Source organism: Snodgrassella sp. W8124, assembly GCF_016100875.1.
Taxonomy (GTDB): domain Bacteria; phylum Pseudomonadota; class Gammaproteobacteria; order Burkholderiales; family Neisseriaceae; genus Snodgrassella; species Snodgrassella alvi.
This window is the reverse complement of sequence record NZ_JACFRP010000003.1, coordinates 1-57671: the sequence shown is the minus strand read 5'-3', so window position 1 is coordinate 57671 and position 57671 is coordinate 1. Positions and strand designations below refer to the sequence as shown.

Annotated in this window: 49 protein-coding genes and 1 riboswitch (1 of these 50 running past the window's edge); of the genes, 26 read left to right on the top strand and 23 right to left on the bottom strand. The window is 39.8% G+C overall.

Annotated elements, in window-relative coordinates:
* From H3U73_RS09495 to H3U73_RS09450, 10 genes are all read left to right on the top strand, one after another.
* On the top strand, positions 1-762 hold the 3' portion of the coding sequence (locus tag H3U73_RS09495; RefSeq protein ID WP_096765322.1) for a type II secretion system F family protein. Its footprint begins 471 nt before the window's first position; the window shows 762 of its 1233 coding nt (coding positions 472-1233); its start codon lies off the left edge, out of view; it ends in the stop codon at positions 760-762.
* A 6-nt stretch (positions 763-768) separates the two neighbouring features.
* Positions 769-1620, top strand: a complete 852-nt coding sequence (locus tag H3U73_RS09490; protein ID WP_096765323.1) for an A24 family peptidase — start codon at positions 769-771, stop codon at positions 1618-1620.
* Positions 1617-2231: a dephospho-CoA kinase gene (coaE, locus tag H3U73_RS09485; protein WP_084551530.1), complete on the top strand. Its 615-nt coding sequence runs from the start codon at positions 1617-1619 to the stop codon at positions 2229-2231. Before H3U73_RS09490 ends, coaE begins: the two co-directional genes overlap by 4 nt.
* A gap of 5 nt (positions 2232-2236) precedes the next feature.
* Entirely contained in the window at positions 2237-2989 is a 753-nt protein-coding gene (gene zapD / locus H3U73_RS09480; protein WP_084563563.1) for a cell division protein ZapD, read from the top strand.
* Positions 2989-3186 carry a DNA gyrase inhibitor YacG gene (yacG, locus tag H3U73_RS09475; RefSeq protein WP_025329859.1) on the top strand — a complete coding sequence of 66 codons (198 nt, stop codon included), beginning with the start codon at positions 2989-2991 and terminating at the stop codon, positions 3184-3186. The genes zapD and yacG overlap by 1 nt, the downstream gene beginning before the upstream one ends.
* Before the next feature lie 46 nt (positions 3187-3232).
* Positions 3233-4153: an ABC transporter ATP-binding protein gene (locus H3U73_RS09470; protein WP_198190459.1), complete on the top strand. Its 921-nt coding sequence runs from the start codon at positions 3233-3235 to the stop codon at positions 4151-4153.
* On the top strand, positions 4150-4911 hold the full coding sequence (locus H3U73_RS09465; protein WP_038648602.1) for an ABC transporter permease: 762 nt from the start codon (positions 4150-4152) through the stop codon (positions 4909-4911). The genes H3U73_RS09470 and H3U73_RS09465 overlap by 4 nt, the downstream gene beginning before the upstream one ends.
* Before the next feature lie 54 nt (positions 4912-4965).
* The gene (locus H3U73_RS09460; protein ID WP_025329856.1) at positions 4966-5214 is read left to right on the top strand and encodes a BolA family protein; all 249 of its coding nucleotides are present in this window, start codon (positions 4966-4968) and stop codon (positions 5212-5214) included.
* Positions 5215-5253: 39 nt separating this feature from the next.
* The gene (gene murA / locus H3U73_RS09455) at positions 5254-6513 is read left to right on the top strand and encodes a UDP-N-acetylglucosamine 1-carboxyvinyltransferase (RefSeq protein WP_174831018.1); all 1260 of its coding nucleotides are present in this window, start codon (positions 5254-5256) and stop codon (positions 6511-6513) included.
* A 383-nt stretch (positions 6514-6896) separates the two neighbouring features.
* Positions 6897-12176, top strand: coding sequence for a calcium-binding protein (locus tag H3U73_RS09450; RefSeq protein WP_198190458.1), 5280 nt, complete (start codon positions 6897-6899; stop codon positions 12174-12176).
* Positions 12177-12463: 287 nt separating this feature from the next.
* Here H3U73_RS09450 and H3U73_RS09445 read toward each other — a convergent pair whose 3' ends face one another.
* The 3 genes from H3U73_RS09445 to cysT are packed head-to-tail and all read right to left on the bottom strand — an operon-like array spanning position 12464 to position 15285.
* The gene (locus tag H3U73_RS09445; RefSeq protein WP_198190457.1) at positions 12464-13546 is read right to left on the bottom strand and encodes a sulfate/molybdate ABC transporter ATP-binding protein; all 1083 of its coding nucleotides are present in this window, start codon (positions 13544-13546) and stop codon (positions 12464-12466) included.
* A gap of 30 nt (positions 13547-13576) precedes the next feature.
* A complete protein-coding gene (gene cysW, locus H3U73_RS09440) occupies positions 13577-14449 on the bottom strand; it encodes a sulfate ABC transporter permease subunit CysW (protein WP_084551525.1) in 873 nt (290 codons plus the stop codon).
* Positions 14449-15285: a sulfate ABC transporter permease subunit CysT gene (gene cysT, locus H3U73_RS09435; RefSeq protein WP_037393176.1), complete on the bottom strand. Its 837-nt coding sequence runs from the start codon at positions 15283-15285 to the stop codon at positions 14449-14451. Before cysT ends, cysW begins: the two co-directional genes overlap by 1 nt.
* A 364-nt stretch (positions 15286-15649) precedes the next feature.
* On the opposite strand from cysT, the gene ppc reads away from it, so the two are divergent.
* Both ppc and grpE read left to right on the top strand, forming a co-directional pair.
* On the top strand, positions 15650-18352 hold the full coding sequence (gene ppc, locus H3U73_RS09430; protein ID WP_084551524.1) for a phosphoenolpyruvate carboxylase: 2703 nt from the start codon (positions 15650-15652) through the stop codon (positions 18350-18352).
* Positions 18353-18616: 264 nt separating this feature from the next.
* Positions 18617-19165, top strand: a complete 549-nt coding sequence (grpE, locus tag H3U73_RS09425) for a nucleotide exchange factor GrpE (RefSeq protein WP_025329849.1) — start codon at positions 18617-18619, stop codon at positions 19163-19165.
* Positions 19166-19710: 545 nt separating this feature from the next.
* Here the strand turns inward: grpE and H3U73_RS09420 are convergent.
* From H3U73_RS09420 to H3U73_RS09375, 10 genes are all read right to left on the bottom strand, one after another.
* Entirely contained in the window at positions 19711-21027 is a 1317-nt protein-coding gene (locus H3U73_RS09420) for a hypothetical protein (protein WP_198190456.1), read from the bottom strand.
* Complete coding sequence (locus H3U73_RS09415; protein ID WP_084551522.1) at positions 21020-21862, bottom strand: DNA adenine methylase; 843 nt, start codon at positions 21860-21862, stop codon at positions 21020-21022. The genes H3U73_RS09420 and H3U73_RS09415 overlap by 8 nt, the downstream gene beginning before the upstream one ends.
* A 235-nt stretch (positions 21863-22097) precedes the next feature.
* Positions 22098-22853: an amino acid ABC transporter ATP-binding protein gene (locus H3U73_RS09410; protein WP_037393151.1), complete on the bottom strand. Its 756-nt coding sequence runs from the start codon at positions 22851-22853 to the stop codon at positions 22098-22100.
* Positions 22854-22857: 4 nt separating this feature from the next.
* Positions 22858-23502 (bottom strand): amino acid ABC transporter permease, encoded by a 645-nt coding sequence (locus H3U73_RS09405; protein ID WP_037393149.1) that lies wholly within the window; start codon positions 23500-23502, stop codon positions 22858-22860.
* Positions 23503-23580: 78 nt separating this feature from the next.
* Positions 23581-24381 carry an amino acid ABC transporter substrate-binding protein gene (locus H3U73_RS09400; protein ID WP_025329846.1) on the bottom strand — a complete coding sequence of 267 codons (801 nt, stop codon included), beginning with the start codon at positions 24379-24381 and terminating at the stop codon, positions 23581-23583.
* 205 nt (positions 24382-24586) lie between these two features.
* Positions 24587-25357 carry an ABC transporter ATP-binding protein gene (locus H3U73_RS09395; protein WP_084551521.1) on the bottom strand — a complete coding sequence of 257 codons (771 nt, stop codon included), beginning with the start codon at positions 25355-25357 and terminating at the stop codon, positions 24587-24589.
* A gap of 9 nt (positions 25358-25366) precedes the next feature.
* A complete protein-coding gene (locus H3U73_RS09390) occupies positions 25367-26368 on the bottom strand; it encodes an iron ABC transporter permease (RefSeq protein ID WP_084551520.1) in 1002 nt (333 codons plus the stop codon).
* 2 nt (positions 26369-26370) lie between these two features.
* On the bottom strand, positions 26371-27159 hold the full coding sequence (locus H3U73_RS09385) for a hemin ABC transporter substrate-binding protein (RefSeq protein ID WP_084551519.1): 789 nt from the start codon (positions 27157-27159) through the stop codon (positions 26371-26373).
* Positions 27160-27259: 100 nt separating this feature from the next.
* Positions 27260-28300 (bottom strand): ChuX/HutX family heme-like substrate-binding protein, encoded by a 1041-nt coding sequence (locus H3U73_RS09380; protein ID WP_198190455.1) that lies wholly within the window; start codon positions 28298-28300, stop codon positions 27260-27262.
* A gap of 77 nt (positions 28301-28377) precedes the next feature.
* Complete coding sequence (locus H3U73_RS09375) at positions 28378-30606, bottom strand: TonB-dependent hemoglobin/transferrin/lactoferrin family receptor (RefSeq protein ID WP_084551517.1); 2229 nt, start codon at positions 30604-30606, stop codon at positions 28378-28380.
* 623 nt (positions 30607-31229) lie between these two features.
* Between H3U73_RS09375 and H3U73_RS09370 the strand changes: the two genes are divergently transcribed.
* The 4 genes from H3U73_RS09370 to tenA all read left to right on the top strand — a co-directional run bounded on the left by H3U73_RS09370 (position 31230) and on the right by tenA (position 36275).
* Positions 31230-31535, top strand: coding sequence for a hypothetical protein (locus H3U73_RS09370; RefSeq protein WP_084551516.1), 306 nt, complete (start codon positions 31230-31232; stop codon positions 31533-31535).
* Between the two features lie 498 nt (positions 31536-32033).
* Positions 32034-33755: a M48 family metalloprotease gene (locus tag H3U73_RS09365; RefSeq protein ID WP_084551515.1), complete on the top strand. Its 1722-nt coding sequence runs from the start codon at positions 32034-32036 to the stop codon at positions 33753-33755.
* Positions 33756-34830: 1075 nt separating this feature from the next.
* Positions 34831-35172 (top strand): hypothetical protein, encoded by a 342-nt coding sequence (locus tag H3U73_RS09360; protein WP_084551513.1) that lies wholly within the window; start codon positions 34831-34833, stop codon positions 35170-35172.
* Between the two features lie 293 nt (positions 35173-35465).
* Positions 35466-35555: riboswitch (TPP riboswitch) on the top strand.
* Between the two features lie 57 nt (positions 35556-35612).
* On the top strand, positions 35613-36275 hold the full coding sequence (tenA, locus tag H3U73_RS09355) for a thiaminase II (RefSeq protein WP_084551512.1): 663 nt from the start codon (positions 35613-35615) through the stop codon (positions 36273-36275).
* 255 nt (positions 36276-36530) lie between these two features.
* Here the strand turns inward: tenA and H3U73_RS09350 are convergent, their stop codons facing one another.
* From H3U73_RS09350 to H3U73_RS09325, 6 genes are all read right to left on the bottom strand, one after another.
* On the bottom strand, positions 36531-36758 hold the full coding sequence (locus H3U73_RS09350; RefSeq protein ID WP_084551511.1) for a SlyX family protein: 228 nt from the start codon (positions 36756-36758) through the stop codon (positions 36531-36533).
* Positions 36759-36878: 120 nt separating this feature from the next.
* A complete protein-coding gene (rpmG, locus tag H3U73_RS09345) occupies positions 36879-37034 on the bottom strand; it encodes a 50S ribosomal protein L33 (RefSeq protein ID WP_025329834.1) in 156 nt (51 codons plus the stop codon).
* Positions 37035-37060: 26 nt separating this feature from the next.
* Positions 37061-37294, bottom strand: coding sequence for a 50S ribosomal protein L28 (gene rpmB / locus H3U73_RS09340; protein ID WP_002216391.1), 234 nt, complete (start codon positions 37292-37294; stop codon positions 37061-37063).
* Positions 37295-37549: 255 nt separating this feature from the next.
* On the bottom strand, positions 37550-39049 hold the full coding sequence (locus H3U73_RS09335; RefSeq protein ID WP_198190454.1) for an efflux transporter outer membrane subunit: 1500 nt from the start codon (positions 39047-39049) through the stop codon (positions 37550-37552).
* Positions 39046-42258 (bottom strand): efflux RND transporter permease subunit, encoded by a 3213-nt coding sequence (locus tag H3U73_RS09330; protein WP_078475051.1) that lies wholly within the window; start codon positions 42256-42258, stop codon positions 39046-39048. The genes H3U73_RS09335 and H3U73_RS09330 overlap by 4 nt, the downstream gene beginning before the upstream one ends.
* Positions 42259-42270: 12 nt before the next feature.
* Complete coding sequence (locus tag H3U73_RS09325; RefSeq protein ID WP_100125991.1) at positions 42271-43506, bottom strand: efflux RND transporter periplasmic adaptor subunit; 1236 nt, start codon at positions 43504-43506, stop codon at positions 42271-42273.
* A 310-nt stretch (positions 43507-43816) separates the two neighbouring features.
* Between H3U73_RS09325 and H3U73_RS09320 the strand changes: the two genes are divergently transcribed.
* Positions 43817-44446, top strand: coding sequence for a TetR family transcriptional regulator (locus tag H3U73_RS09320; protein ID WP_041879958.1), 630 nt, complete (start codon positions 43817-43819; stop codon positions 44444-44446).
* A gap of 101 nt (positions 44447-44547) precedes the next feature.
* Here H3U73_RS09320 and H3U73_RS09315 read toward each other — a convergent pair whose 3' ends face one another.
* Positions 44548-45000, bottom strand: coding sequence for a universal stress protein (locus H3U73_RS09315; protein ID WP_025329829.1), 453 nt, complete (start codon positions 44998-45000; stop codon positions 44548-44550).
* A 177-nt stretch (positions 45001-45177) separates the two neighbouring features.
* Between H3U73_RS09315 and H3U73_RS09310 the strand changes: the two genes are divergently transcribed.
* Genes H3U73_RS09310 through H3U73_RS09300 form a run of 3 tightly spaced genes read left to right on the top strand, consistent with a single transcriptional unit; the run spans position 45178 to position 47174 of the window.
* Positions 45178-45609 carry a thioesterase family protein gene (locus H3U73_RS09310; protein WP_100125989.1) on the top strand — a complete coding sequence of 144 codons (432 nt, stop codon included), beginning with the start codon at positions 45178-45180 and terminating at the stop codon, positions 45607-45609.
* Positions 45610-46512: a tyrosine-type recombinase/integrase gene (locus H3U73_RS09305; protein ID WP_198190453.1), complete on the top strand. Its 903-nt coding sequence runs from the start codon at positions 45610-45612 to the stop codon at positions 46510-46512.
* A 23-nt stretch (positions 46513-46535) separates the two neighbouring features.
* Entirely contained in the window at positions 46536-47174 is a 639-nt protein-coding gene (locus H3U73_RS09300; protein ID WP_037476080.1) for a LysE family transporter, read from the top strand.
* Between the two features lie 80 nt (positions 47175-47254).
* On the opposite strand, the gene H3U73_RS09295 is transcribed toward H3U73_RS09300, so the two are convergent.
* Positions 47255-47632: an aminotransferase class I/II-fold pyridoxal phosphate-dependent enzyme gene (locus H3U73_RS09295; protein WP_180296339.1), complete on the bottom strand. Its 378-nt coding sequence runs from the start codon at positions 47630-47632 to the stop codon at positions 47255-47257.
* A 250-nt stretch (positions 47633-47882) separates the two neighbouring features.
* Positions 47883-49244, bottom strand: a complete 1362-nt coding sequence (locus tag H3U73_RS09290) for an MFS transporter (RefSeq protein ID WP_198190452.1) — start codon at positions 49242-49244, stop codon at positions 47883-47885.
* Positions 49245-49550: 306 nt separating this feature from the next.
* On the opposite strand from H3U73_RS09290, the gene H3U73_RS09285 reads away from it, so the two are divergent.
* From H3U73_RS09285 to H3U73_RS09265, 5 genes are all read left to right on the top strand, one after another.
* Entirely contained in the window at positions 49551-50234 is a 684-nt protein-coding gene (locus H3U73_RS09285) for a winged helix-turn-helix domain-containing protein (RefSeq protein WP_198190451.1), read from the top strand.
* Between the two features lie 190 nt (positions 50235-50424).
* A complete protein-coding gene (locus H3U73_RS09280; protein WP_084547615.1) occupies positions 50425-50967 on the top strand; it encodes a hypothetical protein in 543 nt (180 codons plus the stop codon).
* A 296-nt stretch (positions 50968-51263) separates the two neighbouring features.
* Entirely contained in the window at positions 51264-52004 is a 741-nt protein-coding gene (locus H3U73_RS09275; RefSeq protein ID WP_037393121.1) for a carbonic anhydrase, read from the top strand.
* Positions 52005-52533: 529 nt separating this feature from the next.
* Positions 52534-53127: a DJ-1/PfpI family protein gene (locus H3U73_RS09270; RefSeq protein ID WP_084552699.1), complete on the top strand. Its 594-nt coding sequence runs from the start codon at positions 52534-52536 to the stop codon at positions 53125-53127.
* 36 nt (positions 53128-53163) lie between these two features.
* Complete coding sequence (locus H3U73_RS09265) at positions 53164-54195, top strand: AI-2E family transporter (RefSeq protein WP_041879928.1); 1032 nt, start codon at positions 53164-53166, stop codon at positions 54193-54195.
* 51 nt (positions 54196-54246) lie between these two features.
* Here H3U73_RS09265 and H3U73_RS09260 read toward each other — a convergent pair whose 3' ends face one another.
* Positions 54247-55446 carry an MFS transporter gene (locus H3U73_RS09260; RefSeq protein ID WP_198190450.1) on the bottom strand — a complete coding sequence of 400 codons (1200 nt, stop codon included), beginning with the start codon at positions 55444-55446 and terminating at the stop codon, positions 54247-54249.
* A gap of 476 nt (positions 55447-55922) precedes the next feature.
* On the opposite strand from H3U73_RS09260, the gene H3U73_RS09255 reads away from it, so the two are divergent.
* Complete coding sequence (locus H3U73_RS09255) at positions 55923-57527, top strand: DUF6119 family protein (protein WP_084549694.1); 1605 nt, start codon at positions 55923-55925, stop codon at positions 57525-57527.
* Positions 57528-57671: the final 144 nt, after the last annotated feature.

Below are 57671 nucleotides of genomic sequence, written 5' to 3'. Positions count from 1 at the left end.
TCGGTATATAAAGAAAAAACTCAGGGTATCAAGAAAAAAGTTAAAAGTGCCTTGACCTACCCAGCTGTGGTAGTAGTCGTAGCAATCGCACTGGTAATCGTCATGATGATGTTCGTATTACCTTCATTTGGTAAAGTTTACGAGAGTATGGGCGTACCATTACCTGGTTTGACTCAGTTCATGATGAATATTTCCAATTTCTTTGTACATTACGGCATATTTGTTATCATTGCACTGATAGGTGGTGTAATTGGCTTATTTAAATGGTATCAGAACTCAGATGATCTGAAAAAACGTTTTGATTATATGCTGTTAAAAATGCCTATTTTCGGCCAAATCGTTCGTAAAGCCACCATTGCACGCTGGTCTCGTACAACAGCAACTCTATTTGCAGCAGGCGTACCATTGGTAGAAGTTCTTGATTCAGTTGCCGGAGCCTCCGGTAATATTCGCTATGAAGAAGCTACTCAGGAAATCCGTGCCAAAGTTAATCAGGGTATATCTCTTACTTCTGCCATGCAGGCAACCGAATTATTTCCTAACATGGTGATGCAAATGGCTTCAATCGGTGAAGAATCAGGTTCTTTGGATGACATGCTCAATAAGGCCGCAGAATTCTATGAAGAAGATGTAGATACTGCCGTTGCACAACTGTCTTCATTGATGGAACCGATTATTATGGTTGTACTCGGTGGTATTGTCGGGATAATTCTGGTTGCCATGTATTTACCGCTATTTAATATCGGTAATGCCGTAGGTTAATACCTGATGTTAACTGATACTCTGTTTTTTAGCGTCATTGCATTAATATCGGGATGTGCTGTTGGCAGTTTTCTGAATGTTGTGATCTATCGTTTACCCATAATGATGGAACGAAGCTGGCAGGCAGAAGCACGAATGGCATTGCAACTGCCTGCAGAACACACCAGTCGCTTTAATCTCTGTGTTCCGCATTCAGCCTGCCCGCACTGTCAGCATAAAATCCGCTGGTGGCAGAATATACCTCTTGTCAGTTATATACTGCTACGCGGACGCTGTGCTTCATGTTCAGCATCCATCAGCCCGCGCTATTTTTGTGTAGAATTATTAACCGGTATTGCATTTGCTGCAGTAGTCTGGCGTTATGATGTCACACCTGTTGCTGCGGGCGGTCTGATACTGACTGCAGCATTGATTGCACTGACCTTTATAGATGCCGAAACCCAGCTGTTACCTGACCAAATCACCTTACCTCTACTCTGGCTGGGTTTACTGTTTAACTGGTATTGTGAATTTGTTCCCTTAGCTTCTGCTATCTGGGGCGCTGCATTAGGCTATCTGAGCTTGTGGTCACTTTTCTGGTTATTCAAACTACTAACCGGTAAAGATGGTATGGGTTATGGTGATTTTAAACTACTGGCTGCCCTTGGTGCGTGGATGGGTGCTTCTGCATTGCCTTTAATTGTATTTATGGCAGCAATTGTCGGTATTATTGCTTCACTTATTCTCAGAGTTGCCCGCAGCCAGCCTATGGCTTTTGGTCCGGCACTGGCCATTGCAGGCTGGATTGTGTGGATGACAAACAGTCAGATTAATCAGTTGATTCACTGGTGGCTGCGTCTTTCCGGGTTTAGTACATGACGTTCTGGATAGGTCTGTCCGGTGGCATAGGTAGTGGAAAATCTGCCGTAGCAAGCTGTTTTACTGCTCTGGGCATACCAGTACTGAATGCAGATGAAATCGCACACCAGCTTACTGCTCCTGGCGGTCTGGCGTTACCTGAAATCCGCAGACAGTGCGGGAATAATCTATTTCTTACTGACGGCAGTCTGGATCGGCCAAAACTGCGTAATTGGGTGTTTGCCGATTCACAGAATCGTATTCTGCTGGAAAATATTCTCCATCCGTTAATTCTGCAAAGTCTTCAGCAAGCAAAACAGCAAATCGTTTTGAATCAGCATTATGGAATTATTGAAATTCCTTTACTGGCAGAAAAACCAGAATTTCAACAACTGGTACAACGTATACTCATTATCGAAGCACCGGTTAACATATGTATTCAAAGAGTTCGGCAGCGTAGTAATCTGGACGAATCAACAATCCGTGCTATCATGGCGCAGCAGGCTGACAGCAATAGCCGGAAAGCCATTGCCGATGACATCATTATCAACGATGGCAACTGGCAGGAACTAAACCGGAAAGTTATCCAGCTGCATCATTTCTATCAAGCTCTAACACCAGCTAAGTTATGACAGATATTATCCATTTCGAACATCCTTTGTCTGAGCGCGTCCGTAATTTCCTGCGCATAGCACATCTGTTCAAACACTTCCATGAAGTAGTGATACGCAGTGAAATCTGGGCACATCATTGTGCATTATTCTCACTATTCGAAATCATGGAAGCAGCAGCACGTGCCGAATTGAAACTGGATATTCTGCAAGAACTGGAACGACAAAAAAGTCTGGCCAGACAACGTGGTGAAGAAGGTAAACATGTCTTGGTAGATATACAAACTGCAATTACAAATCTGCAAAGCGTTCAGCAAAAATTCGGACAGCATTTACGCGAAAATGAATGGCTGATGGCAATCAAGCAGCGCATGTTCGTACCCGGCGGCACCAGCCCGTATGATTTGCCTTCCTATTATTACTGGCAGCAAAAAAAGCCAGCAGAACGTGAATTACAGTTACGCCAGTGGATCCAGAGTCTGTTACCTACTTATGAAGCCATCAAACTGCTACTGGAAATTCTGCGTCAAAACAGTCTGTCTGTAGACTGTCTGGCAACAAGCGGAAGTTATCAGCATAACAGTCTTGGACAGAACATTCACCTACTAGGAATTAATGTTTCCCAGAATGCCACTGCACTGCCAGAAGTATCTGCTAATAAATATTTTACCCATATTCGCTTTTTACAGGCTTCACAACAACAGGCACGTGGCCAGGTTTTAAACACTGATATACCATTTACTCTGGTCATGTGCAGCTTTGATCCGGTAATCAAATAATGACTGAAAAAATCACCACTGTAATTTGCCCGATATGCGGGAAAAATGTTGACTGGACTCCGTCCAGCCGCTTTCGTCCGTTCTGTTCGGAGCGTTGCAAAATGATTGATCTGGGAGCATGGGCTAGTGAAAATTATAATCTGCCAGCCGATGAAGATCAGCCGCTAAGTGAAGAAATAACACCATCAAAGCATTGATAAACAGCGGCAAATATCACTTATAACCTCACAAATATTCAATTTTATGACTTCCCCTGCTCTTTGTATTAAACAAGCAGTAAAAACCTATGCTAATGGTTTTACTGCTTTAAAAGGTGTCAGCTTTAGCGTCCAGCCCGGTGAATTTTTTGGTTTACTCGGTCCTAACGGTGCCGGCAAAACTACTCTCATTTCCGCAATGGCCGGACTAAGCCGCCTGACTTCCGGACAAATCAGCATTTGTGGTCATGATGTACAACTGGAAGCAAACACTACCCGTAAACTTCTGGGTGTCGTTCCGCAGGAACTGGTTTTTGATCCTTTTTTTAACGTACGTGAAGCACTGAAATTTCAGTCCGGCTATTTTGGTCTGCGCAATAACGATGACTGGATAGATGAAATTATCTCCGGTCTCGGACTGACAGATAAAGCCGACACGAACACACGTAATCTGTCTGGCGGGATGAAACGCCGCGTTATGGTTGCTCTGGCTTTAGTACACCGGCCGCCTGTTATCGTACTGGACGAACCCACAGCCGGAGTAGACGTAGAATTACGTCAGAATCTGTGGCAGTTTATTACCCGACTGAATACAGACGGTCATACCATTATTCTAACCACACATTATCTGGAAGAAGCACAATCATTATGTAATCGCATAGCCATGCTGAAACATGGTGAAATTGTCGCACTGGACAGCACACGCAACTTACTGGATACCGAAACAGAATTACGGCTGGCATTAACTACAGATCAAACATTACCGGATAATTTACGTCATTATCTGATTAAAGAAGATGATAATAACCATTATCTGCTCAAACTCGCTGACTACAACCAGCTAACAGCCTTATTACAAATTCTGCAGAATCAGAGAATTAATGTTATCAATCTGAATATTCTGGAAAACGATCTGGAAAACGTCTTTCTGCGCCTGACCAGTGACCATGCGAAAGGCACAAAATGAATACAATTGGTTGCTACACCCTTTTTAAAAAAGAAGTATTGCGATTCTGGAAAGTAGGGTTTCAAACTTTATCTGCTCCTATCCTCACCGCCTTGCTGTATCAGCTGATATTTGCTCATGTAATGCAGGGGCGTCCTGATATATTACCGGGAGTCAGTTACAATGTATTTCTGATACCGGGCCTGGCTATGATGTCCATGCTGCAAAATGCTTTTGCCAACTCATCTTCCAGCCTGATTCAGTCACGGATTACCGGTAATCTGATATTTATTCTGTTGCCGCCATTGGGTACCATTGCTTTCTTTTGCGCTTATGTCGGCGCTTCCATCCTACGCGGACTGATGGTAGGTATTGGAGTCATAGCAGTAACAGCTTTTTTCGGATTAACCATGCCACATCATATCGGCTGGATAATAACATTTGCACTGCTCGGATGTGCCATTATGGGTATGTTTGGCTTACTTGCCGGCATTGTTGCAGAAAAATTTGATCAGCTGGCCGCTTTTCAGAACTTTCTTATCATGCCTTTAACATTTCTGTCCGGTGTATTCTATTCTATCAACAGCCTGCCTGAATTCTGGCGTTCACTCAGCCATTTCAATCCGGTTTTTTATATGATTGACGGCTTCCGTTTTGGTTTTTTTGGCCAGAGTGATTCCTCTCCCTGGCTTGCACTAACGGTAGTCGGCAGCTTTGCTATCGTCCTGTGTTTTCTTGTCTGCGGCATTCTGAAATCAGGCTGGAAATTACGCAATTAGACACAGCAAAACGCTATAATAGCCGCCTTATTAATAACTATTCCGGAGCACGTTATGTTAACACCAGAAGAAGTTAAAACCATGATTGCAAACCTTCTACCTTGTGAATATCTTGAGGTTGAAGGTGATGGTCATCATTTCTTTGCCCGGATTGTATCCAGTGCCTTTAACGGAAAAAACCGGCTGGCACGCCATCGTATGATTAAAGACGGGCTAGCGCAGCAGATTGCCAGTAATGAATTACATGCACTATCCATTACCACTGCCGCCACTCCTGACGAATGGGCTGTCAAACAGCATTAATCCGGCAAACAGACACTATTGCCATAATTGAGAATCCATATGGAAAAATTAAAAATCCGTGCTAACGGCGCATTACACGGTGAAATTGTTATTTCCGGCGCTAAAAATGCCGCTTTACCTTTGTTATGTGCCTCCTTACTGACTCGTGATACCCTGCATCTGACCAATGTGCCCATGCTTCGTGATGTTAAAACCACCCAAAAACTGTTACAGGGCATGGGAGCACGTGTACTTACAGATAATATTCAGGAATTTGAAATAAACTGTAACAGTATCAATAATACCTGTGCACCATACGATCTGGTTAAAACCATGCGTGCATCTATTCTGGTACTGGGTCCCACACTGGCACACTTTGGTGAGGCTCAGGTCAGCCTACCCGGAGGCTGTGCCATCGGATCGAGACCGGTAGACCAGCACCTCAAAGGGCTTGAAGCCATGGGGGCAGAAATCAGTATTGAGCATGGTTATGTCAAAGCCCGGGCAAAACGTCTGCAAGGTGCACATATTGTTATGGATATGGTTACCGTAACCGGCACAGAAAATCTGTTAATGGCTGCAACACTGGCAAACGGAACGACTATTCTGGAAAATGCTGCCATGGAACCGGAAGTTACCGATCTTGCCGATTGCCTGGTTAAAATGGGTGCCAATATTCAGGGAATAGGTACACCGACTCTTACTATTACCGGTGTAGAAAAATTACACGGATGCAGTCACCGTGTCGTTCCCGACCGCATAGAAGCCGGAACTTTTTTGTGTGCAGTGGCTATGACCGGCGGCAAAGTCGTTCTTAAACATGCTGCACCTAAAACCATGCAGGCCATTCTGGAAAAACTGAGTGAAGCCGGCGCAATTATTGAAGCCGGTGAAGACTGGATCAGCATCGACATGCAACAGCGTCCCAAAGCTATCGATATCCGCACCCTTCCCTATCCGGCATTTCCTACCGATATGCAAGCACAGTTTATGGTAATGAATAGTATTGCCAGCGGTAACAGTAAAGTAGTAGAAACCATTTTTGAAAACCGTTTTATGCATGTACCCGAACTTAATCGCATGGGTGCCCGGATATCCGCTGAAGGTAATACTGCAATTGTGGAAGGTGTGGAACAATTATCCGGTACAACTGTTATGGCTACCGATTTACGCGCTTCTGCCAGTCTGGTACTTGCCGGTCTGGTAGCCAGTGGTGAAACTACTGTTGAACGTATTTATCATCTTGATCGCGGCTATGAAAATATAGAACAGAAGCTAGGCGGAGTGGGCGCAATTATTGAACGTGTCAGCGACCATTAATCATCAGTAAATCGCAACGACATATCCGCATATATATCCGGATATGTCCTTTTATACATTACAAAGCAATTAAAATTCAATTTGTCATAATTTAAATTCATAAATATATTAAATAAATTAAATATAAAATTAATTATGCATAATTTTTAATAAAAACATATATTTACATAATAAAAAAATAATGGTCTTTTAAAAAAAATATAAATTGTTTGATATAAATCAAATTTTATACCAGTTATACAGAGTATATATACTCTCAGATTATGATACATAAAGCTTTGATTTATAATGATTAAAACTTAAATATCATAATTAGTGCTGATTCTGACCAGTCAGCAAACTTTATTTAAGAATATAAACTTTAATCAAGGAGATTCAGGATTATGGAAACTTTAAACAATTTATACAGACAGCAAAATAATTCCCAGCCAAAGAATGAAAAAAACTCTCTGAAATCAGCAGCTTTTGCAGAAAGTCCTAATTCAGCAAACACTAATGGTCTTATTCAGGGTAATGACTGGGTAAAAGACAGGTACGTATTCAGAAACGGCCACGGACAACATACTATCAGTGATCAGGGATATGATAGTTCTGACTCTTATTGGCAACAACAACGCAATGATATTGTCTTTGAAAATATCAATTCCGCTGAGGCATTATTTAAACGCTCCGGTAATAATCTGATTATCTACACTAATAACTCCAGAGACTTTGTTATCTTAAATGATTATTTTGACTATAGCAGAAACAGCCGTGCTTTTACCTTCATTTTCAATGATAAAACGGTAACCTACGAAAATCTGAAGAGTGATTATACCTTTAGTGTAAACGGCGATAATAATGATAATATCATTAATGGCTGGCAGGGTAAAGATCTTCTGTATGGAGGTAATGGTAACGATACTCTTAACGGCAATGACGGCGATGATACTCTCTACGGCGATGCCGGCAATGATATCTTAAATGGCGGTAATGGTAACGACACCCTTTACGGCGGTACCGGTAATGATACGCTGAATGGATCTGATGGCGACGATATTATCAACGGCGATGATGGAGACGATATTCTCTATGGCGATGCCGGTAATGACCAGCTCAATGGCGGTTACGGCAACGATACCCTGAGCGGAGGTAATGGCAACGATATTCTTAATGGTAATGATGGCGATGATATTCTCTATGGCGATGCCGGCAATGACCAGCTCAATGGAGGTGCCGGCAATGATGCGATAACTGGCGGCACTGGTTTTGATATTCTCAATGGCGGCACTGGTAATGATATCCTCAGTGGCGGCGATTACGAAAAAGATCAGTATATCTTCCAGCAGGGACATGGGCAGGATATTATCAATGATAAAGGGGATGATTACGCCATTTCTTACTTACAACAAAAGCGCAATGATCTGGTATTTCAGGGTGCCAATTCAGTAAATGCCCTATTTACCCGTGCCGGTAATGATCTGATCATCCTTGCTTACGGCACTACTGATTCCGTTACTTTGCCGGATTATTTTGATCTGAATAAAAGCAGCCGAGCCTTTAACTTTATCTTTGATGATAAAACCGTTACTTACGAAAATCTCAAAACCGATTATGGTATTACATCCAATGGTGATTTCCATAACAATACCCTTATCGGCTGGGCCGGTAAGGATATTATGAACGGGGGTAATGGTAATGATGTCCTGTGGGGCAGAAATGGTGATGATACCCTGAATGGCGGCAATGGTAATGACGAACTCAACGGAGAAAACGGTAGCGATATTCTTAATGGCGATTACGGTAACGACACATTAAATGGTGGTGCCGGTAATGATATTCTTAATGGCGGATGGGATAATGATGAACTCAACGGAGAAAACGGTGACGATATTCTTAATGGCGATTACGGTAACGACACATTAAATGGTGGTGCCGGTAATGATATTCTTAATGGCGGAGATTTTCAAAAAGATCGTTACCTGTTTCAACGTGGTCACGGACAGGACATTATTAACGATATAGGTAGACCTAATCAAACTTCTGCAAATAATGACCTTGTCTTTCAGGGTGCGAAATCTGCGGATGCTGTCTTTACCCGCTCTGGCAATAATCTGATTATCAGTGCCTATGGCTCAAATGATTCTGTCACCTTAATTGATTATTTTGACTATATATTAGGCAGTAGCACAAATAGTAAAATAGATAGTAATTTAGACAGTCGCGCATTTAATTTTATATTTGATGATACAACGATCACTTATGAATATCTCAAAAATAATTACACCTTTACTGCTAACGGCAATGATCAAAATAATACTATTATAGGCTGGGAAGGCAGAAATATTCTGAATGGTGGTGCCGGCAACGATACATTATATGGCGGTAACGATAATGATATTCTTATCGGCGGGACGGGTAATGACATACTCTACGGAAGAGGCGGGCAAAAAGACATTTTTCAGTTCGAGAAAGGACACGGACAAGACGTTATCGATGAAGTTTTTTATGACTATGCAACAAACAATGATCTTATCTTTAAAGGAGCCTATTCAGCCAATGCTGCATTCAGCCGATATGGAGATGATTTGATTATCCATGCCTATGGTTCTGATGACTCCGTTACTATAAATAATTATTTTCTCGGTAGCAATAATCAGGCTTTTAATTTTATTTTTAATGATAAAACCGTTAATTATCAGTATATAGAAAATAATTTTACTCTTACAATTATAGGTGATAGTCGTAGAAACTACAAAAATGGCTGGAAAGGTAAAAATATTTTGAATGGCGGTGCCGGTAATGATCTTCTAAATGGAAATAAACAAGATGATATTTTAAACGGCGATGACGGCGATGACTATTTAAGTGGAGAAGACGGTAACGATACGCTTAATGGTGGTGCTGGTAACGATAAATTAGATGGTGGTCATGGTTCTGATATCTTCAATGGCGGTGCCGGCAATGATATTCTTGATGGTGGCTTCAATGAAAAAGACACTTATCTGTTTCAGCGCGGACACGGACAGGATATCATCCAAGAAAGTTATTATAGCAATGAATCTGTAGAGGTGAATGACGTTATATTCGAGGGAGCAAATTTTGCAAATGCAGTATTTACCCGTTCTGGCAATAATCTGGTTATCCATGCCTATGGTAGCGATGACTCTGTTACTATAAATAATTATTTTTATAATAATAAAGATTATTGGAATGTAGCAAGTTATCATGCTTATAATTTTATTTTTGACGACAAAGTAATTACATATTCCGACCTTGTTAATAATAATTATTCTTTTACTGCTACTGGTGATAATACTAATAACAAAATTGATGGCTGGGATGGTAAAAATATTCTTAGCGGAGGTGGCGGTAATGATTTTTTATATGGGAAAAACAAAGATGATGTTCTGAATGGAGATGATGGCGATGACAAACTCAACGGGGCAGATGGTGACGATATACTTAATGGCGGTGATGGCGATGACAACTTATATGGTGGTGAAGGTTCTGATGTTCTGATTGGAGGTGCAGGCAATGACTTCCTAGAGGGTGGCTTCAATGAAAAAGACACTTATCTGTTTCAGTATGGTCACGGACAGGATATTATTAATGATAGCGGGTATTATAATAGTAACCACACCTTATATAACGATGTTATCTTTGAAGATGCCTACTCTACTGATGCCACTTTTACCCGTTCTGGGAACGATTTAATCATACACGCTTATCACTCAGATGATTCTGTTACGCTAACTAGTTATTTTACTAACGATTACGAACGGGTTTTTAATTTTATTTTTACAGATAAAACTATCGATTATGAATACCTTAAAAATAATTACACTTTTACGCCCACGGAGAATATTAATAAAACAATAACGGGTACCAATGGTGACGATATTCTGAACGGAGGTGTGGGTAATGATACACTATACGGGCTAAGTGGCAATGATACTCTGAACGGAAATGATGGCAATGATATCTTATGGGGCGGATATGGCAATGATATCCTGAATGGCGGTAACGGCAATGATACCTTATGGGGCGATAGTGGTTATGACATACTGAACGGAGGCGCCGGTAATGATATCCTGAACGGAGGCAACAGAGGAAAAGACCGTTACCTGTTTCAGCGCGGACACGGACAGGATACTATTAATGATACTGGATACTATAACTACTCAAATGAAGTCGATGATATTGTTTTTGAAGGTGCTAATTTTGCCGATGCAGTTTTTACCCGCTCCGGCAAAGATTTGATTGTTCGAGCCTATGGATCAGAGGATTCTGTTACCCTGACTGATTATTTCAACGACTCAGCTAATGCTTTCAACTTTATTTTTAACGATAAATTCATTGATTATCAATATATCAAAAATAATTTCACTTTTACTGCAGATGGTGATGATACTGATAACACAATCAAAGGCTGGGCAGACGGTAAAAATATCCTGAATGGTGGTGCCGGTAATGACATTCTGATCGGCGTAGAAGGCAGAAATGTGGATGAGGTTCTGAATGGCGGTGATGGCAATGATAGTTTGTATGGCAACGGTGGCAGTGACACCCTTAATGGTGGTGCCGGTAATGATTTTCTTAATGGAGGTGCTTCCGCAGATCGTTATTTATTTCAGCGCGGACACGGGCAAGACATTATTGGTGATAGCTTCGATGATGTTAATGAAGTCGTTTTCCAAGGTGCTAATTTTGCTGATGCGGTATTTACCAGCTCTGGCGAAAATCTGATTATTCATGCCTATGGCTCGAATGATTCTGTTACTATTAATGATTATTTCTATATTTACACTTATACATCGGCCAAAGCTTATAAATTCATTTTTGAAGACAGAATTATTACCTATCAGGATTTTCAGAATTATTATACCTATATTACCTATGGTGATAGCAGTAATGACACAATTAAAGGCTGGGAGGGCAAAAACATTATCAGTGGCGGTAGCGGTGATGACAAGTTATATGGTCAAAACAAAGATAATATTCTGAATGGTGATGATGGTAATGACAGATTATATGGTGGAAGCGGAAATGATATTCTGAATGGCGGTAATGGCGATGATTACCTATATGGAGATAGTGGATTTGATATACTGAATGGCGGTGCCGGTAACGATTATCTGTATGGTGGTATGTATGAAAAAGATCGTTATCTGTTTCAGCGGGGTCACGGACAGGATATTATCGATGATAGGGGGAATGATATATCCAGTGAATATAATGATATTGTTTTTGAGGGAACAAATCTTACCAATGCTGTATTTAGCCGTTCTGGTTATGATCTGATCGTGCGGGCATATGGTACTAATGATTCTGTAACTTTGAGTAGATACTTTGATTCTAGTGCACGAGCCCATTCTTTCAACTTTATATTTGATGATAAAACCATCAGCTATCAAGATATTATTAAAGGAAATTACTTGTCTGCCCAAACCGGTAAATCCGGCTATGGTATAACTTCAAAAAGTTTACTTAACCGTGATTTATTGACCAGAAATTCTACTCCTGTAGCAAATGAAAGTCCGGCTGTAGCCACTCAGGCTCAGCAACTGGCTTCAGCTATGTCCGGTTTTACCGCCAGACATGATAGTTCTCTTTCCGGCATGCCGGATCAGATACAACAATTTGTTCAGCACAATAATTTTGCTGCCTATTGGGGTAATTAAATCATAGATGATTTAATTAAAGCGGCTACCGAATATCATTTCGGTAGCCGTTTTTTATTTATTCAATATTTATTGTGATAATTTTTTTTGAATTATATCTTTATTGGTATTGATAGCTTAGCTGCCACTTAATTAATCTTTTTTCTGCAGATAAAAAATACCTGCAATTAATATTCTCTGACTTAAAATATTTGAAATTATATAAATAAAAACATATATATATATAACCGAATCAGATTTTATTCTAATTTAATTATTTAAATACTTTCCGAATAAAATTAATATAATTAAATCACGTAATCTACCATCTCCGGCAATCTGAACATAGTTAACCGCTGAGGTCTGAACCATACTGTCTGAGCCGGCTGCAATGACAGCGTACGAAACTCGGCCGGCGACAGCCATACCTGTATACGCTGATTATTATCCTCTCGGCGCAACCATAACCTTATTTGTGCACCGATAGCATGTATTTCTTCTACGCATGCACTGGCAATTACATTATCCTGAATATGTGTTAATACCTGTATTTCCTGAGGCCGAATATAAACAGCTACATTCTGACGGGCTTTTTCTCCTGTGGTAATCGGTTCATGATAATGCCCCAGACACAATTGCCCGTGTTCAATACAGGCATCTTCAAATACATTAACCTCACCCAGAAACTCGGTAACAAATACATTTTCAGGATTATCATACAAAGATGAGGCAGCTCCGCTTTGCTCAACTTTTCCCTGATTCATCACTACTATCTGGTCGGCCATTTCCAGCGCCTCTTCCTGATCATGTGTAACCAGTACACTGGTAATCCCAAGCTGATGATGAATTTCCAGCAGCCACTGGCGTAATTCCTTGCGCACCTTGGCATCCAGTGCACCAAACGGCTCATCCAGCAGCAGCAGCTTTGGTCTGGTTGCCAAAGCACGTGCCAGAGCAATACGCTGGCGCTGACCTCCGGATAGTTGCTGCGGATATACTTTAGCCAGCCAGTCAAGCTGCACCAGTTGTAATAATTCATGCACCCGGTTAGCTATTTCTGCTTTATTCGGACGAATGCGTTTAGGTAATACCTGTAAACCAAAAGCCACATTATCAAATACAGTCATATGCCTGAATAAGGCATAGTGCTGAAACATAAATCCGATCCGGCGCTCACGCACATGAAGATTACTGATCTCATCATCAGCAAAAAACAGCTCACCTGAATCTGCGCGTTCCAGCCCGGCAATGATGCGTAATAAGGTGGTTTTTCCACAACCGGACGGACCAAGCAATGCCGTCAGTGAACCGGTTGGTACCTGCAGATTAATATTCTGCAAGGCATGATAATCACCATAATATTTATTTAACTGTTTAATACGAATACTCATAATCGCTACCCAGCACGGTACTTTACTTATTCAGTCGCTTACTGCAATCTGCTCGCGCCGTGCATCTTTGAACAAACGTGTCTGCCGCCAGTCGAGATACTTCTGTAATACCAGCGTGCATAAAGCCAGCAAGGCTAGTAAACTGGAAACAGCAAATGCCCCTACCATGTTGTATTCGTTATACATCATCTCTACCAGTAAAGGCATTGTATTGGTTTCACCGCGGATATGGCCTGAAACCATACTGACAGCCCCGAATTCACCCATTGCACGGGCATTAGTCAGAATAATGCCGTAAATCAGAGCCCATTTCAGATTGGGTAATGTGACACGCCAGAACATTTGCCAGCCACTAGCACCTAGTATCAGTGCAGCCTGTTCTTCACTACTTCCCTGAGCCTGCATTAAAGGGATGAGCTCACGTGCTACAAAGGGGAAGGTAACAAACAGAGTCGCCAGCACCATACCCGGTACTGCAAAAATAATCTGTATTCCATGTGTTTCCATCCAGCCACCGAACCAACTGTTACTACCGAAGAGTAAGACAAACATCAACCCCGCCACGACCGGCGAAACTGCAAATGGCAGATCCAGCAAAGTTGTCCATAACTGTTTACCACGAAATGAAAAATGGGTTAACAACCAGGCCATTGCCACACCCAGTATTACATTTACCGGCACAACAATAACAGTAATCAGCAAGGACAAACGAATGGCTGAGAGTGCCTCTTCATCAGTCAAAGCAGCCAGATACAATTGCCAGCCCTTTGCCAGCGCAAAACTGAATACCGATAACAGCGGCAAAAGTAACAGCAAACCCAGGCACAGCAGCGTTATGCATATCAGCAAGTAGCGCAGCCAGCGCGGTTCGGTAAGCAACTCATTGGTTTTAACTGTGCTCATCAGTATCGTCCCTGCATACGCCGGCTCAGACGCCATTGCCACAAATTCAGCATAAACAAAATGGTAAAGGAAATTATTAACATAAATAATGCGACTGCTGCCGCTGCAGGCAGATCAAACAATTCAAATTTACTGACAATAATCAGCGGCAGAATTTCTGATTTAAATGGCACATTACCGGCAATAAAAATTACAGAACCGTATTCTCCGGTAGCGCGTGCAAAAGCCATACCTGCCCCCATTACCAGTGCCGGTAAAACCTCCGGCAGCAGCACCCTGAATACAATGGTTAATCTGGAAGCACCCAGAATAGCCGCAGCTTCTTCATATTCTCCTGATAATTCTGCCAGCACCGGCTGTACTGCGCGTACGACGAATGGCAGGCTTACCAGCAACAATGCCAGCCAGATCCCTGCCGGTGTAAATGCTATCTGCAAGCCAAACCGGGTTAATACTGCACCTATCCACCCTGTAGGTGCATATAAGGTAGCCAAAGCCACCCCTGTTACTGCAGTAGGTAAAGCAAACGGCAAATCTACCAATGCATTAACCAGATCCTTACCCCAGAAGTGGTAACGTACCAATACCCATGCCACCAAAGTTCCCAGCAGTACACTGGCCAGCATTGCCAGTAAAGACATTTTCAAAGTCAGCCATACCGCAGCAAGTGTCCTTGGTTCAGAAATGACTTGTATAAAACCATGCCAGCCCAGATCAGTAACAGTCCATACCAGCATCGTAAATGGCAACAGCACCAGTACTGACAGCGATAACACACTTATGCCGAGACTAAGCGAAAAACCGGGCAGTACAGATGGCTGTTTTAAAAACAGCATAACCTTCTCTCCCACAGACCTGGCAGGCACAAACAATACCGGTAGCTGTATCAGACACACCGGCACACATTGGAAGCATCCTGTTCGGGCTATGTTCCAAGCGCAAAATACCAACCACAACAAGAAAATGATTAATAAGTCAAAAAAACAGAATGTAAAAATAAATTCAATCATTCTGTTAAATCAGAATCAGCCAACAATATAAAAGGCTGTTCGGGTGATTGAGAAAGAATATATTTTTGTAACCTAAGAAGCTGAGGTTATAACTCTTATCGAATCAGTAGTATTGCCCGTATCATCACCACGTAATATCATGGACGCAGGTTATTCAATATAAACACAAGTCTGCAAAAGCGAGAACACAATGCCAACATCACTTCTGGACGAGCGTAAAGATGCGCCCCTGTCGGCAGATATCAAATTCCTGACTGAAGCACTATTTAACGTCCTGCAAAACGAAACCACAGCTACTGTACAAACTGTATTGCGCCAGCTCCTCAGTGGTAATCAGCCACAAACCATCATTCAACAGGTGGTGCCTACTCTGGATTTACAACAACAGCAAGATTTGATTCGTGCATGCAGCCTTTTTGCACAAGTACTGAATATTGCCGAAGATGCGCACCATGAACGGCGGCGACAGGCATATGAAAATGACAGACAGCATCCCGGACGCACCAGTTTTACTCATGTTATCAACCAGATTCAGCAACAGCAGATTAGTGCTGCACAACTGGAACAGATTCTGCAGCAAACCAGTATCAGTGCAGTGCTAACCGCCCATCCAACTGAAGTACAGCGCCAGTGCATTCTGTGCTTTCAGCGTCATATCCGCACCATTCTCAGTGAATACGACCATTCTGATCATCACTATAACGAACAGCTAAAGCAACAGGCTGAAGCTATTCTGCTGGCCTTATGGCAGACTGATGAAACGCGCCATTTCAAAATCAGCGTAAGTGATGAAATTTATAATAGCGTTACCTATTTTCCATTGAGTTTTTTTAAAGCGGTACCAGCCCTTTACCGCAAACTGCAACAGCAGCTCACCAGCACGTATCCGCAAATAACTCTTCCTGATGTACTCAGTATCGGTGGCTGGGTTGGCGGAGATCGTGACGGTAATCCGTATGTTAATGCAGATACTTTACAGGAAGCTTTCATCTTTCAGGGTGATACTTTGTTAAAGCATTATCATCAATGTCTGGATGAACTGCATCAGTTGCTGCCGCTTTCTTCTCGTCGTGTTCAGATTGACAGCAGCGTGTATCATATGGCCGAGCAGTCACCGGATACCGCAACGGCTCATAGCGAAGAACCATACCGCCGTGCTCTTACCTATATACAGGCACGCCTGAATGCTACCTCCCGGCAACTGAATATTGCTCCACACAACCAGCATCATGGTCTGCCTCCATATAAACAACCGGCGGAACTTTTGCAGGAGCTTAATAATATAGCCAGCTCTTTACAACAAAATGGCAGTGCCCTGCTCACACAAGGCAAACTGGCTGACCTGATTCGTTCTGTTTCCCTGTTCGGTTTTCATCTGATGTCCATCGACTTGCGTCAGCATGCAGCCAAACATGCCGAAGTTGTAGCCGAACTGTTTACACATGCCGGTCTTGAAATGTTTGAGACATTAAGTGAAGCAGCCAAACAGCGCGTTCTGTTACGTGAATTAAGCACCCAGCGCCCGCTATACAGCCCTTATATTCAGTATAGTCCGCACACCATGCGTGAGCTGGCTATATTCCAGACTGCGGCGAATGTTAAAAATAACTATGGTGAAACCGCTATCAATCAGTGCATTATTTCTAACGCCGAAACCGTTAGCGATATATTGGTGGTAGCGTTACTGCTGAAAGAAACCGGTTTACTGAGCATCAGTAATGAGAAACCGACCAGCCGGATTAATATTGTTCCTCTGTTTGAGACCATTGATGCCTTGCATAATTGCATCAGTATTATGGATAAATTATTTAATCTGCCCTGGTATCGTGCTTTTTTGCGTAGTCGTGATAACCTGCAGGAAATTATGCTGGGCTACTCTGACAGTAATAAAGATGGTGGTTATGTAACCAGCCAGTGGTCACTTTATCAGGCTGAATCGAGACTGGTACAACTGTTTGGTCAGCACCATATCCGTCTGCGCCTGTTTCATGGCCGCGGTGGCAGTGTCGGTCGCGGTGGCGGACCTTCATTCGATGCAATCATGGCACAGCCGGCTGGCAGCGTAGCCGGACAAATACGCATTACTGAACAAGGAGAAGTTATTACCGCCAAATATGCTGATCCGACCAATGCAGAACGTAATCTTGAAGCACTCATTGCTGCTACTCTTGAAGCTACTGTTTTACCCATGCACAACAGCGAGCCTGACAGCGAACTGATGAATGCATTGTCTGCCAGTGCATTCACACATTACCGGCAATTAATTACTTTTCCGGGCTTTATTGATTATTTTCTGCAAACCAGCCCGATTCAGGAAATTGCGAGTCTGAATATTGGCAGCCGCCCCGCCAGCCGGAAAACACTGGCCAAAATTCAGGACTTACGCGCCATACCATGGGTATTCTCATGGACCCAGAACCGCCTGATGCTGCCGGCCTGGTATGGCTTCGGTAGTGCAGTAGCAGAACTGATTGAACAGGACAGCACCAATCTGCAACGCTTACAGCAGCAGGTCAAAAACAGTCCGTTTTTTCAAACCATGCTTTCCAACATGGATCAGGTCATGGCCAAAGCCGATCTTACTATTGCTGAGGCTTATGTAGATCTTGCCAGTGATCAGCAAGCTGCCAGAACCATTTACACCATGCTATCTGAAGAGTTTGAGCGCAGCCGGCAGGCTTTGCTTAATATTTTGCAACGTCAGCATTATCTGAGTGATAACCGCACTCTGGCACGTTCTCTGGCCTTGCGTATTCCTTATCTGAATGCACTGAACTGGTTGCAGATACATCTGCTGCAACAATTACGCCAGCAGCCGGATAATAGTGAGATACTCCAGCTCATCCATCTGACAATTAATGGTATTGCACAAGGGTTGCGTAATACCGGCTAGATATCATCCTGTTTTGCGGACAGTATTTCCATTCTGTCCGCTCATCACCAGTGCATATAACTTGAATTTTTCCAATGAAATATTTATTTTTATATCCAAAATAAAACACTTGGATACTGATATATAAATATATTTAATTTTTAGAAAAATCAATGTATTAAAATTAATAAGTAAAAGTAATTACAAATCTGTTACAGTCGCTTGAAATCGATATACAACGACCCAATTTAATCACATAACTTACCCTTTTGCAGAGGAAAAAATATGCAACCGGAAAACAATACCGAAAACGAAACACAGGTTAACGATAATACCGAAACCACAGAACCAATTGTCGCTCCTGAAGCTACCGTAGAAGAGTTACAGGAACGTATTAGCGAACTTGAAGGACAACTCAAAGACGAACAGTTACGTTCACTCGCCAATGAACAAAATCTGCGCAGACGTCATCAGGATGAACTGGAAAGCGCACACAAATTTGCCGGACAGAAATTTGCCAGTGCTATGCTGCCAGTTAAAGATTATCTGGAAATGGCCCTGCAAGATCAAAGCGGTAACTTTGACGCACTGAAAATGGGCGTACAAATGACGCTGACCGAATTACAAAAAGCTTTCGATCAGTCTAATATTAAAGAGATCGATCCTAAAGCCGGCGACAAACTTGATCCGCACCGTCATCAGGCCTTGCAAAGTGTAGAAAGTGAACAAGAACCCAATACAGTAGTTTCGGTAATGAAAAAAGGTTATACCCTGTCCGACCGTGTATTACGCCCTGCTATGGTAACCGTAGCTAAGGCTGCTGATACAGAATAAACTGTATTTTCTAAAAGCCGTCAGACATACTGTTGTTCTGACGGTTTTGTATATATAACGATTTTATATTTATAAAATAAATTATTACCTGAGAACTCATCTGATAGAAACAGAATAAAACTGAAAATTTGCTATTTATTGTATTTTCCAAAAATAAACTCTTACTTTAAATCATTATTCAGCAATAATATTTATAGATATTAACAGCGTCATCCAACTCATTCTTTAATTGCATACCCTTTCAGAGCCATATCTTGGCTCTAAAAACACTAACCTTACAAAATACCATTACTTACCTGCTACTGTCTTAAAATTACATCCGGTTGATTGTCATCTGGAGATAAACCTCTATCGGCTCCTGTTTACAGCAAATACCAGAGTAAGCATGCATATAAATTTTTCAGGGTCATCAATTATTGATTATCAGTACTAGTAAAATAATAGAATTATAGAACTTTAAAAATAACCAATTACACTGATTCATAAAAAATTTATCGTAAGCTGATTTTATAAATTTATTAGAACTTATAATTGATTATGGATCTTTATTTTACTAAATCTAATATCCACTCTATCCATTTTCTTACAGTAGAAGAACGTCGACTAATAGTTACATCTGAGTATGAGGGATATAAATTTGCTTCACGCATAATTTCTATAATTTTACTTTTTTGCACAGGTATATTTTTATTTTTGATATATTCTTTTAATACAGAATTAAATATCCTATGCTGAATAATTAATTTGCAAAATTCCAATTGGCGATCTTGATAACCTAGTCCTAATATTCTTCTTCCATCTTTTGTAAGCAAATAATATGTGTTATTTTCTTCTTCTTTTTTATCAACTAAACCAAGATAGCGTGCTGAATTAGCATAATAATCTGCTTGTCGTTTATCGAATGCATAATGCTCTGTTATTTCTCTGCAGCTTAACTCTTTTGTCACTAGGAGTTCACATAAATTTATTACTCGCTCAAATTTATCCGCCTGTGGAAAAGGAATCTCAGAATTATCGTCTAATACAACTGTTTCTTGTAGTACTCTTTTAATATCAGCCATTCTTATTTTAGTATCTTCAATAGCATACCGGCTATGTCTAATCTGTATTAAAGAATTATAATTTTTCAAGTCGGTAAATTCATATTCATATAAATTATATATACCATTAGAGTAAATAAAAAATATCGAACGCACTGGCTTTTGTATACGCTTTTTCCAAACCCGATATGGATAATAAATCTGTCTAATCAGAAAATCTTCAGATATATCCAGCTTTGCTTCTATTAATGCCAATGAATGTAACCCCTCATACCCGGCGTCAATTTCAATCTGAGATTTATTAACACAAATTCTCTTGTTTAGAATTGGATAGAACTTTCTCAACTTATTCAGTTTAATAAAAAAGTCAAAAGCACCTGAGCCTAATCTCCCTGCTACAGTTGGATTCAGTTCATTCTCATTCAAAAAATCAGCAATAATACCTGAAGCATAAGCACAATTTAAAGCTATTGCCTCACTGGTTATCGCAGATAAATCCAAACTTTCAATATAATCCGGTAAAGTTCTTCTTTTAATAGGTGAATCAGCATTTATCTGCTGTAAATTCTGATACGCCTGAAAATTGCCAATAACATAGCGACCACGAGTAATAGGCAAGATAGCGAGATGATTTTCAAAAAAAATTATAGGTAAATTTACTGAATGATCAAATTTAGCCATTAATCTTGGTTCTTTTATTTCTTTTATTTGTTTTGCATCAATTTCAAAAAAACCATGATCATCTACTCTTTCGAGTATATTATATTTTTCAAATAATAATTCCCATGCACCGTTAATACACAGATCTTTAGAATTATCCATAATTTCTTACAATCACCTCTTGTATTCTTCCGCGTTTGGATGCATCAGCCCCAACCAGACGTTTAGCAGAAATAATTTCGATATTATATTTGCTATATTGATCATAAATAAAATCAGTAGCCGAATTTGAAAGCATAAATTTAATACTACGTTCATTCAGCTCATCACAGCACTTACGTAACCTTATTTGCTCATCACGGGAAAATCCATCTTTTGTATAGCTGGTAAAATTGGCCGTAACAGATACAGGATCATAAGGTGGATCAAGATAAACAAATGCATTATCAGGCAGATTTTTTAAAATTTCTGCATAATCAACAGCATTGAATACTATTTCTGAGTTGTTAAAATAAAAACTAATAGCTCTTAAAACAGGTTCATTCACAATATTAGGATTTGCATAATTTCCAAACGGAACATTAAATTCACCTGAAGCATTAACCCTGAACAATCCATTAAAACACGTTCTGTTCAAGTAAATAATTCGTGCTGCTTTTTCTATATCGGAAAGATGAGTATATTTATCCTTATTTCTATCCCAACTGCGTATTTCATAAAACTGATCTTTATTATTCTGAAATTGTTTTAATTGTTCAATCAGAACGTCAACATCATTTTTAATAACAGTGTAAACCCGAATTAGTTCATGATTAACATCATTAATACAGGCTGATTGAGGTTGTAATGCAAAAAATAATGCACCACCGCCCACAAAAGGTTCGCAATAGACAGAATAGTCTTTAGGCACTAAAGGAATTAAAGTATCAAGCAATTGACGTTTACCACCTGCCCATTTTAAAACCGGAGCTATCAATTGTTTTTTACTGTGTCTCATATATTTTATAACTCTATATTTAAATCTGATTAATCTGATAATGCTTAGTGTGAAAATGATAATTTACCGGATCCGATATTTGCTCACACTTTAATTTACTATCACTTAACATTCATCCATATTAGTTGCGATTGACATAATCAGCATAAACAAAGAGCATTATTCAACATTATAGAAATAAGCTACCAATTCAAAAATTATTTATGATATATAAATTAACATCTATAAAATATTTTCACTTCAACATCGAGCTCAAAAACGCCTGTGTCCGTGCATGCTGCGGATTAGCAAAAAAGCTTCTCGCTTCACCCGATTCAACAATCACACCTTTATCCATAAACAGCACCTTATTGGCCACCTCACGCGCAAAACCCATTTCATGAGTGACCACAACCATAGTCATTCTGTCTTCAGCCAGTTGCTGCATCGTTTTCAATACTTCGCCGGTTAATTCAGGATCAAGAGCTGAAGTAGGTTCATCAAACAGCATAATTTGTGGCTGCATAGCCAGTGCACGGGCAATAGCAACCCGCTGCTTTTGTCCGCCAGATAATTGAGACGGATAATAATCCTGTTTATTAGCCAGACCAACCTTGCGCAACAACTCCTGTGCCAGCGGAACAATCTCATCACGCTTCATTTTTTTCACAGTTATTGGAGCTTCAATGATATTTTGTAATACGGTCATGTGCGGAAACAGATTGAACTGCTGAAAAACCATACCCATCCGAGTACAGATTTTTTTTATCAGGCCTTCAGATACATAATGAGCACGATTGTGGATATTGTTCTGTACCAGAAAATCATTTTCAATGGCAATACTGCCCGCATCTATCTTTTCCAGATAATTCAGACAACGCAGTAATGTAGATTTGCCTGAACCGGAAGAACCGATAATGGCAACTACTTCTGAGCGTGCTACCTGAATATCGACGCCTTTGAGTACTTCAGTATTACCAAAAGCCTTATAAATACCGCGGGCATCTATCATTAAATCAGTCGTCGTAGCGTGCATAGCGTTTCTCCATTTTCTGGAAGCCCCAGGTCAGAATCAGGGTCATAATCAGGTAGAATGCAGCCGCCACAAAAAACGGCATCAGATTAAATTCACGCTGTACCAGCTGATAAGTTACCCGCATCACATCCTGTAATGCCAGCACATATACCAGCGATGTATCTTTAACCAGTGTAATCGTTTCATTGCTTAACGGCGGCAGAATTTTTTTCCACATTTGTGGTAAAACAATACGACGCATGGTTTGGCCGTAGCTCATCCCTAATGTCTTTGCTGCTTCATACTGTCCCTTACCTACTCCCTGAATTCCGGCACGGAAAATCTCTGCAAAATAAGCAGCATAGTTAAGCACAAACGCTACTACCGCTGTAGTATATGCCGGCAGTAAAATATTTACTGCCGGTAAAGCAAAGTAAATAAAGAAAATCTGTAGCATCAAAGGTGTGCCGCGCATCACCCAGATATAAAAATTAACAATATAATCCAGTGCCCTGATTCCGGAAAGGCGCAATAATGCCAATACCAACCCTAACGGAATAGACAGTAATAGGGTAATGGCAAACAGGCTCAGAGTAATTTTTGCTCCTGTCCAGAGTTCAGGCAGCATATTTAACACATAATTCATGTGTATTCCTTAAAACAACAATAACGCTGCCTGAATAAATTCTATTCAGGCAGCGTTGATTCCAAAGTAAAACAACATTTATTTAATGATGTCTTTACCGAACCATTTTGTAGCAATTTTAGCAGATGTACCATCTGCTTTCATACTATCCAGAGCCCCTTGAATTTTTTGCTCTAGAGCCTGATCATCTTTACGGAAAGCAACAGCATATTGCTCTGTACCAAAATTATCACCTAATACTTTATATTCATTAGGTTTTTTTGAAACATAATAGCGACCGACTACTTCATCTACAACCAGTGCATCTACACGTTTGGCGGATACATCCATTAATGCTGTCACATTATCTGCATATTTCTTCAATTCTTTGAATGATTTGGCTGTATTCTGATCAGCTTCTACCGCATCAACAGCACTACTGCCATCCTGAACCGCCACAATTTTACCGTTCAGATCAGCTTTAGTATTAATTCCGCTATCCGGACGGACAACAATAATCTGATGATTGTCCATATAAGGTTTGGATAATAATAATTGCTGCTGCCGCTGTGGAGTAATGGTTAATCCGTTCCACAGCATATCAACACGTTTACTGTTAAGCTCCGATTCTTTGGCACTCCAGTCGATTGGCTTAAGCTCCACATTCAGACCGGCACGCTTAGCTGCTTCACGAGCCATATCAATATCGAAACCAACCAACTCATTTTTTTCATTACGAAAGCCCATAGGCGGAAAGCTGTCATCCAGCCCCATTACTACCTTTTGACCTGTACTCTCACCGGAGCTGGAAGCAGTACCTGAGGCAGATTCACCACCACAGGCAGCTAACGCCACCGCAACCACAGAACCAAATAAAAAATTACGTATGGCGTTTTGCATATATAAAGTTCCTGATTTAAAGGTAATAGATAATTGTGTCATACACACTATACCGGAATTTTTTAACACTTTCATCAGCCGGCAATCAGGTACTTACTGTAAATACCAGAACACACAGCAGACAAATACCAAGTTATTATTGGTCATTTTATCTCTGATTCAGCATGAACCGTGCTGATACTAACCATGAAGATTCACTGCGATATTATGCGGCAGCCGAATGCAACGCTTGATGGTTCATACGAAAAAACAGTTTACCATCTTCTTCAATACGCCGTATGGGCCATTGATATACTTCACTCAACAAAGCAGATTGCATAACATCCTGAGGTGTTCCTGAAGCAACTATCTGCCCTTCATTCATTAATACAATAAAATCAGAATGATTTGCTGCCATAGTTAAATCATGCAGTACCATAACAACAGAAAAATCAGCGTGATGCTCATGCAGATAATGCATCAGTTGGTGCTGATGACGAATATCCAGATGATTACATGGTTCATCAAGCAGTAGTAATGGCGCATTCTGAAGCAGCGCACGTACCACATTAGCACGCTGCTGTTCACCTCCAGATAAACTGCCTATGCGTTGCTGTGCCAGTGAGCATAAGTCGAAAACATCAAGTAACTGCTGGAGCTTTGCTGCGGGTGCCCGGGCTTTCTTAAACCAGCCACCCTGAGGAGAGCAACCAAGCTGCACATACTCAACTACCGTAAGCGGCAAATTATATTGTCCGTGCTGACCCACCCATGCAATCTGCCGGCGCTTTAAACTATTGTCAACCGGTTCTCCAAATAATTTGACACCGGCACCATGCAGGCCTAACAGTGCACGCAGCAAGGTTGACTTACCGGCACCATTCGGCCCGATAATACTGATATGCTGATTGGCCGGTAAATCAAGTTGTGGTACCGATAAAATACAACGGCCACGTGGTTGTACATGTACATTGCGAATGGTAAATAAATTTTCCATATCCAGATCCTAGCGACGCAATGGCTGTAAAAACAACCACAGGAAAAATGGTCCGCCAAGTAAAGAAATTACAATACCCACAGGTAAATCAACCGGATAACTCAGCCAGCGCGATACGCTGTCTACCAGCAGCAAAAATATTGCCCCCAGCCAGGCAGATAACAGAATAATTTTACGCCGGCTACCGCCACGATTACGGGCAACCACATTCGGTACCATCATACCCAGAAAACCAATAATACCGGCCATTGATACCGCTGCTCCGGTTAACAGAGCAGAGCCTATCACTGCCCATATCCGGGTACTCCCGACAGCAACACCCATACTAATGGCTGTTTCTTCTCCCAGCATCAGAATATCCAGTCGCCTGCCCACTGCCACCAGAACACACAATCCCAGCAGCATTACTACCAGCGCATACCATGGTGAAGTAAAACCGGACTCAGCCAGACTGCCAGCCAGCCAGCTAGTTGCACTGCGTAAAACCATATCATCCGACATAAACAGAATCATGCTTACCAATGCACCACAAAAGGCACTGATAACAAAACCCATCACCAGTAGCCCTAATGTTCCTCCGCCTAGTAGACGATGTACCGTCAGAATCAGAACACATACCAGCAAAGCCCCCAGAAACGCAGCCATTGGTACTGTTATAGCACCCCAGCCACCAGCCAGAACGGCAATAACCCCCAGTGCGGCACCACCGGAGGTACCTATCAGGCTCGGATCCGCCAGTGGATTATCAAATAATGCTTGCAATGCAGCACCGGAAGCAGCCAGTGCGGCACCCACTATCAGCGCTACCAGTACTCGCGGCAGCCGGATACCTAGTGTTATCTCATCCATGGATTGCGGCCATTGCCAGCCACCCATACCCAGTCCCAGACAAAACCAGCTCAACAGTAAACTGAATAATATAGCGGCGATAAGCCAAACCAGTTTAGGCCAGAACGCACTTTTCACCCTATTGTGATCAGGCGTACCGGCCGTTTGCTGCACTTGCGTCATAATTATTGTGCCAGTTTATAAAGTTTAGGAATAACCTGCGGAGTATTCAGGCCATAACGAAAAATATCATTTGACGGCATAAAATAGATTTTCTTTTGTTTTGCGGCTGGAGAAGCAGCAATTTCCGGTCGTTTAATCAAGCCCTGCACGCCGCCTGTCAGTTTTTGGTTACGTTCGGCAATCAGAATGATATCCGGTTTCGCGGCCAGCCATGCCTCGCGTGACATCGGTTTCATACCTTCAATAGCAGCGGCTGCATTAATACCACCAGCCCGCCTGATGAGTTCATCCGCAGCAGTACCCCGGCCGGAAACATAACGACCATCATAGCTAATCAGATAGCGCTTACCGGTTTTTGGCATCTGTTTCACCTGACTGAGCCAGCGATCTGCCAATGCATTGGCTTCTTTACTCTTACCAATAAGCTGTCCGATCTGGCGAATACCGCCCGCATAGCCATTAATATCATCCTTTGGCGCAACATTCACCGCTTTAACACCTACCCGGTTCAGATTGGCGTAAATACTGGTTGGCTGTGCCATCCACGAACCCAGAACAAGAGTTGGTTTTCTGGCCGCAATCGGTTCCACACTCAGCCCGTGAAACAAGCCGATACTGGGCACATTCTTTAAAGCCGGATTAGTAGAAGCCCTCTCGCGCCCTACTACTTCTTTAGCACTACCCAACTCCACCACAATATCTGCCACATCAGGCGTCAGCGTAACAATACGAGCAGCAAACGCAAATGGAAAAGCAGCGCACATAGCCGCTGCCAACAGTAATTTTTTCATAATCCACCCTTTAATTACTCATATTACAATGGCAGATATCCATATTCCTAGTAATTTATGATTTCACCATAACTACAAAATGCATATCTGCCCCGGCTACTTAGCCTGCTAACAAGCCATCCATCAGCTGATGCCATGATTGCATTTCATCATTACCTTCTTCACGGCGACCAAAAATTTGCACCACAGTTTGACGATTTTTGTCGAAACCTTCTATACAAGTAACATAACCTTCACTGATCGGACGACGTACCACCCAGGTTTCCACAATATCACTATCGCGCAGATGCAAATCAAAGCCTTCTTCCGGTACTTTGGCATCCAGTACATTCAGATAGCCATGTGAGCGTACTACGTTGTGTAGTTTACCGGTCTGAATCTGCACTAAGCCACGATTACCGACAAATACCATAATTTCCAGATTATTTGCCTGAACATACTGCAGAATTTCTTCCCATACACTGCGATCGACCTGCTTAGTGCTGCCTGCCGGTGCATGACGGTAAGACTGCTGGCGGTCAATTTTAAAAGTCTCCAGCAAACCGCCAAAATGATGTACATCTTTCAGTTCATTCCAGCGCTCCTGAAAGGCCTGCTCGCGCTCTGGCGACAATGGTTCCGGTACCGTTACATTAATTTCCGGTGCCGGCAGAAATTCCGGTTTACCACTAGTTGCGAATTCATCAATCAGTGCCTGCCATGCGTCCAGTTTAGTTTCATCACGCATGAAAACTTTTTCAATACTCATGCCGTATTCGTCATAAAACTGAATCGAACGCATGGTTCTTTCACCAATCACCACTGTTGTAGCGATAGCATGATGCCAGTTATGCAGGAAAAAACGCAAATCCAGCCCGCCCACATTCAGCGCCAGCCCTGTACGCGCAGTCAGCGTTACATGTTCATAAACACCAACTTTTTCATGTACTGCGGCATCATTACGCACCACACTCAAAACTTCTCCCAGGGTTTCCAGCTTAAGTACCAGATCGCGAATCCGGCTGCCTAGATAAACAGAGTCCGGAGCATCTGCCATTAATGCGCCTTCACTCACACCCAGATCAGCTGCTGCCTGACGCGGAAAGTACATTCCTCCTTCGACAGTTGCCTTTTTATCCAGATATTGTTGCCATAAACTCATGTCTCGTTCCTTTACAAAGTTATTATTGATAGTGATTTAGCAAATAATTCAGCTAATTATTTTAATTTCAGATTTATTTAAAAGGTGTAGCGCAACCCTACATTAAATGTCCGTCCCGGAGCAGAATAGAAATCAGCATTGTCTCTGGTTAACTTAGTCGCATTGCCGTCGCTTTGCCCGGAAGTGCCCGACTGACTGTTTACATTCGGCATCATGTAAGCAATATCTGCCCAGTTCCAGTATTTCTTATTAAAAACATTATTCACACCGGCACGGAAACTCAGATGCTTAGTTGGTTTCCAATAGCCACCCAAATCAACCAGCGCGTAATTTCTGGACGGATTATAGTAACTTGTTCCTTTTGGAACATTTTGAATGTCGCTATCATCTTTTTTCGCCACATAGGTTAAATCAACATTGGCTCCCCACACTTCCTTATCATAGGCAAGACCAAGTTTCACTTTAACCGGCATCACTGAGTTAAGTGGTCTGTCTACGCCTTCCTGGCGAATCGAGCCACGCGAATAGGCTATTGAACCATTTACTTTCCAGTCTGGCGCGAACTTCCAGCGTGCATATGCTTCACCGCCGTAAATATGTGCCTTACTGAAATTCTGTGCCTGCAATACCAGCGTCTGTTTACTGCCCGGACGGCTCCATACAGCATCAGCCGGTAGCTTCACCACATCAGAAATATTTACATAATCAATAAAGTTTTTATAGTGATTGTCAAATCCGGCTATACCGTATTCAAAAACATCATTTTTACCGCGTAAACCAAGCTCAAAATTATTTGCAGTTTCCGCTTTCAGATTCGGATTACCCCAGGAACTGTAGTTTCCCGGATTCCATGAAGAAGCCAGCTGCTGAGATGATGGCGCATTAAAACCACGGGCATACTGAAAATACGGTACCAGCAATGGAGTAATCTGATACGAAATACCCAGACGAGGTGTTAATGCACTTTGATGTTTTTTGCGCAATTCACCGATTTCACCATTGATTCCGGTTACAAAGCCATTGGAATTAGGCTTTATATTATAGTAAGCAGCCGATAAACCCGGACTGACAACCAAATTGCCCCATTGCAGATCTGCATTTATATACGCACTGGCCCGAATAGTAGTGTTATCGGCATTAGGCTTCGATCTGGCATAATATCCTTGCCAGTCACTAGTTAATTCATGGTGCGCAAAACTCAGACCATAGCGCCATTCCTGACTCAGACTACCTGTATCAAAATGCGATGACCAGTCTGTTGTCAATCCCCATACTTTATCTTTATTGGTAAAGTCAAAAACGCAACGATTATTCCGGTCAGGAACCATACTGGTACAACCTTTGACATAGTCACGCCGGGTACTTGAATCTGTTTTAGTCTGTTGCCAGTAAATCTGTGTTTTACCTGATTGAATCAATCCCTCATCACTGTGATAATCATGTCCCAGTGAAAACCGAGTTTTCTTGTTGTCATCTATACCGCGTACATCAGTATAGGTACTATTTATCTGAGACAATGAATCAGTCCACTGATTCCGGCTCAAATATTCAGCAGTAAAATTCAGGGTATTTTTGTCATTAATATCAAATTCGTGCTTAGTAAGAAAATACCGGCTATTGTGATCAACAGGGTCTGATTTAGTACGCAAAGCCCCTTTGCCACCAATATTACCCCGGTTATCTACTTCATCACCTTTACGGTAAGTACCCAGTACCATTCCGCGCCAGCGGTCACTTCTCATTGCACCGACACCTGTTACCGCTGTAGATTTATCCACACTGTTATACTGAGTATCAATATAACCACCCTGATCTTTATCCTGCAAAATCTCATCAGGGGTAAGTGTGTGCATAGCAACAACACCGCCCAAACCAAAACCACGGGCATTTTTACTGATATCAACACTGCTGAGCGCGGAAACATCCATAAAATTACCACGACCGAAAATCGCATACTGTCCCGTATGCTTCATTTCATTTGCTTCGGGCAACTCAATTCCATCAATGGTCATACCAACCCGGTTACCACTTAAACCACGAATATTGACACTGTCATTACCCTGTCGTGTACCCTGAGTATCCAATACCTCTACACCCGGAACATCTTTTAATGCCGTTTTTAAATCCACCGCACCTTGTTTCTTAATAGTATCTGCCTTGACTTTAGTATCTTTGAATACACTTGGCGTAACACGTTTACCCTCAACATGAATTGTTGGCAAATGAGCTTCGCCTTCGGCATAAACTACTGCAGGAAAGCCGATATAAGCTACAGCCAGCGCAATAATCTTGGGTGAGCGGCGCATATTAAGTTAACCCCTTTTGACACAAATTAATATAAAGATGCCGCATTGTAATCAATAATGATTCTTTTATACAAGTGAAAATAGGAATTATTCTTATTAATTTTAAGTCATATTTTTCTAATACTGCTCAGCTGCTTTTTACAGTATTCTTATAAATGACAGTAAGCATAAATATGTTTTAAATCCGGACAGATTGGCCTTGCAAAAATATAATTTTTTATTAATATAAAAACATCACTTCTTCATAATTATTAAAAATTACTCTTGTATAAAATTATACAAACTTTGTTTTAGGTTATTTTATATTCTGAATTTATCTTTCAGAGTAATAAAAAATTTATTTTATCAATTATATTATCAAAATAAAATTTGCTGATTTCTATATAATAAGTATCTCTCATCACCACTTACTGTCGGTTTACCACTGTCTAATTCAAATTATTAGTTTTCTAACATTCTAAATGTATCAATGAGAACCAGACAAATACAAAACACTTCCTGAAACCATCATATCATAATTAAAATCACACATCCGGATTACAAAACACAGCAGCCTGCTACCAGAACTTAATCAGGCTATATTACAATTATTTCATTATTTATATTGATTATCACAGACAGCCATGCAACTTGATCGTACTCTTCAGTATCAGATTCTTACCGAACTTACCAATTGTTTTCCGAATCCCTCATCGCAGGAATTTTTTGACCAGTTAGTAACACAATATAGCCTTGATCATGTACTGGGCAATCTTATCTATCTGGACGGACACGGATTAATCCGGTTAAAAATCGATCAGGGATTTAATTATAAAGAAATTCTCTGGACACTAACCGAACCAACCGTAAAGGCATTTGATTTTCTGGCAGACGATGGTGGTTTAGCAGCTATTCTGCAGACCGGAACAGAAAAACCGAATAATAAATAGGCAAATACCTGACCTGGTCAGTAAATTTAATAAAAATGAGACATTAAAGTATATAAAATCATTTGTTTTTATGTATTTTAATGGTAGAAATGTATTTAGTTTGGTAAATTACAGATTTTGAATTATTGTTAACTGATTCATATTGCTTTTTTCTGTAAGATTACGAAAGAAAGTAATATAGCAGGTGATTATCTTGCATAAAAGTACAAACCTTCATATCTTTTCGCTCAAAGAGAAAATCTATCTTTTTTTTTCATCATTTTATTACCACTTATTAGCATTCGCCTAAGCATTTACTATTATCCCTCCTCATCACAAATCCAGAGCATCAATCAGGAAATCTTTCAGCTTTCATTACAACAGCAAGAGTTACTACAGCAGCCTGAAAGTTATGAGAATAACTGCAAGCGTCAGCAAATAAAGCAAGAAATTAAAAAGCATAGTTTCGCACTTACATATGCCAGACCACTCGCTACAGGCGGCATAGTTAGCGGTATTATGTGTCTTTTTTCCGGAGTAGTTGCTTTATTCCTGATTCAGCATTTGGGTAGAAAAGCAGATAAATCTTTAAAACAATTGCGCATTAATTTTACTCGTGCGTCGCATATGATACAGGCAATTTTGCTGATATTGCCCATCAGTCTTATTCTGTCTTTTTTATTCGTTTTCATAATACTTACTGATGGTACAAGACCGGAGAAGGCAATCATCCCTCTGTTTGTTGTAGCAGGATTATGCTTTTTCTATTTACACAGATATAACAAACAGGGTAATACAGGAACAGCCAGAGTAAGCGGTGTGCTGATCACGACTGAAACCAATCCGGAATTATGGAAATTAATTAGGGAAATTGTACAAAAGCTTGGGTTAAACGCTATGCCAAACCATATTGTACTTTGCATAGGAAATGGCTTCAGGGTAAGTAATAAAGCAGTTCGTCTGTATCCGGACAGAATAGTATTAACAGGAAATACTTTATATCTGGACAGTACTTATATTAATTATTTAACCTTAGCAGAATTATCCAGCATAATTGCGCAGAGATTAAGTCATATTGCCAGTAATGATTTAAATGTATCTGCAAATTTTAATCGTCAGATTGATAAGTTAACTGAAACAGCTAATTTTTTATACCAGAATTATTTATCCTATTCTTTATTCGAAAATTATTTATTCTATCCTCCGTATTTGCTAGCCAAATATTTTTATTGTTCGTTCAACAAAGCAATTCATTGGTGGTATCGTTCCACAGAAGCTATGGCGGATTTAAATGTTTTAAAAGTTACCCATAAAGAGCAATTTGCTTTAGCCTTAAGTAAAATGCATCTTTTGCAAACACGAATTAATCAGGCATTGGAAAATTATTACTATAAAACACATATAAACTTTCTGCCTTTAGATTATGTTACACACTATGTAGAACACTCAGAAACACCATCGCTTAGCAAACTTCTAAAAAAATCACCTTCTGTTTATGCCCGGCACCCGACTTTAGCTCAACGACTGTCTTACATTAAATATGGCGAATTAAACCGTTTGAGTGGTTTGCTCATCAACATTAGTCCAACCACGCTTCTGAAAGATTTATTTAGTAAAGAACTAAACATCCTGCAATCAGATTATCAAAATGATATACAGGAAACAGCAGAAACTAAATTAAATTATCTGAAACATATCAGTAGTCAACATCAGGAAACCATTACCTTAAAACAGGGCGGAATAATCAGATCGTTTCTGCGATCCCTGCTGGCTGGTCTGTTTATCTTAATAACATATGCTTGTATTACAACTGATAAAGCACATGATTCAGAGTGGCTGATAGGTGTCATTATCCTCTCAATGATCAGTGCTTTTTGCTTATTCAGATGCTACAAAATGTATAAAAGCATTGGTTCAGCACTACTTACCATGAAGCCACGCGGATTAATTCTTCCCTGCTTTGATAAAGCTATTCCATGGAAGCAAATAGACTCTTTTGAGATAACTGGCCAAATGTACAAAAAGCTAACTCTTTATCTCAATCCAGCATTCAAACCGGGAGAATTCAAACCATGTAACGCAAAAATAAAATATAACAAACGAAATAATCATATCCAGATAACTGCATATGAAATCAGAGGCAAATTAAAGTTACCGGATTGTGAGTCTTTAATATCAGACTACATAAGAGTTGCTCATGCCCGAATAGAGCTGCAGTTATTTATGCAAAACAAAAAATAATCAGTAGATTATGAGTAAATTCATTATTATTCCTATTATTCTGCTTCTTCAGATGGCCGGCTATATATTTCTGTTTTATGAAAATAAACATGGACATGCTGATTTTCCTATTAAATGGGTCATATTTAACATTTTGGGAATTTTTAATCTGATTGTATTGGTACTGTCTTATTTTCTTTTTTTTAATTCTGAAAATAAAATTTCTTTTTGGTTGATTCCTGTAACAATAGCTGTAATTACTATTATCAAACTGATTATTCAATATATAAGAATGGCTATAGGTGAATTCTAAATTTATTAGCACAAAACGAGACAGGGAAAAGAGAAAAATTTATCTTTTGCAATAATAGAAAGAGAAGGAGATAATATAACCGATATAAAATCTTTTATTAATTATTTAACTTTAGCAGCATAATTGCACATAAATTAAATCACATTGCAAGAAATCATTTAAATGCATAAGCAAGTTTTAATCATCAAATTGATAAGTTAACTGAAACAATTGATTTATTAAAAAATTATTTATTTTATCGAATATATCTGCCATCTAAACATTTTTTATCATTCATTTAACTGGACAATTTATCAATGGAATCGTTCCAAAGAGTTTATGGCAGATTTAGATGTTTTAAAAATAATTCCTAAATAATACTTTACCTTAGACGTATCTTTTGCAGGAGCCAATTATTTAGGCATTGGAAAATTAATATTACAAAACAGATATAGATTATCTGACTTAGATTATGTTACATATTATGCAGGAAAGTCAGAAACACTATCATTTAGCAAACTACTTAAATAATCACCTTCTGTTTACAACCGATACCCGAATTTAGCTCAACGGCTATCTGGTATTAAATATTACCAGCCTAAATCATTGAATATTTTACTCATTAGCATTACTCCAACCAGGCTTCCGGAAGATCCGTTTAATAAGGAATTAAGCATTCTGTAATCGAATTACCAAAACGATGTACAGGAATTAGTAGAAATTAATTTAGATTATCAAAAAAGCATCATTAATGATCATCAGGAACCCATTATCCTAAAACCGGGTGGAATTATCAGATTACTTATGCGATCCCTGCTGGCTGGTCTGTTTATCTTAATAATACATGCTTGTATTACAACTGATAAAGCACATGATTCAGAATGGCTGATAACTGTCATTACCCTCTCAATAATCATTGCTTTCTATTTATTCAGATGTTACAAAATGTATAAAGGCATCGGTTCAGCATTATTTACCATAAAATCACAAGTATTGATTCTTCCCTGCTTTGATAAAACCATTCCATATGAGCAAGTAAACACCTTTGAAATAACTGATAAGATGTACAAAAAGCTAAATCTTTATCTCAATCCAGAATTTAAACTGGGAAAATTTAAACCATGTAAACGCAAAAATAGAATATAACAAACAAAATAATCATATCCGGATAACTGTATACGAAATCAGAGGCAAAATAAAATTACCGGAGCGTGGTTCTTTAATATCAAATTATATAAAAATTGCCAAAGCCAGAATAAAGCTGCAGTTATTTACAACAGAAAAATAATCAGCTACATAAACGATAATAAATAGTAAGCAGATAAATTTATTCAATATATATTTATTGAAAACAACTGTATACTATTGTTGTCAGTACATCTTATAGCTGGTTCAATTTTTTTCTGCTAGTTGTCTGACTTTCTTTTAACCTTTACCGATTAATTTATCCGGGGTGCCGCTGGCTGAGATTACACCCGTAGAACCTGATGCGGTTAGTACCGCCGAAGGGAGTATAAAACACACTTTTTTTGAATAATAAGTCTGTTTTGTTACTCTTTAATATATTATTTATTAAAGGAGCTTTTATGCCTTCATTTCAATCACTCACAGAAGCCTGTCAGGATGAATGGAACCGCTATATTCAGCATGATTTTATCCGCCAGCTGGGTAAAGGAATATTAGATAAATCGTGTTTTCAGCATTATTTAAAACAGGATTATCTTTTTTTAATTCAGTTTGCGCGTGCATGGGGACTCGCGGTATATAAAAGCCATGATGTATTTGAAATACGCAAAGCATTAGCAGGTCTCAAGGCTATTATGGATACTGAGCTGGAATTACATATACAGTATTGTAAGGAATGGGGCATAAGTGAACAGGAACTTAGTACTCTGCCCGAAGCCAAAGCAAATATTGCATATTCACGCTATATACTCGATGCCGGACAACAGGGGGAATTACTGGATTTACATGTTGCACTGGCACCATGCTTAATCGGATATGGAATTATTGCCTGCTGGCTTAAAGATCAGCCATGGTATCAAACAATTAATAACCCTTATCAAAGCTGGGTAGAAATGTACGCAAATGATGAATTTCAGATTGCTATGCAGGAAGAAATTGACTGGATTAATCAGCGTTTAGCCGATATTGATTCACAGCGCTTTCAGCAACTGACCAAAATTTTTACTAAAGCGACGCAATTAGAAGCTGATTTCTGGCAAATGGGGCTGGATAAAAGCTACTAAATATTTTAGCATGACTTTCCCGTCAGGATAACTGATGGGAAAGTTTAATAATATTCATATAGAATATTATTTCTATTAAAAATAAATTTAAATTTTAAAACAACACTAGAAATTATATGATTGATTATTCTCTATAAAAAATTGTTTATTTAAAACTCTGCTTCAACATTCATATTAATCAGATTTCCAATTAATCAAAATACCGTACATCTGAAATTAAAATTTTCTGCTTTGTAATATTCCGGACAAAATTAATCAATAATGGGGCGGAATTTCATTAGCCGGATTAAATGGTTCGTTACCATTTTCTATCTTGTCTGGCAGGCGCTGGTAAAGCAGACGCAGTTGTGCCTGCTGTAAATCCAGAGTTTGCTGAATTCGTGCTATGGTATCACTCAGGCTCTGGATAGTTTCCGACTGTAGCGCACTTTCAATTTCCAACTCTTCGATTCGGTGTTGTAATGTTTCCAGGATTTCAGGCATGTTGTTATCCATTGTTTGATTATTTAATCTTTACCGGCAAAGATAATCTGATTTTGATTATTTGTAATAAAAAAACCTGAGCAATAAACTGCTCAGGTTTTTTAAACCAGTAAGAAATAATTATTTCAGTTTGGTTTCTTTGTACAGTACATGTTTACGCACTACCGGATCGAATTTTTTGATTTCAAATTTACCGGACATGGTACGTTTATTTTTGGTAGTGGTATAAAAGTGACCAGTACCAGCAGAAGATTCCAGTTTAATTTTGTCGCGCATTGCTCTATCCTTAAATCACAATATGATTAAGCTTCACCGCGAGCGCGCAGGTCGGCCAATACTACATCGATACCTACCTTGTCGATTGTACGCAAGGCGGCGTTAGAAACGCGCAGGCGTACCCAACGGTTTTCACTTTCAACCCAGAAACGACGTGATTGCAGATTAGGCAAGAAACGGCGTTTGGTTTTATTGTTGGCGTGTGACACGTTGTTGCCACTCATCGGGCGCTTACCGGTCACTTTACATACACGTGCCATGGTTAACTCCAAACTTCTAATAATTTTGTAAAACGCGATTTATACCATGAAAAGCGGAATCTATTCAAGGGTTAAATCATTTTGTATGACATGAATAGCTGAAAATGTTGCTGTTGAATCAGGCAAACTGTAGTAAGTACAGATCTGATACAGGCTGATTACCGGTTCAGGTTACTGCCTGCACTGTATTTTCAGTAAGCTGCTTATGTCGTCAGACGGATGGCAGAGTAATACTGCCATCCGGATTTCAGACAATTACCGCACTGTGGTTGTGGTAGTAGTTGTCGTGGTAACGCTAGTGTTTTCTGCAGGTGTGACCGTTTGCTGATTCAGGCCGCCACCCAGTGCTTTATAAAGATCGGCACGGTTTTCCAGCAGAGTCTGCTGTGTATTGAGTAATGCCTGCTGTGCTGCATAACTGTCACGTTCTGCGTCCAGCTGTTCCAGTGAGCTGGCTATGCCGTGTTTATACCGTAACTGTGTGAGCTTGTAGCGATTAGTTTGTGCCTGTTCACCACGTGATTTTGCCTCATACTGCTTTTTAAGGGAATCACGCGCCACCAGTGCATCGGCCACATCACGGAAAGCAGCCTGTACAGTTTGCTCATACTGGGCTACAGCAATGTTTTTACGCGCTGTTGCCAGATCCAGATTACCTTTGTTTTGCCCCCATGTGAAAATCGGCAGGGTAATCTGTGGCGTAAAGCTCCATGTACGGTTCGGACCATTGAAGAGATGACCAATATCGTTGCTGCCGGAGCCAATACTGCCGGTCAGGCTGATGCGCGGGAAAAATGCTGCCCGTGCCGCACCGATGTTGGCATTAGCAGATTTAAGCGCAAACTCAGCTGCACGTACATCCGGCCGCTGATACAAGATGGTCGACGGCAAGCCGGCCGGCAGCTCCACATTCACAAACTGGCGGCTCAGTGGTGCTGCTGCCGGTAAATCGTCCGGCAATGGTTTACCCACCAGCAAAGTTAAGGCATTGTGCGCCTGTTCACGCGCCTGTTTAGCCGCAGCATAATCGGCACGGGCTGTTTCGATTTGTGCTTCTGCTACATCTACCTGCACCTGTGAAATCACACCGGATTTGAATTGCAGATCAGTCAGACGCTTGCTTTCTTCACGTGATTTTAATACACGGCTGGATAAGTCCATTTGTGCCTGAGCAATACGCTCAGCAAAGTAGGCTTTGGCCACGCTGGCAATCAGGCTGATCTGGGTAGAGTCGCGCACCTGCTTTTGCTGGAAATACTGATTCAGAGCCGCATCAGACAGGCTTTTAACCCGTCCGAATAAATCCAGCTCAAATGCGGTTACACCTAAACCGACATTATATGATTCTGCAATATAGCTGGTTTGCTGACCCGTAGCATCACGCATAGCGCTTAAGTCCTGCGCAACACGCGAACGTCCGCCATTACCTGTCGCACCTAATGCAGGCAGGCGGTCTGCGCGCTGAATAGCATACTGAGCCCGAACCGCTTCCACGTTTAATGCGGCCACACGCAAATCACGGTTATTAATTAAAGCCAGATTGATAATCTGTTTCAAACGCTCATCAGCGAAGTAGTCCTGCCAGCCGAGATTGGCGGCAGCCACTGAACCGGCATACCGGTCATTGGCTGCTGCACCTGGAAAGGTTTCTGCCAGCTCTACTTTCGGCTGATGATAGCGGGGTGCCATCGAACAGGCAGACACTACTCCGGCAACTAATACAGCCAGCAGAGTAGGTTTCACTATGTGTTTCATGCTTTATCCTCTTTGTCTGTCTGATTGGCAGACTGCACACTGACACTGCCATCACTGTTTACTGTCATCGGCAGATTTTTGTCATTGTCAGGAGTACCGCCATTTTTGTCGTTCTTTTTCCTGCTGAACAGACTGCGTACGGTTGAATAGAATACAGGTACAAAGAACAGAGCCAGACAGGTACCCACTAACATTCCCCACAATACGCTGGTACCAATGGCTCGCTGACTCGCAGAAGAGGCACCACTGGCAAAGTACAGAGGCACTACACCCATAATGAACGCAATGGATGTCATCAGAATCGGACGGAAACGCAGGTGAGCGGCAGCCAGTGCAGCTTCAAGCGGACTTTTACCCTGCTCTTGCAACTCCTTGGCAAACTCCACAATCAGAATGGCGTTTTTAGCACTCAGACCAATTACGGTAATTAACCCCACCTGAAAATAAACGTCGTTCTCCATACCGCGCATCCATGTACCCAGCACGACACCAAGCAGACCCAGCGGTACTACCAGCATTACGGATAATGGAATTGTCCAGCTTTCATATAGTGCGGCCAGACACAGGAATACAGCCAGCAGTGAGAACATATAGAGGATGGTAGACTGGTTACCCGCATCTTTTTCCTCTTTAGACAGACCTGTCCATTCATAGCCAAAACCATCCGGCAGCTTGCTGGCAATTTTTTCCATTTCATTCATGGCATCACCAGTACTGTATCCCGGAGCAGCATTACCGGTAATCGCCATAGCGGTATAGCCATTGTAGCGGACAGTTTGTGCCGGGCCGGTAATCCAGCGTGTCTTCATGATGCCGGATAATGGTACTGGCTGTCCCTGTGCATTATTAACGGTAAGCTTGCTCAGGTCTTCAGGTGTCATACGGGAAGCCACATCTGCCTGTACAATTACGCGCTGCATACGTCCTTTATTCGGGAAGTCGTTAACGTAGTTGGAACCCAGAGCAGTACTTAATACAGTAGAAATATCACCGAATGACACGCCTTGTGCATTAGCTGCATCGCGGTCGATATCAATCTGCAATTGCGGTTCATCTTCCATGCCGTCCGGACGTACCTGTGTCAGCACTTTACTTTCACGCGCCATACCTAGCAGCTGATTACGCGCGGCCAGTAATGCCTCATGACCTTTACCGCCACGGTCTTGCAGTCGGAAGCTAAAGCCGGTACTGGTACCCAGTTCAGGAATGGATGGCGGTACCAGAGCAAAGATATAACCATCACGTACTGAACCCATCATAGCACCGGTAATGCGGTTAGCCAGTGAATTGGCACTGTGTTCTGCACCACTACGTTCTGACCAGTCTTTCAGTACAAGGAAGCTCAGACCAACGTTCTGCCCCTGACCGGTCATACTGAAGCCCAGTACGGATACCATGTTTTTCACTTCAGGCTGATGAAGAGTGAATTCTTCCATCTTCTTGAAAGTATCCAGGGTACGATGCTGAGTCGCACCCGGCGGCAACTGAATCAAAGCAATGGAATAACCCTGATCTTCCTCAGGCAGGAATGAAGTCGGCAGACGTACCATTACTAACAACGCACAGGCTGTGATAGCAGCATAGATGATAAACATACGTACGCTGCGATGCAGTACATAAGCCACTTTGGATTCGTATTTTTTGGCACCGCTGGTAAATTTGCGGTTAAACCAGCCATAAAAACCCTTTTTCTCCGCTTCATGTTCGTTAACTGGTTTAAGCAAAGTAGCACACAAGGCCGGTGTCAGCGACAATGCCAGAAAAGCAGAGAAGAAAATGGCTACCGACATCACAATAGAGAACTGACGGTAAATATTACCAGTAGAACCGGAGAAGAACGCCATCGGGATAAATACGGTAATCAGTACCACTGTAATACCGACTACAGCGCCGGAAATCTGCCCCATAGCCTTTTCTGTAGCAGGCTTTGGCGGCAAATGTTCATCGGCCATGATACGTTCTACGTTTTCCACCACCACAATGGCATCATCGACCACAATACCGATTACCAGTACCATGGCAAACATGGTCAGTACGTTAATCGACAGACCGGCAAAGTACATGATGGTAAAAGCACCCAGCAAAGCAATCGGTACCACAATCGTCGGAATCAGGGTATAGCGAATGTTTTGCAGGAATACCAGCATAACAAGGAATACCAGTACAATCGCTTCTACCAGAGTATGTACCACTTTTTCAATGGAAATACTAACGAAAGTGGAGCTGTCATATGGTGCAGACCAGCTCATGCCGGCAGGGAAATATTTTTGCAAATCGGCCAGCTTAGCCTTAACTGCATTGGCTGTAGCCAGTGCGTTACCTTTAGTCGTCAGCTGAATACCTGCACCCACCACGTCTTTACCATTCAAACGGGCACCAGTAGAGTAATCCTGTTTACCCAGCTCTACACGAGCAACATCTTTCAGACGTACCAGTGAACCATCGGTATTGGCTTTAACAATAATATTTTCAAACTGTTCAACTGTTTTCAGCTGACCTGGGACAATGATAGTCGCTGTAGTCTGAATATTATCAGGTGAAGGCAAAGCACCCAGACTACCTGCAGAAATCTGCTGGTTCTGTGCAGCTACTGCGGCATTAACTGCTGCCGGGGTCAGATTAACACTGCGCAGCTTGTCTGAATCCAGCCAGACACGAATGGCGCGTTCAGAACTGAACACCATTACATTACCTACACCGTCAATACGCTGTAATTCCGGCTGAATGTTACGTACCACATAGTCTGCCATATCTGCCGGGGTCAGATTAGGACTATCACTGGTATACATGGTTACCATCAGGAAGTTACTCCGTGATTTAGCAATCTGTACACCAGTCTGTTTGACCATAGCCGGCAAACGCGGTTCTGCTCGTGAAAGCGCATTCTGCACATTCATCTGTGCAATATCATCATCAGTACCCGGGTAGAAGGTCAGGGTTAATGTACCCGTACCGTTGGATAACGATTTTGCTTCCATGTATTCCAGGTTTTCCAGACCGTTCATTTCACGTTCGATACGTGACAATACAGTATCTTCAATGGTCTGGGCATCAGCACCCGGATAGGAAATAGTCAGGCTGATGGAAGGAGGAGCTACTGTCGGATACTGGGCAACAGGCAGCTTGGTAATACACACTATACCGGCAATGATGATGAACAGCGCCACCACCCATGCAAAAATCGGTCGGTTAATAAAAAATCGTGACATATTACAGATTCCTTACTGAGCCTGAGAGGCAGATGCCGCAGAAGCTTTAGGTGCAGATGCAGAAGCAGCCTTAGCCTGAGGCATAGGCGCACCATTAGCAGGTGCAGGTTTCCACGGCTGAGTCTGTACTTTCTTCGCACCGGTTAACTGCACTAGTGCCAGACCATCCATTGCTACTTTATCTCCCGCACGCAAACCTCCGCTGATTACCCAGTTTGTGCCTTTTTGCTGTACTACGGTTACATTGCGCACAGCCAGACTGCCATCAGCATTAACCACCGTAACCGTATCACCACTGGCACCACGGGTTATTGCCTGCTGAGGCAAGACGATGGCATTCTGAATTTCAGCCTGCGGAATCTCTACACGTACAAACTGTCCGGGCAGCAGCATATCATCATCATTAGGAATTTCGGCACGTACTTTAACTTCACCGGTACCTTCATCTACTGTCATATCTGTAAACAGTAAACGACCTTTTTGCGGATATTCACTACCGTCATCAAGCTTGATGGCCACTTCGACGGCACCATTGATGGTTTTCATCTTACCGGCAGCAATATCCTGACGGATCTTCATTGCCTGTGCGGCAGTCTGGGTCAGGTCAACATATAAAGTATGTGTTTGCTGAATCAGCGCCAGCTGAGTAACATCATTCTGGCCGACCAAAGCGCCTTCAGTTACCAGCGCCTTACCAATACGGCCTGAAATCGGAGCACGTACATAGGCATAACCAACATTAATCTGTGCGCTTTTAATTGCAGCCTGTGCGCTGTCAATCTGTGCATGCGCCAGGCGCTGTTGTGCGATTGCCTGATCAAATTCCTGTTTACTGATTGCGTTAGCTGCAACCAGCGGGCGATAACGGACAATATCGGCATCAGCCTTCGCCGCATTAGCCTGTGCGGTTGCCAGGCTGGCACGTGCCGATTGCAAAGAAGCTACATAAGGCGCATTGTCGATCTGAAACAGTGGTTGGCCTTCTTTAACATAAGTACCTTCTGTAAACAGACGTTTCAGCAAAATACCAGCCACACGGGCACGTACTTGTGACTCGCGAATCGGCTTCAAACGACCAGTCAGCTCGGTATCTACAGTCACCGTTTCCGGATGTACAGTCAGTACACTAACCATTGGTGCAGGTGGTGCTGGTGCTTTGTCGCCTTTGCCACATGCAGCTAATGCCAGCGCACTTGCCAGTACTATCGCACTGATGCGCCATTTATCTGCTTTTCGATTCGTTCCCATATTCACCTCAATATGTGCATATATACTTTAAAAATTAAATAACTTTTTACTATACTGTGCTAAAAATATGACAAAAATAGCGCTGGTGCCAACACTTAGGGCTGCCGAAATCTAAATATCAGGCAGCCAGCAATGCGACAACAGACGATTAAATAAGAATAGCTTTACGCTGCGCATTATACATGCAACAATGTATGTATACCAGATGCAATAATTTAATACTTAAGTTATTTTAATCAAAAAATCTTGTGCTAATCTGAATTAAATACAGATTTGCCTAATTTAATTTACAGATAAACGGAAATTTATTATGCGCAAGACCAAAGAAGAAGCCCTGCAAACCAAAGAGGCTCTCATGGCTGCTGCACTGGATATATTTTACCGGCGCGGTGTCAGCCGTGCTTCACTGCAAGAAATTGCCAGCGCAGCCGGCGTGACTCGCGGTGCTTTATACTGGCATTTTAAAAATAAGGAAGACTTATTCGATGCGTTATTCCAACAGGTTTTCAGTAAACTGAGCAGCCAATTGCAGCATGACATTGACACCAGTTCTCCTGACGCATTGAACAATCTGATGCAGGCGCTAAAACACATGTTTCAACGTATGGCTACGGATAATAATTATCGTAAATTCTGTCATATCCTGCATTTGAATTGTGAGCACACTGCTGACAACCATGCGATTGTGGCTTTGTTGCAAAAATACCAAAATTTATGGTGGCAAAACCTGTGTGCTGTATTTCATATGTGCTGTCAGCAGCATATTTTGCCCGCAAATATCAATATCCAGCAGGCCGCCCTGTATTTTCAGGCCCTGTTTATGGGATTAACCAATTTATGGCTGACTGACCCAGATAATATAGATATTACCAGTATTGCCCCTAATTTTATTAATATTGCCCTCGAATCACTGCACCATAATCCGAATCTTCGCCAGTAAATCATCCATCCTGATTGGAATTGATACTTTACATAAATAAATAGCAGGCAATAATTGAGCTCATTGCCTGCCAGATTTCAATAGAAATAACAAATTGTTAATCAGTCATCATCACGTACACGTAATAACATCACCGGAATATCAGACTGTCGTAACACACCTTCAGCCACAGAGCCCATTAATATATGCATAAAACCACTGAAGCCGTGAGTACCCATCACCAGCAAATCAACATTATGTTCCGTCGCTTCCTGAATCAGCATATCAGCCACCTTATCACCGGCACTTTCCAGCACTTCAATTTCATACTGCATACCGGATTCTTCAAGTAGTTTTTCTGCCTGCTCTAAACCTTTTTTACCTGCTGCATTAACTGCTTTGCGTACTTCTTCAGAGGGCAGCGCTCCTACACCACCCCAGCTAAACTGTGCCAGATCCACAACATTGACTACCCGTAGAACCGCATTACATAATTTAGCCAGCATTATTGCTTCCTGCAAGGCTCGCATAGCAGCTGCACTTTCATCTACCGGTACCATAATTTTGTGATACATCGTTATTCTCCCTGCCCGACAAACCATAACTGCGTTTGTTAATAAACTGAAAAACAACAATACAACCTAAGAAATACTGGCAAAGCTTAGCACAAATTTGCCTGATACAAACATCAGCCGGCTACAGAATACCTCAAAAACTGCTACCATCTAGCCTGAATCCAGTAAGGAAAACCCATGAGCCGTATTCATATCGAACCACCCGAACACTGGCTGTTTCATACCACAATCAAGGTATATATCGGTGACATTAATTATGGCAATCATCTGGCCAATGATGCCGTATTACGCCTGTGCCATGAAGCACGGCTGCGCCTGCTGGCCTCGTTCGGCTTTAGTGAAATGGATATTGGTGGTACCGGTTTGATTATGCTTGATGCTGCTCTGCAATTTCAGGGACAAAGCTTCTATGGTGATGAATTAAACTTTGATTTGGGTATATCTGAACTAAGCAACACCGGTTTCAGTATTTTGTACCGTATAACCCGTGTCAACGATGGTGCTGCTATTGCCATGGTAAAAACCGGTATGGCTTTTTTTAATTATGAACGCCAGCGTATCAGTCGTACACCTGAGGCTTTTCGTCATCTCCTTGCACAGAGTAATTAAATGCAGACTACTTCATCCCCCAACTGGATACTCTGGAATGAATTTTTTCAGCACTTACAGCAGCGTGGTCTGTCTGCCTTAACCTGCACAGCCTACACTCGTGACCTGATTCAGCTCATCCGGCTTCTGCCCGATAACCTTACTGCTGAAAGCATTACACGGTTGCATCTGGTCGGTGCATTGAAAAAACTTAGCGGGATGGGTGATAAGCCTGCCTCACTGGCTCGTAAGCTTAGTACGTGGCGAGCCTATTTTAATTTCCTGCAACGTCAGGGAAAAATTGAAACTAACCCAACTAACAACATTAAAGCTCCTAAAGCGGGGGCACGTCTGCCAAAAGCCGTTCCGGCAGAAAAACTAAATCACACTTTTGACCAGCCCACAGCCGAAGATACACTATCACTGCGCGATCAGGCTATTTTCGAATTGCTGTATGGCAGTGGCTTACGTCTGAGTGAACTTGTGCAGCTAGACTTGCATCACCTAATGCTGAATGAAAACTGGGTTCATGTTAGTGGCAAGGGGAACAAACAGCGTCAGGTTCCTTTGGGTCAGAAAAGTATTGATGCTTTACGGCGCTACCTGACCTGCCGTTATGCCATTGCGGGAGAAAATGCCGTTTTTACCAGTCAGCGCGGCACACGTCTGAGTGCGCGTCAAATTCAAAACCGTTTAAATGTCTGGTCAATTACTCATGGCAGCGACCGCCATTTGTCACCGCATATGCTGCGGCATAGTTTTGCCAGCCATGTTTTACAAAATGCTCATGATATCCGCGCCGTACAGGAACTGCTTGGGCATAAATCCATCAGCACTACCCAGCAATACACTAAGCTGGATTTCAATCATCTGGCACAAATTTATGACAGTACTCATCCGCGTGCCAAACGTCGTAACAAATAGCCGTTTTAACTCTGAATCTGTTTATGCTTAATCAAACACAATCCATGATTGCCAGTATCGTTTTGCTTAATCTTCTGGGACAGCTATCTCCGGGGCCAGATATGCTGCTTATCAGCAAAACCGCACTGAATTACTCACGCTGGGCTGCATTTTGCGTAGCACTTGGCATTACTACAGGCGTGGCTTTCTGGTTATTACTGACTATTGAAGGTTATAGCGCCTTATTGCAGCAGCTGCCCTGGTTACAGAATATCCTGATGCTGGCTGGCGGTTCATACTTAATCTATTGCGGCTACCAGATGCTGCGTACAGTTATACCCCAGAATAATTCCATTACTGCACCAATACAGGAAAAGCATTTTTTCTGGAAAGGTCTGATTACCAATTTGTCTAATCCGAAAATCATTTTTTATCTGGGCAGCGTTATGTCCATGGCTATGGCTAATGTACATAAACCCACATTAAAATATGAGATTATGCTTATTTTACTGGTACAGGTTTTACTGACCTTATGCTTAATGATATGGCTGTTTTCCTTACCCATAATTAAACGCAATTATTTGCACTGGAGTCTGGCTATCGACCGCATTGGCGGCTGTGCATTCATCTGCTTTGGCTGCTGGTTATATATTCAGATTATCACCAGTCTGCTTTATCATTAACTGATAAATAAAAAGGACAGATAAATCATCTGCCCTAATTTTTTACTGCCAAAATTTATTTTACCCAGTGCACAATAATTCTACTGGCTAAATCCATCATGATAAAATGCCGCCAGCAGTACCATAGTTACCCGATGTGTAATCAGCAATTTCCGCACAAATTCATTTTCTGGCGCAGTGCTGACATCTCCGTAATTGAGTACCCTAAAATATATTCCCTGAGGCACATAAACCTCAAAACGTGAATAACGCAAACCAGCCAGCATAAAATTGCATTTTTGCTGAAAAAAGCAGCCTAACTTTTCATAATGTGAAGCATCTGCCAGATAAACAGCAATAGCATATAGTATAGGCGTATGGATACCAAATACATCAAACTGATGAACCTTGCGAAACGCTGTCATCAATACAGCAGCTGCTACACAATAGCCTATTTTCCAGCCAGTTGCATGTAACAACTTAGCAAACAACCGATAACCAAAGTTCGTTTACGTAATAACGGGTGATTTAACAATATCTGCGGGCGGGGTAATACACAAAGGCATTATTACCAGTGCCCATCTCTGCCAACGCATTCTTATATAATCATTTATCCTGCTCAATTGAACGTAATTGATCGGCTCATTCGAGCATTTTTCCATATGATGATTTATCTTCAATAAGAATTTATTTGAATTGTTAGCCACATAAGTAAAAATGAGACTGTATTTATTTTTTTATTCTAAATAAAGAGACATATGAATAAACAAACATAATAGAGAGTACACTAAAAGTAATACCCCATAATTTTTGATAGGTAGAAATATTCTCTAAAGGCGAAATCTTTGCTTCTAATAACATTAAAGAACATGCTGACCCAATAATAATTCCTCCATTTTGAAAAAGCCTTAATAAGCCTCCAATCGTTGATTGTTTATCTTTTTTTTGATCCATCGCTATCTGAATTAATGAACCTTGAAACAGTCCGCCACCTAAACCATAGCACAAAGCAGCTATAACATAATTAAAAATTGCAATATTAAAACTCACAAAGAAAAGCAAGGCAAAAGCAAATAGCATAAGCGGTAAAGCATAAATTAGTATAATTTTATTACAACTTGAATTTATTACTTTTCTGCCAAACACACTTAAAATAACGCCAATGGGTGCGGCAGTACAGATTAATCCTATATAATCGATTGGATAACCAGCTTCTCTAATAAACAAGAGAGGTGACGCTGAAAAAATGATGCCCGCTGTCAACCCAAATATCAAACTGCCAATTGAAACGTATCTAATTGACGAGATGAATAATAATTTGACAGGAAAAAAAGGATTGGAGCATTTTGACTCTATTCTCAAAAAAATAAAAAAAATGAATAAAGTAGAAATACCAATAAAATTTTTTTCAATCAATAACAGATTTAAATTATCAGAATAAATAAGAGAAACACAAGCCACTAACATTATAAAAAAAAGTATCATTCCTTTTAAATCAAAAGTCTCTCTTTTTAGTGTGTTTACTGCTTTAGTTATTTTTAAACTAAAAAAACATCCCACAATACACAATGGAACATTAATTAGAAACAAAAATTGCCATCCCCATAATTTTAAAATAACACCGCCGAAAGAAGGCCCTAAAATTGGTCCTAAACTTATCGCCAACATTATGAAAGAATTTAACCTTATTTTCTGTTTACATGATTGTAAACCAGCCAGCCCCAAGCAATTTGCCTGCAATAGCGCGGCACCAATTCCTTGCCCGCATCTTGCTATAATAAGCTGATTTGCAGACTCAGAAAAACCAGCTATCAATGAGGTTAGACCAAAAAGCACGAAACCTGCTATTAACGCTATTTTTTGCCCCCAAAAGTCACCAAGCCAACCGCCAGGAACAAGAAAAATAATTAAAAATAATAAATATAAAGTAACAGATAATCCGATATATTCCAAAGAAACACCAAAGTCGATGGAAAACGTATTCAGAGCTAAGTTTATAATACCGGTATCCAGTGTTGATAAGAATAATCCTAAACAACATGTAATATAAATAGAATATATTGGTTTAGAACTATCTACTACTTTAGTCATTTATAGTCCCCGTCTTAATTTGATTACACCATTAGCTAATTGCCTGCAGAAGAAAGTAATTTCACCCTCAACCAACCATCAAAAGTTGCAATAATAAAATATCCATTTTTCATATTGACTCAAATCTTTTCTCTCTTGTTTTTATTGGTGAAAATATCTGATTAGCTTATTTACTTTTCAGGAATAATGTTTAAAAAGAAATTTAAACAAATTAGCTAAAAAGCGTATATTAATTCGCTGTGCTTAATTGATTTCAAATTGAATAATAATAAAAAAATCATAGATTTTTCATGGAGATTCTAAAGAGTGAATAAATTATATTGTAAGGATTTAATACGATTTTCAGACGCAATGTCTGATTTCAGTAGAGTTATAATTATCACTGAATTAATGAATGGCAGAGCTCTTTCAGCCTCATGGTTAGCAAATCGACTGAATCTGTCGCCACAGGCTACTCGTTTTCATTTAAAAAAACTAGAAGATGTTGATCTTATCCATCATAGAGAGTGTGGTAAACACCATTACTATGAAATAAAAAATCAAGATACCGCAATGTTTATTGAATCAACTTTTAATATTATTCCTCCGAAAGAGTGTTTATTTTTATCCAATATTAACACTAAAGAAAAATTTAAAGAGGCAAGAACATGTTATAAACATCTAGCCGGTTCATGGTCTGTTGCACTTACGCAGTCATTTATTAATAATGAATTTATTGTTATACAAGATAATTTTTTTATAGTTACTGAACATGGTAAAAATTTTTTTAAAGGACATAAGCTATTAATCAACGCATCTAATACAGCTAGTGTTGGAAAGCGCTGTATAGATTTTACTGAGCATAGGGATCATATTGGTGGTCCATTAGGGACTTTATTGCTTCAATCAATGCTACAACAAGAATGGTTTAAACAAAATGATAATAATCGTGAATTGACAATTACGCCAAAAGGTAGAAAAAACTTAAATGTATTATTAATTGATAAATAGAGATTTACAATAAAAATTAACTTTTTGATGATAAACTAATTATATATGTTTAGCATGATGTCAATTCTGGATTAACTGATTCTAAGCAATTTTTAGCTCAAATAAGAGCTTAAGCAGTTCATACTTTAATTGAAAATGATTGCTATCATATCCAGATAAATCAACAATTAGAAGGGGGGCTTTAATTATTATGAAAAAAACATTATTTATATTTTTCTGCTTAATATTTTTTTCTTTCCACACGGCTTTAGCAGGACAAAATAATTTAATACTATTCGAGAAAAAAACAAAAATTATTTTTGACAAAGATATAGTTATATTAGTCACTCCCAGTGAAAATACAATTAATAAGTTAAAAACTAGTATGGGTGATGATTTCTATATTATGGCCGATGACGCTAATTATTACTCCTTCTTAGTTTTTAATTACCTTAAATCTATTAATAAACCATATTTAATAAAGAACGATGAAGCTATTTTTTATTTTCAAAAAAATGGCGTACTACACAAAATACAAAATAATAATTCCCATCTCCATTGGTGGGCATTATTATATAAACATAACGAAGGAAAATACAAAATTGTAGCTTTAATTGATTTTGAAGATGAATATAAAAAATTCATATCAGATGGAGATACTTATTCAAAAGATGAATGGATTTTTAATAGTAAAGTTAGCGATATACAAAAATACTTTTTGAGGTTCTGCATCAGACTAATTTTACTAATCTAAAGAGTTCTACATATACTACGTTTACCATTTAACAGTAAGTACTGTCGCAAACTTGATTTATATATTTTATTTGATAGCAAATTAATAGATGTTTTTTATATAACACCATCACAAATTTCAGTTCCTATTGATGGTAATTTGAAATTTAGATTCACCATGATTTAAACCAGAAATAGAATACCATATAAAAAATATTTAATATATTAACAATATATCAGATTCTAACAACAAAAATACTACCCAACTTTACCAAATAAGACTAAACTAAAAAATAATAAACCCATATGAACCGCATCATGAGAAAAAATATTTTAGCTTTATGTCTTAGCCTTGGTCTGGCTACCTCAGCCATGGCGGAACAAACCCACTGGGGTTATCAAGGTGATAACGCACCGGAAAACTGGGGTAACCTGCCTGATGCACAAACTTGTGCATCAGGCAAAACTCAATCCCCTATTGATATTTTTGACAGCAAAAACAATAAGCAATTACCAGCACTGAAATTTAATTATCAACATGCCGATATTAAGCAAATTATTGATAATGGTCATTCACTCCAGTTTAACTTTGATGCAAACAGCACATTTAGCTACGAAAACAAAACATACAAACTGGTTCAGTTTCATGCTCATGAACCGGCTGAGCACACGATTAATGGTGTCCGCTATCCGCTGGAATTACATTTTGTTCATCAGGCTGCTGATCACAGTAATCTTGTCATTGCCGTATTTGTGCAGGAAGGCAAAGAAAATTCCTACTTTGAAAAATTATCCGTATTTAAACAACTTGCCAAAAATAGCAGTGAAAATACCGATATATTATTCAACCCTGAACACATTTATCCGAAAAATCACAGCTACTATCGCTATACCGGTTCACTGACTACTCCACCATGCAGTGAACCGGTAACGTGGATCTTATTCCGTCAGCCGATTACCCTGTCCAAGGATGAAATCGAAGAAATTTCTCATTATCTGCCGAAAAATAACAACCGGCCGGTTCAGCCACTCAATAACCGCATTATTGAAAACAATTAAGCCATAATTGCTCAATAAAAGGTCAGAAGAGCATCAGCAAAGTCTGACCTTTTATTAAACCTCACAGCCTAAATGTTTTTAATTCTGCATTTATAAAACCAAATTACATCAGCTAAATTTAAGCAATACTGGAAGAACCATTATCCATGTATGCTTAATGTTATTCTCAATTTTATAAGCTTCAAACTCTTCACCCGTCTTTTCTCAGTTCACCTCTGCCAGTCAGCTCATTTTCAATTTATTTCAGCATTACCAGTTATTCTGATTACAACATTTTTATATTTTTACAACTGAATTATCCACGGATTTAGTTTGAATACTTCACAAGTTCATATCTAACTGAAAAATAATCTGAATTATAATTATATCTAGATAAATTCATATCCTATATTTTTGGATTTGCCTAATTTTAGACTCCACTATCCAAGTACAAATAAACATCTGAGAAGTGAAAAAATGATATGCTACTCATATTCAAAACAATATTCAGAAATTTATCTTTTCAACCCGTCTACACTAAGGAAAAATAATGCACATCTCTATCATTCTATATCCTGATTTCGAAACCCTTGATGTTTTCGGACCTGTAGAAATATTTGGAAAAGTTCCAGACTGGAAAATGCAGTTTTATTCCCGTGATGGTGGCTTAATAAGCAATCGAGATGGTGTACAGATTGCTACCGAAAGTTTTAACACGATGCCGCAGTCCGAAATCGATACGCTTTTCATTCCTGGTGGAACAGGAGCCAGAACACTTATCCTCGAAGCTGACTATATCAACCAGCTAAAGCAATTGGCACAAAAAAGCCGGTATGTATTAACAGTATGTACGGGTAGTGCCCTACTGGCTAAATCAGGATTACTTGATGGAAAACGAGCAACATCCAATAAACTCTCTTTCGAATGGGTAAAAACTTCATCGTTACAAACTCAATGGATAGAAAAAGCCAGATGGGTTACAGATGGGAAATACTACACATCTTCAGGTATTAGTGCAGGTATGGATATGGCTTTAGCCTTTGTACAAGACAGGGCCGGAGAAACCGTTGCCCGACAAATCGCAACCAGAATCGAATATCGCTGGCAGCAAGACAGCCAGCAAGATGAATTCTGTCTGAAATAAAATTTTATTGTTATAAAAATTAACCCGGGAAAAATTATGCTTTTAGATGAGCAACAAAAAATAGGACTGTTTTTTGTAGTATTGTATTCTGTCTTTTTTATCATATTTATGGAAATACACTTAATGTCCGGTGTTATTTCCGGCTTACTCACCTATACCCTGACACAGAAGCTTGAAGATTTTCTGGCCAAAAAAATGCATCGCTGGGGCAATAAAGCCAAACTTTTTTCCGTATTATTACTTTCACTGCTCATCATGGCAATACTCATTAGCGGCTTTGGTTACCTGATTAGCTGGGTAATTAGCGTAGCCAAAGATCCGCAACAAACCCTTACTCATATTCAAAGCTTATTTAACAGCATTGCCAGCTCACTGCCCAAAGAACTAAATAAATATATTCCTGATAATCTGATTGAATTGCGAACCAATGCACTAAACTTTATAAAAGAACATGTTCTATATCTTCAGTCAGTAGTTAAGCAATTATTTCATTCATTGCTAATCATCATCATTGGTATGATTATCGGTTTGATTGCCGGCTATCAGCAGAACAAACGCAATATCACTGAAACCCATTCCTCATCAACAATTTATATGCAGGCACTCAAAGAGGGGTTAAATCGTCTGGTACTGGTATTTCAATATGTTGCCTTCTCACAGGTAGTGATATCCTTTTTTAATACCATTCTGACTGCTATTTTCCTGCTTATCATATTACCTTTATTCGGTATTCATCTGCCTTTCAGCAAAAGCCTGATACTGGCTACTTTCGTTCTTGGGCTGATCCCCATTATTGGCAACCTCATAGTCAATACTATTATGTGTCTGGTTGCATTTACTATTTCATTCTGGATGGCAGTAATTGTCCTGTTATATCTAATTATCATCCATAAAATCGAATATATACTCAATGCCAAAATAATTGGTAACAAAATCCACGCCGGCATTTGCGAACTGCTGATTGCAATGGTATTGTCTGAAAGCTTATTTGGCGTAATCGGATTGATTTTTGCGCCTATCTTTTATGCTTTCCTGAAACTGTCTTTAAAACAACTCAAAATCATTTAATCTGATTTCGTATATCAATAAAAAGGCCATCAACAATGGCCTTTGAGTATTTTAGCGTTTATACCGCTCCACATCCGGTAACAAAATTGTCAGTATTCCAAGTAATGGCAAAAAAGAACAGAATTTAAAAATAAGTTGTAAGCTGGTTTTATCGGCTACATATCCTAAAACTGCTGCTGCAATTCCACTCATCCCAAACATAAATCCAAAAAACAGACCGGCAATCATCCCGACGCGGCCGGGAATCAACTCCTGAGCATAAACCACTATTGCCGAAAAAGCTGAAGATATAATTAAACCAATCACACAGCTTAACAGCGCCGTACCCCAAAGATTTGCATAAGGTAAGGCCAGAGTAAAAGGTGCAGCACCTAAAATAGAGAACCAAATAACATATTTCCGACCAATACGGTCACCTACCGGACCTCCGACAAACGTACCAATTGCCACACAGGCCAGAAATAAAAATAGAAATAACACTGCAGATTGTTTAGTTAGAGCAAATTTTTCAATTAGATAAAAGCTATAATAATTGCTCATACTGGCCATATAAAAAAATTTAGAAAAAATTAATACGGCAAGAATGAATAAGGCCAGAACAGTCTTACTTTTATCATAAGGTAAAATACAATTTGCTGCTGCCTTGTGTCTATTTGCAGCCAGATGACGAGCACTCCATGCACTGATGCGGCACAAAAGCAAAATAGCAATTACACCAATAACGATAAACCACAGAATATTACTTTGCCGGTTATATCTCAGCACAACCAAACTCACCAGTAGCGGCCCAAGTGATGAACCCAGATTACCGCCTACCTGAAATGCCGACTGAGCCAGACCAAACCGACCAGCAGAAGCATTACGTGCAACACGGGATGCCTCAGGATGGAAAGTAGATGATCCTACTCCTAGAAATGCTGCGGCCAGTAATAATAAATAGAATTGACTGACCAAACCCAGCATGCACAAGCCAAACGTCGTTGAAACCATACCTAATGGTAATAAATAAGGTTTCGGATGCTTATCTGTGTAATAACCGATTGCGGGCTGTAAAATTGAAGCTGTAAGCTGATATACCAGACTAATACAACCCACCTGAGCAAAACTTAACTGATATTTTTCTTCCAGTAAGGGATAAGTAGCTGTCAGCATCGACTGAATTAGGTCATTACACAGATGTACGCCTGCTACCATTAAAATAACCGAAAGAAATAACTGATTAGATGAGAACTGACTAACTTGCTGATTCATTATTTTCAACTAAAGAGAATAAGATAAACAATAACTTTTGTAAGGTATATTACTTGAATAAATAAGAATAACATATAAGATTTTACTTTATACATCTAACTAAATTTATAACAATAAAAAAATTTTATTTAAATAATAATAATATCCTTACAAAGAATAAGTTCAATTGTAATCAAGTAAATTTTTTAGAAATAACTGCAAATTAATCATATATTTATTTAATTTAAAATATACTGTTTCTATTCTTTTCAATTCAATATTGAATTCTTAAAATGTTATATTTTTAATACAAAAGCAAATATTTGCAATCAATAATTAAAAAAATATTTATCTTGGTTCTAAGTGTATTTTAAAATAATTAACAATTAGATTTCATATAATCTATATTTGTTTAAATAAGTTTTTAAATGCATATTTAGAATTAATAATAAATTCTAAATATTAAATATTATAAATATTTATAAAGGAACGTAGATTTGAAAAAGTATAATCTAAGCATCTTAATGCTAAAAGAAAATATCGAATCAGCCGAACAAGCTATCGACAACAATAAAAATATTTTTTATAGAGATATCCCTTTTAATTCTGGTATAGGTCATTTATATTTTAAATCTATTCAACCAAATTCACCTAAATGGGTTAGTTTATTTACATCAGTAATAGATGATGATCTGGACGAACTAAAGAACTCAAGCGCGTCAGCTGTTTTTATAATTAAAAGTAAAAATAGATTTTTTGCGTTGACTTTTGGATATGGAAAATCATTATTACAAAATGATTGCTATGAAGAAAATTTTGGCCTACGTATAGCTTTAAATACAATTGATGCTGAAAAATTACGTAGTATAGATTGTGAACATTTAGATAGAATTACGAGACAAGAACGAAGTCAAACCAATATAGAAACAGCACTACCGAACTTTGGCATTGATATTGAGCAAGATTTGATTAAAGCTGTAACAGGTAAACCCAATGATGAAACCCTTTTGGGAAAACGATTATATGGAAAAGATATTTTAAAAATAAATATTTCCTTTTCACTTGAAAAAATAATGCCTTTTCTCGAAAAACTTGAAAATCTTTATCAAAAAGAAACTTATAAAGAAAATTTTGGTTGGATTGACAATTTAAAAGAAGTTCGAGATATTTCATTAGTTAATGAGTTAAATGATCAACTTGTACAGAAATTCAAAGGAAATGATAATTTAAATAATATCTTGTTAGTGATTCCGGATATAGTTGATTGGTCTAACATTAAAGGATTCAGATATGCACCATCAAAACAAAGTCCATTATTTATGGACATCGATTATGAAAGTTATAAATCTTTTCTCGACAATAAATCAATAGATATAACAATAGATACATTCAAAAAAAGAAGTATTTATATTGAATGGGAAGGAACTAGTGGAAATATAAAACAATGGTCAGTATATAAATGTATATATTGTGAATCATATCTAAATAAGAAGAATTACATTTTAAATAGTGGAAAATGGTATCAAATAGATCATAATTTTAATGAAGAATTAAACAATGATTTATCTAAAATACCTCAAGCAAATTTAAATTTACCAGAATATGATATTAACGATAGAGATGAAGATGGGTTTAATGAACAAAAATATAACAGCTATATTTGCGATGAATATAAAGATTTCTATTTAATGGATAGAGAATTAATAATACATGGAGGCCAAAATAGTAAAGTTGAATTTTGTGATATTTATTCATCTATAGACAAACGTCTTATTCATGTAAAATATGATAGAGGTTCTAGCAATCTAAATCATTTATTTTCACAAGGGTATATATCAGCTGAGTTATTATTATTTGACGAGAAATTTCGTGAAAAAGTTTATCGTAAACTAAATGGCTTACATAATTTAAATGATTTAGAAAATTTTAGTCAAAATCCTAATGCTAATGAGTATGAAGTTATTTTTGCCATTGCTAGTACTAAAAAGACTAGATCTACAGAATTACCACTATTTAGTAAAATTAGTCTACGAAATGTTTATAAAAAACTTACAAAATTCGGAATAAGAACCAGCTTAGAATTTATTAAGGTAATAAAGTAATCAATCTAGTCTCTAGATAATCGCAGCAGCCATTAGGCTGCTGCGGTATTGTTCTCTTCTGTTTTATTCTCAGTACTTAAAGTAAGAAACCCGGCTGACTAATCAACCGGGTTCTTCTATAGGGAGTCTGGCGGTGTCCTACTT

Bases quoted from the DNA above. Each gene is read 5' to 3' on its own strand.
- H3U73_RS09275 (WP_037393121.1), top strand. From the start codon at position 51,264: ATGAGAAAAAATATTTTAGCTTTATGTCTTAGCCTTGGTCTGGCTACC.
- H3U73_RS09410 (WP_037393151.1), bottom strand. From the start codon at position 22,853: ATGATAGATGCCCGCGGTATTTATAAGGCTTTTGGTAATACTGAAGTA.
- H3U73_RS09400 (WP_025329846.1), bottom strand. From the start codon at position 24,381: ATGCAAAACGCCATACGTAATTTTTTATTTGGTTCTGTGGTTGCGGTG.
- H3U73_RS09300 (WP_037476080.1), top strand. From the start codon at position 46,536: ATGCTTAATCAAACACAATCCATGATTGCCAGTATCGTTTTGCTTAAT.
- H3U73_RS09310 (WP_100125989.1), top strand. From the start codon at position 45,178: ATGAGCCGTATTCATATCGAACCACCCGAACACTGGCTGTTTCATACC.
- coaE (WP_084551530.1), top strand. From the start codon at position 1,617: ATGACGTTCTGGATAGGTCTGTCCGGTGGCATAGGTAGTGGAAAATCT.
- H3U73_RS09375 (WP_084551517.1), bottom strand. From the start codon at position 30,606: ATGCGCCGCTCACCCAAGATTATTGCGCTGGCTGTAGCTTATATCGGC.
- ppc (WP_084551524.1), top strand. From the start codon at position 15,650: ATGCCAACATCACTTCTGGACGAGCGTAAAGATGCGCCCCTGTCGGCA.
- H3U73_RS09445 (WP_198190457.1), bottom strand. From the start codon at position 13,546: ATGAGTATTCGTATTAAACAGTTAAATAAATATTATGGTGATTATCAT.
- H3U73_RS09270 (WP_084552699.1), top strand. From the start codon at position 52,534: ATGCACATCTCTATCATTCTATATCCTGATTTCGAAACCCTTGATGTT.
- H3U73_RS09360 (WP_084551513.1), top strand. From the start codon at position 34,831: ATGCGATCCCTGCTGGCTGGTCTGTTTATCTTAATAATACATGCTTGT.
- cysT (WP_037393176.1), bottom strand. From the start codon at position 15,285: ATGCTGTTTTTAAAACAGCCATCTGTACTGCCCGGTTTTTCGCTTAGT.
- H3U73_RS09415 (WP_084551522.1), bottom strand. From the start codon at position 21,862: ATGAGACACAGTAAAAAACAATTGATAGCTCCGGTTTTAAAATGGGCA.
- cysW (WP_084551525.1), bottom strand. From the start codon at position 14,449: ATGAGCACAGTTAAAACCAATGAGTTGCTTACCGAACCGCGCTGGCTG.
- rpmB (WP_002216391.1), bottom strand. From the start codon at position 37,294: ATGGCACGTGTATGTAAAGTGACCGGTAAGCGCCCGATGAGTGGCAAC.
- H3U73_RS09305 (WP_198190453.1), top strand. From the start codon at position 45,610: ATGCAGACTACTTCATCCCCCAACTGGATACTCTGGAATGAATTTTTT.
- H3U73_RS09260 (WP_198190450.1), bottom strand. From the start codon at position 55,446: ATGAATCAGCAAGTTAGTCAGTTCTCATCTAATCAGTTATTTCTTTCG.
- H3U73_RS09385 (WP_084551519.1), bottom strand. From the start codon at position 27,159: ATGAAAAAATTACTGTTGGCAGCGGCTATGTGCGCTGCTTTTCCATTT.
- H3U73_RS09315 (WP_025329829.1), bottom strand. From the start codon at position 45,000: ATGTATCACAAAATTATGGTACCGGTAGATGAAAGTGCAGCTGCTATG.
- H3U73_RS09280 (WP_084547615.1), top strand. From the start codon at position 50,425: ATGAAAAAAACATTATTTATATTTTTCTGCTTAATATTTTTTTCTTTC.
- H3U73_RS09460 (WP_025329856.1), top strand. From the start codon at position 4,966: ATGTTAACACCAGAAGAAGTTAAAACCATGATTGCAAACCTTCTACCT.
- yacG (WP_025329859.1), top strand. From the start codon at position 2,989: ATGACTGAAAAAATCACCACTGTAATTTGCCCGATATGCGGGAAAAAT.
- H3U73_RS09390 (WP_084551520.1), bottom strand. From the start codon at position 26,368: ATGACGCAAGTGCAGCAAACGGCCGGTACGCCTGATCACAATAGGGTG.
- H3U73_RS09365 (WP_084551515.1), top strand. From the start codon at position 32,034: ATGTGTCTTTTTTCCGGAGTAGTTGCTTTATTCCTGATTCAGCATTTG.
- H3U73_RS09395 (WP_084551521.1), bottom strand. From the start codon at position 25,357: ATGGAAAATTTATTTACCATTCGCAATGTACATGTACAACCACGTGGC.
- H3U73_RS09450 (WP_198190458.1), top strand. From the start codon at position 6,897: ATGGAAACTTTAAACAATTTATACAGACAGCAAAATAATTCCCAGCCA.
- H3U73_RS09265 (WP_041879928.1), top strand. From the start codon at position 53,164: ATGCTTTTAGATGAGCAACAAAAAATAGGACTGTTTTTTGTAGTATTG.
- H3U73_RS09470 (WP_198190459.1), top strand. From the start codon at position 3,233: ATGACTTCCCCTGCTCTTTGTATTAAACAAGCAGTAAAAACCTATGCT.
- rpmG (WP_025329834.1), bottom strand. From the start codon at position 37,034: ATGCGCGACAAAATTAAACTGGAATCTTCTGCTGGTACTGGTCACTTT.
- H3U73_RS09350 (WP_084551511.1), bottom strand. From the start codon at position 36,758: ATGCCTGAAATCCTGGAAACATTACAACACCGAATCGAAGAGTTGGAA.
- grpE (WP_025329849.1), top strand. From the start codon at position 18,617: ATGCAACCGGAAAACAATACCGAAAACGAAACACAGGTTAACGATAAT.
- H3U73_RS09380 (WP_198190455.1), bottom strand. From the start codon at position 28,300: ATGAGTTTATGGCAACAATATCTGGATAAAAAGGCAACTGTCGAAGGA.
- H3U73_RS09330 (WP_078475051.1), bottom strand. From the start codon at position 42,258: ATGTCACGATTTTTTATTAACCGACCGATTTTTGCATGGGTGGTGGCG.
- tenA (WP_084551512.1), top strand. From the start codon at position 35,613: ATGCCTTCATTTCAATCACTCACAGAAGCCTGTCAGGATGAATGGAAC.
- H3U73_RS09370 (WP_084551516.1), top strand. From the start codon at position 31,230: ATGCAACTTGATCGTACTCTTCAGTATCAGATTCTTACCGAACTTACC.
- H3U73_RS09320 (WP_041879958.1), top strand. From the start codon at position 43,817: ATGCGCAAGACCAAAGAAGAAGCCCTGCAAACCAAAGAGGCTCTCATG.
- H3U73_RS09490 (WP_096765323.1), top strand. From the start codon at position 769: ATGTTAACTGATACTCTGTTTTTTAGCGTCATTGCATTAATATCGGGA.
- H3U73_RS09420 (WP_198190456.1), bottom strand. From the start codon at position 21,027: ATGGATAATTCTAAAGATCTGTGTATTAACGGTGCATGGGAATTATTA.
- H3U73_RS09335 (WP_198190454.1), bottom strand. From the start codon at position 39,049: ATGAAACACATAGTGAAACCTACTCTGCTGGCTGTATTAGTTGCCGGA.
- H3U73_RS09290 (WP_198190452.1), bottom strand. From the start codon at position 49,244: ATGACTAAAGTAGTAGATAGTTCTAAACCAATATATTCTATTTATATT.
- H3U73_RS09465 (WP_038648602.1), top strand. From the start codon at position 4,150: ATGAATACAATTGGTTGCTACACCCTTTTTAAAAAAGAAGTATTGCGA.
- H3U73_RS09405 (WP_037393149.1), bottom strand. From the start codon at position 23,502: ATGAATTATGTGTTAAATATGCTGCCTGAACTCTGGACAGGAGCAAAA.
- H3U73_RS09325 (WP_100125991.1), bottom strand. From the start codon at position 43,506: ATGGGAACGAATCGAAAAGCAGATAAATGGCGCATCAGTGCGATAGTA.
- murA (WP_174831018.1), top strand. From the start codon at position 5,254: ATGGAAAAATTAAAAATCCGTGCTAACGGCGCATTACACGGTGAAATT.